General features: G+C 60.9%; 53 protein-coding genes (1 of these 53 running past the window's edge). 8 read left to right on the top strand and 45 right to left on the bottom strand.

The window, feature by feature from the left end; translation table 11 throughout:
- Window positions 1-290: 290 nt before the first annotated feature.
- The 3 genes from QKW60_RS10730 to QKW60_RS10720 form a co-directional block, all read right to left on the bottom strand.
- Window positions 291-704 carry an ester cyclase gene (locus QKW60_RS10730; RefSeq protein ID WP_282368647.1) on the bottom strand — a complete coding sequence of 138 codons (414 nt, stop codon included), beginning with the start codon at window positions 702-704 and terminating at the stop codon, window positions 291-293.
- Between the two features lie 109 nt (window positions 705-813).
- A complete protein-coding gene (locus QKW60_RS10725) occupies window positions 814-1,359 on the bottom strand; it encodes a TetR/AcrR family transcriptional regulator (RefSeq protein WP_282368646.1) in 546 nt (181 codons plus the stop codon).
- A 543-nt stretch (window positions 1,360-1,902) separates the two neighbouring features.
- Complete coding sequence (locus QKW60_RS10720; protein WP_282368645.1) at window positions 1,903-3,261, bottom strand: HupE/UreJ family protein; 1,359 nt, start codon at window positions 3,259-3,261, stop codon at window positions 1,903-1,905.
- Between QKW60_RS10720 and QKW60_RS10715 the strand changes: the two genes are divergently transcribed.
- The 5 genes from QKW60_RS10715 (at window position 3,224) to QKW60_RS10695 (ending at window position 6,506) form a co-directional block, all read left to right on the top strand.
- Window positions 3,224-3,844, top strand: a complete 621-nt coding sequence (locus tag QKW60_RS10715; protein ID WP_282368644.1) for a hypothetical protein — start codon at window positions 3,224-3,226, stop codon at window positions 3,842-3,844. The two genes, QKW60_RS10720 and QKW60_RS10715, sit on opposite strands and share 38 nt — an antisense overlap.
- Window positions 3,841-4,260, top strand: coding sequence for a DUF7282 domain-containing protein (locus tag QKW60_RS10710; protein WP_282368642.1), 420 nt, complete (start codon window positions 3,841-3,843; stop codon window positions 4,258-4,260). Before QKW60_RS10715 ends, QKW60_RS10710 begins: the two co-directional genes overlap by 4 nt.
- Before the next feature lie 126 nt (window positions 4,261-4,386).
- On the top strand, window positions 4,387-4,929 hold the full coding sequence (locus QKW60_RS10705) for a sigma-70 family RNA polymerase sigma factor (RefSeq protein WP_282368640.1): 543 nt from the start codon (window positions 4,387-4,389) through the stop codon (window positions 4,927-4,929).
- The gene (locus QKW60_RS10700) at window positions 4,926-5,612 is read left to right on the top strand and encodes an anti-sigma factor (RefSeq protein WP_282368638.1); all 687 of its coding nucleotides are present in this window, start codon (window positions 4,926-4,928) and stop codon (window positions 5,610-5,612) included. Before QKW60_RS10705 ends, QKW60_RS10700 begins: the two co-directional genes overlap by 4 nt.
- Window positions 5,613-5,636: 24 nt before the next feature.
- Window positions 5,637-6,506: a DUF4198 domain-containing protein gene (locus QKW60_RS10695; RefSeq protein WP_282368684.1), complete on the top strand. Its 870-nt coding sequence runs from the start codon at window positions 5,637-5,639 to the stop codon at window positions 6,504-6,506.
- A gap of 56 nt (window positions 6,507-6,562) precedes the next feature.
- On the opposite strand, the gene QKW60_RS10690 is transcribed toward QKW60_RS10695, so the two are convergent.
- From QKW60_RS10690 to QKW60_RS10615, 16 genes are all read right to left on the bottom strand, one after another.
- Window positions 6,563-6,781 carry a hypothetical protein gene (locus tag QKW60_RS10690; protein WP_282368637.1) on the bottom strand — a complete coding sequence of 73 codons (219 nt, stop codon included), beginning with the start codon at window positions 6,779-6,781 and terminating at the stop codon, window positions 6,563-6,565.
- Between the two features lie 181 nt (window positions 6,782-6,962).
- Window positions 6,963-7,190: a hypothetical protein gene (locus tag QKW60_RS10685; RefSeq protein WP_282368635.1), complete on the bottom strand. Its 228-nt coding sequence runs from the start codon at window positions 7,188-7,190 to the stop codon at window positions 6,963-6,965.
- Window positions 7,191-7,281: 91 nt separating this feature from the next.
- The gene (locus QKW60_RS10680) at window positions 7,282-8,238 is read right to left on the bottom strand and encodes a 2-dehydropantoate 2-reductase (RefSeq protein WP_282368634.1); all 957 of its coding nucleotides are present in this window, start codon (window positions 8,236-8,238) and stop codon (window positions 7,282-7,284) included.
- A gap of 242 nt (window positions 8,239-8,480) precedes the next feature.
- Window positions 8,481-9,250, bottom strand: a protein-coding gene (locus QKW60_RS10675) for an IS5 family transposase (RefSeq protein ID WP_419762672.1) whose coding sequence is annotated in 2 segments (ribosomal slippage) — window positions 8,481-8,920 and window positions 8,920-9,250 — 771 coding nt in all. Because the reading frame shifts where the segments join, the coding sequence is not laid out codon by codon here.
- 61 nt (window positions 9,251-9,311) lie between these two features.
- Window positions 9,312-10,943 carry an alpha-D-glucose phosphate-specific phosphoglucomutase gene (locus QKW60_RS10670; RefSeq protein ID WP_282368633.1) on the bottom strand — a complete coding sequence of 544 codons (1,632 nt, stop codon included), beginning with the start codon at window positions 10,941-10,943 and terminating at the stop codon, window positions 9,312-9,314.
- Window position 10,944: 1 nt separating this feature from the next.
- On the bottom strand, window positions 10,945-12,993 hold the full coding sequence (gene malQ, locus QKW60_RS10665; protein WP_282368632.1) for a 4-alpha-glucanotransferase: 2,049 nt from the start codon (window positions 12,991-12,993) through the stop codon (window positions 10,945-10,947).
- Complete coding sequence (glgX, locus tag QKW60_RS10660; protein ID WP_282368631.1) at window positions 12,990-15,113, bottom strand: glycogen debranching protein GlgX; 2,124 nt, start codon at window positions 15,111-15,113, stop codon at window positions 12,990-12,992. The genes malQ and glgX overlap by 4 nt, the downstream gene beginning before the upstream one ends.
- Window positions 15,110-16,552, bottom strand: a complete 1,443-nt coding sequence (gene glgA / locus QKW60_RS10655; RefSeq protein WP_282368630.1) for a glycogen synthase GlgA — start codon at window positions 16,550-16,552, stop codon at window positions 15,110-15,112. Before glgA ends, glgX begins: the two co-directional genes overlap by 4 nt.
- The gene (gene glgC, locus QKW60_RS10650) at window positions 16,553-17,812 is read right to left on the bottom strand and encodes a glucose-1-phosphate adenylyltransferase (protein ID WP_282368629.1); all 1,260 of its coding nucleotides are present in this window, start codon (window positions 17,810-17,812) and stop codon (window positions 16,553-16,555) included.
- Between the two features lie 43 nt (window positions 17,813-17,855).
- Window positions 17,856-20,054 carry a 1,4-alpha-glucan branching protein GlgB gene (gene glgB / locus QKW60_RS10645; protein ID WP_282368628.1) on the bottom strand — a complete coding sequence of 733 codons (2,199 nt, stop codon included), beginning with the start codon at window positions 20,052-20,054 and terminating at the stop codon, window positions 17,856-17,858.
- On the bottom strand, window positions 20,051-22,465 hold the full coding sequence (locus tag QKW60_RS10640; protein WP_419762671.1) for a glycogen/starch/alpha-glucan phosphorylase: 2,415 nt from the start codon (window positions 22,463-22,465) through the stop codon (window positions 20,051-20,053). The genes glgB and QKW60_RS10640 overlap by 4 nt, the downstream gene beginning before the upstream one ends.
- 2 nt (window positions 22,466-22,467) lie before the next feature.
- The gene (locus QKW60_RS10635; protein ID WP_282368683.1) at window positions 22,468-23,475 is read right to left on the bottom strand and encodes a carbohydrate kinase family protein; all 1,008 of its coding nucleotides are present in this window, start codon (window positions 23,473-23,475) and stop codon (window positions 22,468-22,470) included.
- Between the two features lie 133 nt (window positions 23,476-23,608).
- Window positions 23,609-23,755 carry a hypothetical protein gene (locus tag QKW60_RS10630; RefSeq protein ID WP_282368625.1) on the bottom strand — a complete coding sequence of 49 codons (147 nt, stop codon included), beginning with the start codon at window positions 23,753-23,755 and terminating at the stop codon, window positions 23,609-23,611.
- Window positions 23,748-24,536, bottom strand: a complete 789-nt coding sequence (locus tag QKW60_RS10625) for an ATP-binding cassette domain-containing protein (protein WP_282368624.1) — start codon at window positions 24,534-24,536, stop codon at window positions 23,748-23,750. Before QKW60_RS10625 ends, QKW60_RS10630 begins: the two co-directional genes overlap by 8 nt.
- Window positions 24,536-25,609 (bottom strand): ABC transporter permease, encoded by a 1,074-nt coding sequence (locus QKW60_RS10620; RefSeq protein WP_282368623.1) that lies wholly within the window; start codon window positions 25,607-25,609, stop codon window positions 24,536-24,538. The genes QKW60_RS10625 and QKW60_RS10620 overlap by 1 nt, the downstream gene beginning before the upstream one ends.
- Before the next feature lie 134 nt (window positions 25,610-25,743).
- Window positions 25,744-26,775: a sugar ABC transporter substrate-binding protein gene (locus tag QKW60_RS10615; protein WP_282368622.1), complete on the bottom strand. Its 1,032-nt coding sequence runs from the start codon at window positions 26,773-26,775 to the stop codon at window positions 25,744-25,746.
- A gap of 154 nt (window positions 26,776-26,929) precedes the next feature.
- On the opposite strand from QKW60_RS10615, the gene QKW60_RS10610 reads away from it, so the two are divergent.
- On the top strand, window positions 26,930-28,141 hold the full coding sequence (locus tag QKW60_RS10610; protein ID WP_282368620.1) for an ROK family transcriptional regulator: 1,212 nt from the start codon (window positions 26,930-26,932) through the stop codon (window positions 28,139-28,141).
- A 528-nt stretch (window positions 28,142-28,669) separates the two neighbouring features.
- On the opposite strand, the gene QKW60_RS10605 is transcribed toward QKW60_RS10610, so the two are convergent.
- The 16 genes from QKW60_RS10605 to glpD form a co-directional block, all read right to left on the bottom strand.
- A complete protein-coding gene (locus QKW60_RS10605; protein ID WP_282368618.1) occupies window positions 28,670-29,209 on the bottom strand; it encodes a hypothetical protein in 540 nt (179 codons plus the stop codon).
- 331 nt (window positions 29,210-29,540) lie between these two features.
- Window positions 29,541-30,488, bottom strand: coding sequence for a DUF7146 domain-containing protein (locus tag QKW60_RS10600; protein WP_282368617.1), 948 nt, complete (start codon window positions 30,486-30,488; stop codon window positions 29,541-29,543).
- A gap of 405 nt (window positions 30,489-30,893) precedes the next feature.
- On the bottom strand, window positions 30,894-31,166 hold the full coding sequence (locus QKW60_RS10595) for a helix-turn-helix domain-containing protein (protein ID WP_282368615.1): 273 nt from the start codon (window positions 31,164-31,166) through the stop codon (window positions 30,894-30,896).
- 19 nt (window positions 31,167-31,185) lie between these two features.
- Window positions 31,186-31,398, bottom strand: coding sequence for a helix-turn-helix transcriptional regulator (locus QKW60_RS10590; RefSeq protein WP_282368613.1), 213 nt, complete (start codon window positions 31,396-31,398; stop codon window positions 31,186-31,188).
- 138 nt (window positions 31,399-31,536) lie between these two features.
- On the bottom strand, window positions 31,537-32,316 hold the full coding sequence (locus tag QKW60_RS10585) for a hypothetical protein (protein ID WP_282368611.1): 780 nt from the start codon (window positions 32,314-32,316) through the stop codon (window positions 31,537-31,539).
- 205 nt (window positions 32,317-32,521) lie between these two features.
- Window positions 32,522-33,598 carry a tyrosine-type recombinase/integrase gene (locus QKW60_RS10580; RefSeq protein ID WP_282368609.1) on the bottom strand — a complete coding sequence of 359 codons (1,077 nt, stop codon included), beginning with the start codon at window positions 33,596-33,598 and terminating at the stop codon, window positions 32,522-32,524.
- 223 nt (window positions 33,599-33,821) lie between these two features.
- Complete coding sequence (locus QKW60_RS10575) at window positions 33,822-34,277, bottom strand: molybdenum cofactor biosynthesis protein MoaE (protein ID WP_282368608.1); 456 nt, start codon at window positions 34,275-34,277, stop codon at window positions 33,822-33,824.
- Between the two features lie 3 nt (window positions 34,278-34,280).
- Entirely contained in the window at window positions 34,281-34,529 is a 249-nt protein-coding gene (gene moaD, locus QKW60_RS10570) for a molybdopterin converting factor subunit 1 (protein WP_282368607.1), read from the bottom strand.
- Window positions 34,526-35,191, bottom strand: a complete 666-nt coding sequence (gene pgsA / locus QKW60_RS10565) for a CDP-diacylglycerol--glycerol-3-phosphate 3-phosphatidyltransferase (RefSeq protein WP_282368605.1) — start codon at window positions 35,189-35,191, stop codon at window positions 34,526-34,528. The genes moaD and pgsA overlap by 4 nt, the downstream gene beginning before the upstream one ends.
- Window positions 35,192-35,245: 54 nt before the next feature.
- Window positions 35,246-37,111, bottom strand: coding sequence for an excinuclease ABC subunit UvrC (gene uvrC / locus QKW60_RS10560; RefSeq protein ID WP_282368603.1), 1,866 nt, complete (start codon window positions 37,109-37,111; stop codon window positions 35,246-35,248).
- A 324-nt stretch (window positions 37,112-37,435) separates the two neighbouring features.
- Window positions 37,436-38,215, bottom strand: a complete 780-nt coding sequence (locus QKW60_RS10555) for an SDR family oxidoreductase (RefSeq protein WP_282368602.1) — start codon at window positions 38,213-38,215, stop codon at window positions 37,436-37,438.
- Entirely contained in the window at window positions 38,212-38,379 is a 168-nt protein-coding gene (locus QKW60_RS10550) for a hypothetical protein (RefSeq protein ID WP_282368600.1), read from the bottom strand. The genes QKW60_RS10555 and QKW60_RS10550 overlap by 4 nt, the downstream gene beginning before the upstream one ends.
- Before the next feature lies 1 nt (window position 38,380).
- Window positions 38,381-39,184, bottom strand: a complete 804-nt coding sequence (locus QKW60_RS10545) for a S49 family peptidase (protein ID WP_282368599.1) — start codon at window positions 39,182-39,184, stop codon at window positions 38,381-38,383.
- A gap of 50 nt (window positions 39,185-39,234) precedes the next feature.
- Window positions 39,235-40,350: an iron-containing alcohol dehydrogenase gene (locus tag QKW60_RS10540; RefSeq protein WP_282368598.1), complete on the bottom strand. Its 1,116-nt coding sequence runs from the start codon at window positions 40,348-40,350 to the stop codon at window positions 39,235-39,237.
- On the bottom strand, window positions 40,347-41,831 hold the full coding sequence (gene glpK / locus QKW60_RS10535) for a glycerol kinase GlpK (RefSeq protein ID WP_282368596.1): 1,485 nt from the start codon (window positions 41,829-41,831) through the stop codon (window positions 40,347-40,349). The genes QKW60_RS10540 and glpK overlap by 4 nt, the downstream gene beginning before the upstream one ends.
- Window positions 41,828-43,402, bottom strand: coding sequence for a glycerol-3-phosphate dehydrogenase (glpD, locus tag QKW60_RS10530; protein WP_282368595.1), 1,575 nt, complete (start codon window positions 43,400-43,402; stop codon window positions 41,828-41,830). The genes glpK and glpD overlap by 4 nt, the downstream gene beginning before the upstream one ends.
- A gap of 158 nt (window positions 43,403-43,560) precedes the next feature.
- On the opposite strand from glpD, the gene QKW60_RS10525 reads away from it, so the two are divergent.
- The gene (locus QKW60_RS10525) at window positions 43,561-44,322 is read left to right on the top strand and encodes a DeoR/GlpR family DNA-binding transcription regulator (RefSeq protein ID WP_282368594.1); all 762 of its coding nucleotides are present in this window, start codon (window positions 43,561-43,563) and stop codon (window positions 44,320-44,322) included.
- On the opposite strand, the gene QKW60_RS10520 is transcribed toward QKW60_RS10525, so the two are convergent.
- A complete protein-coding gene (locus QKW60_RS10520) occupies window positions 44,312-45,196 on the bottom strand; it encodes a LysR family transcriptional regulator (protein WP_282368593.1) in 885 nt (294 codons plus the stop codon). The genes QKW60_RS10525 and QKW60_RS10520 overlap by 11 nt on opposite strands.
- Before the next feature lie 105 nt (window positions 45,197-45,301).
- Between QKW60_RS10520 and cuyA the strand changes: the two genes are divergently transcribed.
- Window positions 45,302-46,321: a D-cysteate sulfo-lyase gene (cuyA, locus tag QKW60_RS10515; protein WP_282368592.1), complete on the top strand. Its 1,020-nt coding sequence runs from the start codon at window positions 45,302-45,304 to the stop codon at window positions 46,319-46,321.
- Here cuyA and QKW60_RS10510 read toward each other — a convergent pair.
- The 9 genes from QKW60_RS10510 to QKW60_RS10470 form a co-directional block, all read right to left on the bottom strand.
- Window positions 46,276-47,208 (bottom strand): DMT family transporter, encoded by a 933-nt coding sequence (locus tag QKW60_RS10510; RefSeq protein WP_282368591.1) that lies wholly within the window; start codon window positions 47,206-47,208, stop codon window positions 46,276-46,278. The genes cuyA and QKW60_RS10510 overlap by 46 nt on opposite strands.
- 160 nt (window positions 47,209-47,368) lie before the next feature.
- The gene (gene iolB / locus QKW60_RS10505) at window positions 47,369-48,187 is read right to left on the bottom strand and encodes a 5-deoxy-glucuronate isomerase (RefSeq protein ID WP_282368589.1); all 819 of its coding nucleotides are present in this window, start codon (window positions 48,185-48,187) and stop codon (window positions 47,369-47,371) included.
- Window positions 48,184-48,378 carry a hypothetical protein gene (locus QKW60_RS10500; RefSeq protein WP_282368588.1) on the bottom strand — a complete coding sequence of 65 codons (195 nt, stop codon included), beginning with the start codon at window positions 48,376-48,378 and terminating at the stop codon, window positions 48,184-48,186. Before QKW60_RS10500 ends, iolB begins: the two co-directional genes overlap by 4 nt.
- On the bottom strand, window positions 48,378-49,277 hold the full coding sequence (gene iolE / locus QKW60_RS10495) for a myo-inosose-2 dehydratase (protein ID WP_282368586.1): 900 nt from the start codon (window positions 49,275-49,277) through the stop codon (window positions 48,378-48,380). The genes QKW60_RS10500 and iolE overlap by 1 nt, the downstream gene beginning before the upstream one ends.
- A gap of 11 nt (window positions 49,278-49,288) precedes the next feature.
- A complete protein-coding gene (iolD, locus tag QKW60_RS10490) occupies window positions 49,289-51,118 on the bottom strand; it encodes a 3D-(3,5/4)-trihydroxycyclohexane-1,2-dione acylhydrolase (decyclizing) (RefSeq protein ID WP_282368584.1) in 1,830 nt (609 codons plus the stop codon).
- A gap of 31 nt (window positions 51,119-51,149) precedes the next feature.
- Window positions 51,150-52,154, bottom strand: a complete 1,005-nt coding sequence (gene iolG / locus QKW60_RS10485; protein WP_282368583.1) for an inositol 2-dehydrogenase — start codon at window positions 52,152-52,154, stop codon at window positions 51,150-51,152.
- A gap of 10 nt (window positions 52,155-52,164) precedes the next feature.
- The gene (locus QKW60_RS10480; RefSeq protein WP_282368582.1) at window positions 52,165-52,935 is read right to left on the bottom strand and encodes an SDR family oxidoreductase; all 771 of its coding nucleotides are present in this window, start codon (window positions 52,933-52,935) and stop codon (window positions 52,165-52,167) included.
- The gene (locus QKW60_RS10475; RefSeq protein WP_282368579.1) at window positions 52,935-53,705 is read right to left on the bottom strand and encodes an ATP-binding cassette domain-containing protein; all 771 of its coding nucleotides are present in this window, start codon (window positions 53,703-53,705) and stop codon (window positions 52,935-52,937) included. Before QKW60_RS10475 ends, QKW60_RS10480 begins: the two co-directional genes overlap by 1 nt.
- A gap of 10 nt (window positions 53,706-53,715) precedes the next feature.
- Window positions 53,716-54,283, bottom strand: partial view of an ABC transporter permease gene (locus tag QKW60_RS10470; RefSeq protein WP_282368577.1) — the 3' portion only. Its footprint extends 506 nt past the window's final position; the window shows 568 of its 1,074 coding nt (coding positions 507-1,074); its start codon lies beyond the right edge, outside the window; it ends in the stop codon at window positions 53,716-53,718.

The raw sequence follows: 54,283 nt of genomic DNA, 5'->3' as shown, positions 1-54,283 counted from the left end.
TCTCTCCCGCGATCCGGGCCTTGGCTGGTTAAAAATGCTGCGTCATGGAACGAACGGCAGGTTCGGGGACGCTGCACTGCGGCGCGAGGTGCCGAGACGAGTGTCGCGTATGGGCCGCCCACGTCGATTTGGGAAAGTTAGCGTCGCGCGGGTCCGACGCGGAGCGGAGATCGGTAGGCGGAGCCCAAATTGAATCCCTTTCGAAGGTACTCAAAAGCGTGACACGGAGAGAAGAAATCTGCCACGGAATACGCCGCCCATTGGGCGGCGCTCCGAGTTTTATCTAGCGACTATGCCCAGCCAAGCTGCTTGAGTGAATGCGCATCGTTCCATATCTTGGTCATCCGGGCGATCTTGCCGCCCTCGAACTCCATGACATAAGCATAATCTGCGGCAACCGATTTACCTGTCGGCGGAACCGGACCGCCTGCGCCAGTCTGCGTCCCCTTGAAGACCGACGTGGCCACAACGATGTTCCTTTCGTGATCGGTCGAGAAGGACTTTAGGTCGTAATGACCATCCGGCACAGGCGTCAGCAGCCCCGCCGTCCAGCCGGTATATCCCTCAATGGTCGAAATCTCCGCCAGCGCATCCGCCTGGCACGAGAATGCAGCGCCACTGTGGCAGTAGTTCTTACACACATCCCAGCCTTTGCCGGTTTCGCAGGCGTCGAAGAAGGCCATCGCAGTTTCGGAAATCGTCATTGTGGTTCTCCCCTGTCATTGATGCCGCATTAGAGTCGTTGCGACCGATGGGAGAATACTAAATCGATTATTTTAAAATATCTACTTTATAATCTAAGTGGAGCTACCGCTACCCTCTGAGAACGCCCATGATCATGTCGTAAAACTTTGTAATTTCGTCTTTTTTGCTCTCGTGACGCCCATACAGAACTGCGCCGTGAACGCAGAGTACAACGAAGCTCGCAAGCTGCTGCGGGTCTTTGTCCGGCTCGATATCTCCGTCCGATTGGGCGTTTCGAAGGGCGGTTTCAATCAGCGATTCGATCTCGGCGCAGAACGCGCCAACCTGCTCGGCGGCATCCGGGCTGATCGCATGCTTCTGAGCCAGATGGTTCATCATCAGGCAACCCCTGTACTCCGTCCGGGCGGCACCGGTTATGACATTCTTCACGAACATCTCGACGCCAGCCATGTTGGGATTGTCACGCAGGATTTGATAGCGGGGCCCAATCACATGGCCGCGGTAATAGCCGAGCGTCTCAAGGAACAGTCCGTCCTTGTCACCGAACTCCTTGTACATGCTGGCCGTATTCAACCCGGTTTCGCGGACGATATCGCTGACCGACGTTGCCACGTAGCCGTTCTGCCAAAACACGCCCATAGCCTTTTCGACCACAGCGTCTCGGGAATAAGTTCTTGGTCTGCCCATCTCTCGATATTAAAATGATCGCTTCAAAACCGCAAGGCACGGCAGTGGCCGCTCCATAGGACTAGCTTTCGATACGTCGGCATTTATCTTCATTTTAGGATATCCGGTTGCTCGATGCGTCTCTGTCCGCGTCGATCGCTTTGCTTCCTCCGCTCCGCCAAAAATGCTGCACTAACGAGCGAACGGCGAATTCGAGAAAGCCGCACTGAAGCGCGTCGTTTTGCGACGAACGGCAGGAATGGGCCGTTTTCGCAGATCCGGTGAACTAGCGCTTTGTCTACCTTTTGCAAGTTTACGTTGCCTGCGGCGAACGGCAGAGCCTACGCACGATACCTCCCAAGGTAGCGATGGGGGTCCCTTTATCGTGATCGGTGATCCGCGGGCCGAGTTTTGATGGATGTAAACGAAAGGCGGCATTGATTGCACCTTCCTAATTGCGGGCAAGCGATGAGCCCGGCCGCACTGCATTGATTTCTTGTGCTCGTAAACTCGTGCGAAGTCGCAAGAAACCTATGCGACGGCTTCGTCGCGTCCGCTAAATGATTGGATCCGAAGCGCTAACACCCATGCCAAGGCCACAAGAACACACATGACCCACGCGCCTGATGTGAAGGCCGCGACGAGCAAGAGGAACATCAGGAGCGAGGTAAGCATTCCTGAAAACTCTTTGAGCTTTTCCATAGTCCCCGAAAGCAACTGAACTCCGGCAAGCGCAGCGGTAAAAATGGCAGCAGCCGCCGCAACCCAGATCGGATCGAACCCACCCTCTGTCAGAGCACTGAACAGCGCCAATGGCCCGTCGGTGCCGACAACGCCCGTGCGCTCCAACACCCAGAATGCGGCGATGATTGCAACCGCAACGGACACCGGTACCGCGATCCGGCGGTGGTACCATTCGTACCGGTCGAAGAAGAAGTTCAGTGTAAGCCAGGCGGCAGCGATCACCGCAAGCTGCCCGATCTCCACTCCTACGTTAAAGCCGACCAGCTTCGGCACGAAGTTTGTACCGCCGAGACCGAAGTCCATGAGAACCGATGCAAACCCGAGACCGTGCAACAGGCCGAAGCCGAACACGACGAAGGGGCGCCAGGGGGACAGGTTGCGAAAAAACACGTTTTCGACGCCCACGTAGACGATGGAGGCGGCGATCAGCGGCTCGACGACCGAGGGCGGAATCCGCACGATGTCCAGTGCGCCGAGGGCAAGCGTCACGGTGTGGGCCAGGGTGAAGGCGGAGACTTGCCAGAGGAGCGGCCCCATGCGGGTCGAGAGGAAGAAGAGACCAAGCACGAAAAGGATGTGGTCCAGCCCCTTCGGGACGATGTGATCGAAACCCACGGCGATGTAGTCGACGAACGCCGCGCTGGCCGTCTGGTCTTCGCCACCCGTGCGCGGGATCGCGCCGGATGACATGCCCGGCGCAAGAAACTCCGCATAGCCGTTCTCCACGCCGGTCAGTCGGACCACGAAGGGTCCAAGTTCAGGCGCAGCGCGGAATTCGAGCGGCGCGTCACCGGGAGGCAAAGAGGCCGACAGCCGAAGCGTGGAGAGCCGGGCTATCTTTAAATTGCCAACATCGCCGGCCTCGATGTCCTCCAGCTTTAGTGAAAGCCGTTCGCCTCCTGTTGAGAGTTCGAGCTTCGATACGATACTGGGCCAGGCGGCGCTCACGGCCTCGGCGAGCTGGTCCGGTTGCAGTGCCCGAAGCCGGTCATACTCAACGTCGTTTTCTGCCTCGGCGGTGTTCTGAAGATGGGTCAGATCGAGACCCGAAATTGCGGTCTCGATCATCCAGTCCGCTGAAATTTCGACGGTGTCGGCGCTTATAGTCATGTCCATTACCACAGGCTGGACCTCGTGCGCCTGCACAGCAGAGGCCGCAAGAAGCGCCGATGCAAAAGCCGAGCAAATCAATCTCGCCGCAGTTCGGGACAACGTCCTAATGCGCATAGTTCAAATCTTCCTCGTTCCGGTTCGCCACGATTTCGGTCTTTTCCCGAAGGTCTCGCCGAAAAAGCGCCTCATATTCTTCCCGGGATGTTGTGTCAGGCGGAAGGCGATTGGACGTGTCTCTGTTTCCGGGCATCTGGGCCTCTTCCTTTGGCTTCAGGCGAAGACACGAGGCGTCAGGCGCAAAAGTTTCAAAAAAGTTCACAGGAATGATCGTGCGATCCTGACGATCCAACGGCTTCGGATCTCTGGAACTGGCCAGAACCTGCAAGCCGCCGACAATCGCCCGGTTCTTGTTCGGGCCAGTCTGGGCGCTTCAGGCGGTCGCTTTGGACCAGCGCAATGCGGAGCGCTCGCCCGCCATTTGCTGAACTTCGCAGGCGCGTCCGGACCGGCGGAAAAGCAGCGCTGTCGCCGGCACGAGAAATCCTTCGTCCCCGCGAAACTTTTCCCGACGATCAATCGTGGCTTTGTCTGTCCAAAACGGAGAAATACCACATGAAACACACTTTCCTTACAATCCTTGTCGCCTCAACCGTCACTGCCGGCGCGGCGCTCGCGGCCGGCCACGGAATGGCACCCATGGTCATGGCGTTCGATCAATCGGTCGAAAACGGCATCGTCGCCGCTGAGAAAGTGGCGGCGGGCGAGAACGGTTGGCTGGTCGTTCATCGGACGGATGCCGACATGAAGCCCGGTCCGGTCGTCGGATATGCGCCGCTGCGTGCCGGCGAAAACACCGATGTCGCGGCGATCCTTACCGAAGCCGTGAACCCGGGAGACATGCTGATGCTGATGGTGCACGGCGAATCCGGCGGCATGGCGACCGGCGTCTTCGAATATACACTCGGAGCGAAGGAGGACGGGCCGATCCGGGTCGAAGACAAGCTTGTGATGAGTGTGATCACCGCACAGTAGCGCGCTGATTTTTGAGTGGCGAGTGGCGCCGCGCCGCGGAAGACCTTCCGTCGGCGCGGCGTTCGCCTGTTTGACTTTCGCGTCGCACTGCCAAATGGTGGCGGCGGGAGATCACATCGAGATACCATGACAACGATCGCCGATATCGAAGACATGATGGCGCGCATCACGTTGCGCGACCGGGACGCGCTTGCGTCGCTCTACGATGCCACCAGCGCGAAACTTTTCGGTGTCTGTCTGCGTGTCTTGCAGAACAGAAGCGAAGCGGAAGACGTCCTGCACGATGTGTACGTCCGGGTCTGGCAGAAGGCCGATACCTACGCCGTGACGGGGCACAGCCCGATGACCTGGCTGATTACCGTGACGCGGAACATGTCGATCGACCGGCTTCGAAAAAGACGACCTGAGACCGGCAGCGACGACGCGATGGCGCTTGTCGCCGACGCCGGGCCGGGCCCCGAGGCCGCGGCGATCGCCAGTTCGGAGCGCGCCCGGATCGAGGCCTGCATGGGCGAACTGGAAAGCGACAGGGCCGATGCCGTTCGGGCGGTCTATCTGGAGGGGGAGACCTACAAGGATCTGGCGGAGCATTTCGACGTGCCGCTGAACACGATGAGAACCTGGCTGCGGCGCAGCCTGATGAAACTGAGAGACTGTCTGACGCGATGAGCGAGTCCGAAGACGCACATGACGATGACGTCCTTGCAGCGGAGTACGTCCTGCACCTGCTCGACGACGACGAGCGGCGGGCTTTCGAGGCGCGGCTCGCGACGGATCGTGAGCTTCAGGTGCGCGTCTGGTCGTGGGAAAAGCGTCTGTCGCCATTGTCCGATGCCATTGAGGTGGTAGCGCCATCGAAGACGCTTCGAAGCCGAGTCCTTCAGTCCGTCGGCGAACCGCCGGCACGACGCCCCGCGCAGGCGCTCTGGGCCTGGATTGCCGGCGGGGCAGTTACGGCGGGGCTGCTCCTGTTCGTTCTGTTCGGTGAGACGTTTGGTCCGGAGCCAAACCTCGCCGTGGCCTTCCAGGCGGAGCTTGCCTCCGAAGACCGCGCGCAGGTGATGGTGGCCGGCGTCATTCCCGCTACCCATGAGATCGTGATCGAGCGTGTCACAGGCACAGCTCCGGAGGGGCGAGTGCATGAACTCTGGCTGATCGCGGAGGGGGCCGACGCACCCGTTTCGCTGGGCCTCCTCGAGAACCAGGGGATTACGCGGATTCGCGTGCCGGACGACATCGCGCCGGGTGTCCGGACCGGAACCATCGCCGTCTCCGAGGAGCCGCCCGGGGGATCGCCGTCAGGTGCGCCGACCGGGCCGATCGTCGCCGCGGCGCAGTTCAGCGACGTCTGACATCTGAAACTCTTGAGCCTGTCTGTGCGTGTCTTCCACAAGAAACTCGGAGGCCATGCTTTGAAACCCATTCCCGCCAGATTCCTTGCGCAGCTTGTCCTGATCGCCCTTGTTGCGACTTCGCAGCCGCTCGATGCACATGAGTTCTGGATCGACGCCGGTCCGGGCAGGCCCGTGATGGGCGAAAGTGTTTCCGCCGACCTCAGGGTCGGGCAGGATCTGTCCGGTGCCGCCCTGCCCTATCTCGACACGACATTCAGATCGATGACGCACGTCTCGCGGGAAGGCGTGGAGCCGCTTGCATCAAGGCTCGGAGACCGCCCGGCCATCAACGACGTGACGTTCGGCAGCAACGGTCTGCATATCCTAACCGTCGAGACGCATCCGGCCTACATTGTCTTCGACACGATGCCAGAGTTCGAGGCCTACCTTGCCTATGAAGGTCTTACCGAGATCGCGGACCGCCATCGCGCACGCGGACTACCGGACACCGGGGTCGCCGAAGAGTACCTGCGGAATGCACGCGCGTTGATCCAGGTCGGCTCCATCGGCAACAGCGATGTTGATCGTCCAACCGGCATGCCGTTCGAGATCGTCGTCGACGGCACGCCGTTCATTGCCGGGAAAAGAACCCTTACCGTTCGGTTGACGTGGCAAGGCGCCGCCGCGCCGCACATTCAGATTGCGCTGTTCCACCTGCCGAGCGGCGGAACGGCACCGGGTGACACGACCAGAACCCTGGTTGAAACGGATGGCGAGGGTTACGCGGAGTTTCCGATGCCCGGGACGGGTCAATATCTTCTCAACGCCGTGAGAATCGAACCTGCGGACGGGCCAGGCAGCGTCGTCTGGCAAAGTCACTGGGCCTCGGTCTCATTTGATATTGAGCCGTAAATGCAATGGCCCGGCTTTGAACCGGGCCATTGCAGTTGTTACGCGGCGGCTGTCCGTCAGCGGCCGGCTTTTGAGGTCGCCGGGTTGCCCGCCGACGGACCCTTGTCATCGGGCCTGTTGCCCTTCGCCCCACCAAGAGCCTGGGCGTTGGACACGGTCACCGAGCCGACGTCTTCTGCACCGGGAACGGCTGTGTTGCCCTGGTCGTGGCCCTTGGCCATCGCGCCGGATGCCGCGATGCAAAGGACTGCTGCACTGAGTACGATCGTCTTCATGACTGTCTTCTCCCTTTGATTGGTTCAGTTACCCAGTCACGAATTCAGGCAGGAAAAAGTTTCAGCGACGATCATCCATTGAAGATGATATTAAGATGAACGAGCGTTGCACACAGTCCTATTGAGAGCCCCATTTAGAAAGTCGCTACGTGCGCCGACTGCTTTGCCCCGCACTGCCGCCCTACAGAATCCTGAATTGCTGCGCTGACGACAAATGGCTGCTCTGGTGAAGCTGCGCTGCAGCACCCAACTTCTGCTCGAAGGTCACCTTTGGGCCGACCACGACGATGGACCGACCGGCCGGCGAGCCCAGATCGCTGCGCCGCCGCAGCTCGGCTGAGAGCCCGCAGGCGACGTCGGTGATCAGCGCAGCATCCGACGGAATGCGCGGCTTGCGGACCTGGCTCAAGAAGGAAGTCAATTGCGAAGTGCTTCACCGGCGAGACGCCGCCGCTGAAGGGGGAGATGGAATTGCGCCATCTGGCCGCGGCAAAGGCTGACTAAGTCTTGTCCATTTGGCCCGCACCTTTGGCTCCGGCTGGGGCACCGTCGCGGAAGGGTAAGAGTGCTGAGTAGAACACCGCATGTATTGGCGTCGCTACCCCCAATTCGGCGCCCAGCCGCACCACGTCGCCGCCGAGATAGTCGATTTCAAGCGGCTTACCCCGGCGCAGATCGTCCAGCATCGAGGCGTGCATCGTTGGCGGGAACTTGTTCAGGAAAGCCCATGAGTTTTCGACCAAACCAGCCGGCAGATCCGGAACGACGGCACGCCCCACCTGTTCCGCTTCTTGTATCGAATCGAGAAAGAGCTGTTTCGTCGCCGGGTGCTCCCTGAGCGGGCCGATATCCAGACGGGTTAGCGTGGTTATCGAGGCGAGCGAGGCCTGGACGATAAACTTGGCCCAAAGGTCGTGCTGGATGCTGTCCGGGATCACCGCATTAACGCCGGCTGCAACCAGGGCGTCTCGCAATCCGGTCACGCGGTCCGACGTCCTGCCATCTAATTCCCCAAAGGTGAACATCTCGGCCTCGGCGCTGTGTCTCACGACCCCCGGTTCGCGGATATCGGCCGGCATGCGCACCACCCCCGGCACGACACGGGCCGCGCCGATCGCCGCTGCCAGCCGATCCGGAGCACTGACACCGTTTTGGCAGGTTACCACAAGCGTGTCGCGGCCGAGCATCGGACGGATAGCCTGCGAAGCGTGTTCGAGGTCATAGTTCTTGACCATGAAAAGGATTACGTCCACTGGCCCGACGGTTGCGGGATCGTCCGTGGCGCCGATGCCTTGCAGGTGCAGGTCGCCCTTGGGGCTGAGGATGCGCAAGCCGTTCCGCTGGATCGCCGCCAGATGAGCGCCGCGCGCAATCAGCGTCACCTCATGGCCTGCAGCAGCAAGCCGCCCTCCGAAATAGCCGCCAAGCGCGCCTGCGCCCATTACTGCGATCTTCATCCGACAGTCCCCATTTGGCCGGTCTCTCGCGAGGTTACGGTCACCTGAAGCGAGCCCCCAAGCACTTTCTGCGTTCCTTTCTTGCGCAGTTTTTTCGCTGGCCGGAATGAGTGGCCAAGTGGGCCGCACCAACCAACTTGCGAGACCTTCTCGCCGGTTGCCAGACGCGCCTGTCCCGCCGCGAATGAAAGCATTCAATAAGGGGGGTCTTTTCCTCGCTCGGCTCAGGACTCGTTCTCGTTTCATAGCCAGAACATGACGGTTGCGGCCAGGGCGATTGCGGAGAGAAAGACCTTCGGACATCTGTCGTAGCGGGTTGCGACCCGTCGCCAGTCCTTCAGCCGCCCGAACATGATCTCGATCCGGTTGCGGCGTTTGTAGCGGCGTTTGTCATATTTGACGGGTTTGCCACGTGATTTCCGGCCCGGGATGCAGGGCATTATCCCCTTGTGTTTCAACGCATCTCTGAACCAGTCGGCGTCATAGCCACGGTCGCCCAACAGCCATTCTGCCGCTGGCAAGCTGTCCAACAGGGCCGCCGCACCGGTGTAATCGCTGACCCGACCGGCCGTCATGAAGAACCGGATCGGTCGCACATCGGCATCGGTGACGGCATGCAGTTTGGTGTTCATGCCGCCTTTGGTGCGGCCGATCAGGCGGTCCTGCTTGTCGCCAGATCCCCTTTTTTCGCCCGCAGGCTGGTGGCCGTGCGGTGCGCCTTGAGATAGTTCGCGTCGATCATAACCGTCTTCGGAACGGCCGCTTCGGAGGCCAGGCCCTCCATCATCCGGGCAAAGACACCCTTGTCGCCCCATCGCTTCCAACGGTTGTAGAGGGTCTTCGGCGGTCCATATTCCCTGGGCGCGTCGCACCAGCGCAAGCCATTGCGATTGATGAAGATTATGCCGCTCGGGACACGCCGGTCGTCGACGCGCGGCTTGCCGTGGCTCTTGGGAAAGAAGGGCTGCAGGCGCGCCATCTGCGCGTCCGTCAGCCAGAAAAGGTTGCTCATCGTTCAGTCTCCTTGCGGAGGCTGAATCATGACGCACGCGCAAGTTCAATGGGTCCTGAGCCTAGGTCACCACGTCAGGATCCGTCCGACCTATAAAGTGATGCATACTGGTCAGTTGAATGATCGCTTGCTTCAGCGGGTACAAAACCACAGCAGGATCTGTCCGAAGGTCTTCGCCCGGTACTCTGTACTGCTCCAGATACACCCGAAGGGTGGCGCCCTCGGTGCCGGTTCCCGACAGCCGCAACACAACACGACCACCACCTTCGAACCAAATACGAAGTCCCTGATGACTGCTCTGCGAACCATCGATAGGGTCGCTGTACGAAAATTCGTCCGCACGTGTCACGGTCAGGCCATGGAAGGACTTTCCAGGCAGATCTGCCAGCTGCCCGATCACGTGGTTAATCAGTTGATTGGCGCCTACGGCCGGGACCGCCTCGTAATCGTGCCGTGAATAGTAGTTGCGCCCGTATTCCGCCCAGTGATCGGCCAGGATCTCGGCAACGGATATCTTGCGGACCGCGAGAATGTTCAGCCAGAGTAGAACCGCCCAGAGCCCGTCTTTCTCGCGCACATGGTTCGACCCGGTGCCGGCGCTTTCTTCTCCGCAGATCGTCACACGGCCGGCATCCATGAGATTGCCGAAAAACTTCCAGCCCGTCGGCGTCTCGAAACACTCGACGCCCAACCTTTCGGCCACCCGGTCGCAAGCCGCACTGGTCGGCATCGACCGCGCGACGCCAGCAACGCCATCCTTGTAGCCAGGCGCCAGATGGGCGTTCGCGAGCAGGACGGCGAGGCTGTCGGAGGGTGTCACATACTGGCCGCGCCCGACGATCATGTTTCGGTCGCCATCGCCATCCGATGCGGCACCAAAATCCGGGGCGTCCCCTGACATCATCAGGTCCATCAGCGTTTTCGCCCAGATTGGATTCGGGTCAGGATGCACCCCGCCGAAATCCTCCAGCGGGACAGAGTTCACCACGGTGCCTTGCGGTGCGCCGAGCGTCTCTTCAAGGATCGCCTTGGCATATGGACCGGTCACGGCGTGCATCGCGTCGAACCGCATTGTGAAGCCTGCGGCAAACATCGCCCTGATCGCCTGGAAGTCGAAAAGCGTTTCCATCAGGGCGCGATAGTCGGAAACCGGATCCACAATGGTGATCTTCATCTGGCCCATCTTGGCACTGCCGATCGACCCGAGATCGACGTCCGGCTGGTGCGCGATCCGGTAGCTGTTAATGGTTTCGCTGGCATCGAGCATTGCCGCCGTCACCGCCTCGGGGGCTGGCCCGCCATTGGCAATATTGAACTTTATGCCGAAATCTTCATCTACGCCGCCGGGATTATGGCTGGCCGAAAGAATGATACCGCCATCGGTCTTGTTAAGCCGGATAAGATGCGAGGCGGCGGGCGTGGACAAATGGCCGTTCTGACCCACGATGACCTCTGCCGCGCCGTTAGCCGCAGCCATTTTTAGAATCGTCTGGATCGCGACGGCGTTGAAGTACCGTCCATCGCCGCCGACGACGAATGTCTTGCCGTCCGCCCCGCCGATAGCATTGAAGATCGCTTGGATGAAGTTCTCAAGATAGTGTTCGCCCATGAAAATCCGGGTCTTCTTCCGCAATCCCGAAGTTCCCGGTTTCTGACCGTTGATTGGACGCGTCGCCACCGTCTCGAATGTCATCTCAAGCCTCCTTCTGATCGGCTGGTTTCGCAACTCGCTCACTATCCCGCATCCATTGGGCAACGGTCTGCAGTTCCGCGCTTGCGCTGAAAGCGTCAAGCGGCACCTTGCATTTGCGGCGCCAGTTCGGGTGTTCGTCGATGGTGCCCGGAAGGTTCTGGGCCTCGGTCTCACCAACGACATCGTCAAGCTGAACGGCGACGAGCTCCGCTGGCGACCGGGCAAGGGCTGTGTGCACGGATTGGAAGACCGGATCGGACGACCGATTGTTTTTCTTGGCCAGATTGCCCAATACGGCGACATCGGCAGCGCGGCGCGCGCGGACCTTCACTTCGTCCACGTCACCGATCCACCCCAGCCCGCGCCACCAGTCGATATCGCGGCCCTTGGCGAAGCCGGCAAGCGTCGGGGTGTCGTGCGTACCAAAGCAGGCCAGGACCTGTGATCCATAGTCCGACGGGTCCCGAAAATGCCCGCTCTGGTCCTTTTCGTATTGCAGAACGGAATACCCATAGAAACCGTTCTGCCGCATATGCGCGCGGAACCCTTCCGGTACGAGACCGAGATCCTCTCCGACAACGACTGCGCTTGCCCGCTCCGCCTCAATCTTTATGAGGGCGATTAGAGCCTCGAAGGGTTGCCGGACATAACCGCCCGGGCTCCCGTCATCGGGAACCCAGTAACTGCGCATAAGCCCCAGCACATGGTCGATCCTCAATATCCCGGCCTTGCGCATCGACTGTTGCAGGATCCGGCGGAACGGCGCGTACTTGCGTGCCTGCAATTTTCTCGGCGCGAAGGCCGCGAGGTTCCAGTTCTGGCCACCGGGGCTAAGATGGTCCGGGGGGGCACCGATCGAGACGCCCTCGGCGACGACATCTGCCTCGCACCAGGTTTCGGCGCCCCCGCGCCGGGAGCCGACAGCGAGGTCGACATAGAGGCCAAGCGCCATGCCCCGGGACCGGACCCGCTCTTGCGCAGCTGTAAGTTGCCGGTCGGCAACCCACTGTAGCCAACTGTGGTACTCCATACGAGCCCGGCGTGGCGCCGGCTCCGCTCGTTCCAGCTTCTTCACCTCGCCAGACCATGCCCGCCAGTCTGGGCCATGCTGCTCTGTCGCCGCCTCATACGCGGCGAAGGCCGAAAGGTCCGGACCCGCAGCATTGACCCAGGAACTGAAGTCCGCCCGGCTGTTGGTATCCGCTTCGCGGCAGTAAACCTCGTACAACGCTTCAAGCGCCGGGCGATGCAAAGCCCTGTGGTCGGCATATTGCACCAGCGCAGATCCGCGAAGACGGGCGGCACTCAGGCGTGTCCTTTCCAGAACCTCTCTGGCCGTGACTGATGCACCCAGCCCCGGAATCCGATCCAGCGCAATATTCGTTGTGTTCAGAAACCCGCGATGCGACGGCGAGTAGGGGCTGATTGCCTCGTCCTCTTCCGCGCCCATGGCGTGGACTGGATTAATGCCGATGAAACCGGCGCCCTGACTGGCCGCAATTTCACCAATACGCGCCAGATCCTCATAATCGCCAAGTCCTGCATTTCTATGGGACTGCAGCCCATACAACGCTGCATTCAATCCCCAGAGTCGCGCCCGGCGCGTAACCTCCTCAACTTGCGGAAGCCGCGGCGGAGCCACCAGAACCAGCACAGTCTCGGTGCGATCAGCGAACTGGACCACAAGATCATAGACACCGGAGGGGAGCGGCGGCAGGCTTATGGATTCCTCACCTCCCCCTTCCGCCAGAACGCCATCGGAGCCGTCGTCATGAAGACGCCACTGGGCCCCCGCGCCGAAATCCAGCGCGCTTCGTGCGCGACTGTTCAGGATCACTTGCGCGGGGCACGTGCGCTCTTCGTCGCGGGCGGTTTCCTCGGCAAGGGCCTCTCTGATCAGGGCCTCTGACCCCACGTCGAGGCCATTCGCCTGCAGGAGCGCTTTCTGAGTTTCGGGGGAAATGCACCGTTTGGTCCCGCCCAGATCGTGAAAGGACGGCAGAATCCCCATCCGATCCGCAAGCCGTTCAAGGGCTTCGTCCTCCTTCATTTGCCCGGCTCGTCAGGCTTGAGGACGAGAGCCATGACCGACGCACCGGCTGCGATGATCCGGTCGCTGGAAATTTCACAGTAGGCCCCGGGCTTCGACTGTGCAGTATCGATTACGCGGACCCAATGCATCCTCTCAGGTGCATCAGGCAGGACGATTTCCGCACTGGTTTCATCACGGTTGAACGCAACAAACACCACATCGGCCTCCGGCTCGAAATCTGGCGCCTCCGCCGAACATCTCAGCGTCAGGCACAGGTTGGACAGACCGGGATCGCGCCATTGGAGTGGCTCGGCGTTGAAGTCGGTCCATTCCACATCGGGATAGCCGTCCCAAGGCCGTGCAGCACCGTGCAGGAAACGCGTCTGGCGGACCGCCCGGTGGGCGCGACGGAACGCCGAAAGTTCTCGGACAAAGTCGAGTAAATCCGGATCGGCCTTGTCCCAGTTGATCCACCCGATCTCGTTGTCCTGACAATAGGCATTGTTGTTTCCGCCCTGCGAGTTCGAAATCTCGTCGCCACCGAGCAGCATCGGTGTGCCTTGCGACAAAAACAGCGTGGCCAGAATGTTGCGCCGTCGCCGCGCGCGCCGCGCCACGATCGCGGGATCGTCAGTTTCGCCTTCCACGCCGCAATTGTCGCTGTAGTTGGAATGGTGCCCGTCTTGATTGCGCTCGTTATTCGCCTCGTTGTGGCGGTGGTTGTAGCGAGTGACATCGGCCAGCGTGAAACCGTCATGCGAGCTGACAAAGTTGACCGAGGACCCGGCCCGGCGCCCAGATCTATCGAACTTGTCAGCCGACCCCAGAAGCCGCGCGCCGAGTTCCTGCGCGCTGTGCGGATCACCCCGCCAGTACCGCCGTACGGTGTCTCGGAACCTATCGTTCCATTCGGAAAATTCATGTGGAAATCCACCCAGTTGATAGCCGCCAGGCCCGATATCCCAAGGCTCCGCTATCAAGCGCACGGTGGCAAGGACCGGGTCCTGCCGAACCGCATCGAAGAAGCCACCATTCGAGTCAAATCCGTGATCTTCGCGGCCAAGGGTCGTCGCAAGATCAAAACGGAAACCGTCGACGCCCATGCATTCAACCCAGAACCGGAGGCTGTCCATCACCATGCGCAGAACGTAGGGATGCGAGACATTGAGCGTGTTGCCGCAGCCGGTATCGTTGACATAATAGCGCGGTTGGCCAGCGATCAGGCGATAATAAGACGCGTTGTCGAGACCTCGGTAGCACAAAGTCGGACCTCGGTGATCGCCCTCGGCGGTGTGGTTGTAGACCACGTCGAGGATGACTTCGATCCCAGCCGCGTGGAACTTCTCCACCATCCTGCGGAATCCGATGATGCCCTCTGGCCCGAAGTAACGCGGCTCAGGTGCAAAGAAGCCAATGCTGTTGTATCCCCAAAAATTTTTTTGACCGCGCTCAATCAGAAAGCCTTCATCGACGAACGCATGGACGGGCAGGAGTTCGATGGCCCTCACCCCAATACTTTGCAGATGGCTGATGACAGCCTCTGACGCGATACCGTCATAGGTGCCGCGCAGACCCTCGGATACCCGGGGATCAAGCCGGGTGAGGCCCTTGACATGCGCCTCGTAGATTAGGTCGCGGTCGCGCGCGGGCGAAAACGACCTTTCTACGTGGCGAAGAAGGTCGGGATCAGATACCACGGACTTCGGCACGAACGGTGCGCTGTCCCTGGTATCAAAAGCAAGGTCCATCCCTGACGACCGGCTGTCATAGCCAAGTATGGCGCTGTTGTTCGACCAGGCGCCGTGCAGTTCGCATGTGTAGGGGTCCATCAGAAGTTTGTTGGCATTGAACCTGTGCCCCTGTTCGGGTGCGTAGCTGCCGTGCGCGCGATAGCCATATAGCGTGCCGACTGGCAGTCCCTTCACATGACCGTGCCAAACCGGTCCGGTCTTTTCCGGCAGAGCGATACGTGATCGTTCGGTCCGTCCGTCGGCAGAGAAAAGGCAAAGCTCCATCCGCGTCGCATGTTCCGAGAAGACCGCGAAGTTGACTCCCTCGCCGTCATGCCGCGCACCGAGCTGCGTTGCCGAGCCGCTTGATAGTTCCGGTTTTATCATCGACCGCGAACCGTCCTTCATTCCGGCCCCACGAGGTCTTCGAACAGCGCAAGATAGGCCGCGGCCGACTGATCCCACCCCACCGGATGGCGCATGGCACGCCGGACCATACCGCCCCAGACCTTCGGCTGCCGATAAAGCGCGATCGTCCGCTCGATCGCCTGGTCGAGCGCCACTGCGTTAACCGGCGAGAACTGAACACCGGTTGCGCAACTCGCCGCGAGCGCGGCGGCGTTGGCGTCGATCACGGTGTCAGCCAACCCGCCGGTTCTGGCCACGACCGGTATCGTGCCGTAGCGCAGTCCGTAAAGCTGGGTCAGGCCGCAGGGCTCAAAGCGCGAAGGAATGAGGATCGCATCGCTGCCGCCCTGCAACAGATGCGACAGTTTCTCATCATAACCGATGATCGCGCCGACCGACCCTGCATGGCGGCTGGCGGCGGCGACAAAGGCGCGTTCAAGGGTTTTCTCGCCGGTGCCAAGCAGGGCCAGTCGCCCGCCGCGCCCTACAAGTCCAGGGAGACAGTCGAGAAGAAGGTCCAGTCCCTTTTGCGATGTCAGCCGCGAGATAACGCAGAAAAGCGGCGCGTCCGGATCGGACGACAGGCCGAACCGCTCCTCGATCCTGGCACGGTTCCTGACCTTCGCCCGGATCGTGCGAACCGAATAGGTCGCGACAAGTTCGGCGTCGGTTTCGGGGTTCCACACATTGAGGTCGATGCCGTTGAGAATGCCGCTCAGGTCGCCTTGACGCGACCGCAGCAGCCCCTCAAGACCCATCCCCATTTCAGGTGTCACGATCTCATTGGCGTAGGTCGGGCTGACGGTCGTCAGCTTTTCGGCGAATGCGAGACCGCCTTTCAGAAACCCGACCCTGCCGAAATACTCAAATCCCTCTGGCGTGAACAGGTCTCGGTCCAGTCCCAGCGCGCCCATCACGTAGGGATCGAAAAGACCCTGAAACGCGATGTTGTGGATTGTCATGGTAGTCGGCGGCGTCCTCCCGGCGGCCTGACGCAGATAGACGGGCACCAACCCGGCCTGCCAGTCATGCGCGTTCACCACATCGGGTCGCCACGCGCCGATACCGTCGATCGCGATCTTCGCACCCACGCGCGAGAGGCCACCGAAGCGCAAATGGTTGTCCGCCCAGTCTGCGCCGTTGCCATCGAGGTAGAGACCACCCGGGCGGTCGTAGAGATGGGGCGCATCGAGAAGCAGGAGTTCGAGGCCCTCAGCACGCGTGTCAATCACCCGAGCCGGACCGCCGAAAAGGTCCGGAACCCGCATGACTGCGTTGCCACTGGAAACCAGTTCCGCTAGGGCCGGATAGGCCGGGATAAGGACTTTGACGCTGACGCCCATTGCCTCCAGTGACTTGGGCACGGCGCCGATCACATCGGCCAGACCGCCGGTCTTGACGAAGGGGGCGCATTCCGAGGCGACGAACAGCAGCTTCACTTAACTATCCAATGCATCGATCATCGTTTGGGTGATCAGGCAAATCCCGCTTTCGGTCCTGCGGAACCGCTTCGCGTCCAGCTTTGGATCCTCGCCAACGACGAGACCCTCTGGTATCCGCACGCCGCGGTCGATCACAACTTCGCTCAACTGCGCGTTTCTGCCGATATCGGCATAGGGCATGGCCACGACCCCCTTCAGGCTTGAGAACGAGTGGGTGCGGACGCCGGTGAAGAGCAGACAGCGATGCAAGCTGGAGCCGGAGATGATGCAGCCACCCGACACCATGGAGGAGATCGCCTGCCCGCGCCGGTTCTTCTCGTCATGAATGAACTTGGCGGGCGGCGTCAGCTCGGAATAGGTCCAGATCGGCCATTCAGTGGCATATAGATCAAGCTCCGGCATGAAATCCGTCAGGTCGATATTGGCCTGCCAGAACGCATCGATCGTACCCACATCCCGCCAGTAAGGCGTCTTTTCAAGCCCCGACCGCACGCAGGAACGGCTGAAGGGATGCGCGATCGCTTTGCCGTTCTTTACGATCGACGGGATAAGGTCCTTGCCAAAATCATTGCTGGAATTGGGATCGTCTGCATCCGCGCGCAGCAGGTCGATCAGATAGTCCGTTTCGAAGACGTAAATTCCCATGCTGGCCAGCGCCTTGTCGGGATGACCTGGCATCGCGGGCGGATCGGCAGGTTTTTCCACAAAATCGAGGATGCGGTCATTCTCATCCACATTCATCACGCCGAACCCCCTCGCCTCATCCCGGGGAACCTCGATACAACCCACCGTAACATCGGCGCCGCTGTCAACGTGATGCGCGATCATCAGGGAGTAGTCCTGCTTGTAGATATGGTCGCCCGCAAGGATGACGATATATTTTGGCGCATAGCTCTGAATAATATCGATGTTCTGGGTAACGGCGTCGGCCGTTCCCTTGTACCAATTCTCTTGGTCCAGCCGTTGCGAAGCCGGCAGAATATCGAGGGACTCGTTGCGTTCGGCGCGAAAGAAGCTCCAACCACGTTGCAGATGCCGGATAAGGGAATGGGCCTTGTATTGCGTGGCAACCCCGATGCGACGGATGCCGGAATTCACGGCATTTGAAAGCGGAAAGTCGATGATCCGGCTCTTACCGCCGAAATACATCGCAGGCTTGGCGCGCCTGTCCGTCAATTCATAGAGCCGACTGCCCCGGCCGCCAGCCAGAACGAACGCCATGGATTGCTGTGCGAGCCGTTGGGATTCCCGGTTCATACGTTTACCTCCCCTTAAAAAATCGTGTTGACGTGAATTCCGCTCAGTCCTCTTCCAGTTCAAAGAATAGCGCCGAAAGCGGAGGCAGGGTCAGGTTCAATGAATGTGGCTGGCCCGAGGCCGCCACCTCCTCGCTCATGGCATGCCCCAGGTTACCCCGACCGCCCCCGCCGTATTCGCTGGCGTCGGTGTTAAGCCGCTCATTCCAGCGCCCCGGTTGCGGCACGCCGATACGGCGGCCCTTACGCTCCACCGGTGTCATGTTGCAAACGACCAGAACCGGCGCACCCTCTCTGCCTTGTCGCAGCCACGCAAAGATCGACTCGTCCGAGGCGCCCTCCTCGACCCATTGGAATCCTTCAGGCATGCTGTCGAGGTGGTGAAGCGCCGGCGTGGTGCGATAGATCTTGTTCAGGTCGCGGACTAGCGCCTGCACGCCTCTATGCAGATCGTGGTCCAACAGATGCCAGTCGAGACTGGAGTTATGGTTCCACTCCGCACCCTGGGCGAACTCACCGCCCATGAACATCAGCTTTTTGCCCGGATGCCCCCACATGAACCCGTAATAGGCCCGCAGATTGGCGAACTTGTCGCCGCCGTGGCCCGGCATCTTGTCGAGAAGCGAGCCTTTGCCATGCACCACCTCGTCATGGCTAAGCGGCAGGATGAAGTTTTCCGAGAACGCATAGTGGAGGCCGAAGGTCATCTTGTGGTGATGATATTTTCGGTGCACCGGGTCTTCGGACATGTAGGACAGGGTGTCGTTCATCCAACCCATATTCCACTTGTATCCAAAACCGAGCCCGCCATGGCTAGTGGGCGCGCTAACGCCGGGAAAAGCGGTGGATTCCTCGGCGACCGTCATGATGCCCGGCACCTCGCGGTAGCAGGCCTCGTTCGTCCGCTGCAGGAAGGCAATCGCTTCGAGGTTCTCCCGTCCGCCATGGATATTTGGCACCCACTCCCCCTCTTTTCGCGAATAGTCGCGGTACAGCATCGAGGCAACTGCGTCGACCCGCAGCCCGTCGACGTGATGTTCCTTGAGCCAATAGATCGCGTTGGACATCAGGTAGTTGGCAACTTCTCTGCGGCCGTAATTGTAGACCAGCGTGTGCCAGTCGGGGTGGAAGCCCTCCTTGCGGTCGGCATGTTCATAAAGCGGGGTGCCGTCAAAACGGCCGAGCCCATGCTGGTCCTCAGGGAAATGGCCCGGCACCCAGTCGAGGATCAGACCGATCCCCGCCGCATGGCAGGCTTCGACGAAGGCACGGAATTCCTGGGGTGTACCGTGTCGGATCGTCGGGGCGAAAAGACCGATCGGCTGGTATCCCCAGGACCCGTCAAACGGGAACTCGGAAACCGGCATCAGCTCGATATGCGTAAAGCCCATATCCTTTGCATAGGCGACCAGCTGGCGAGCATGTTCCAGGTAGGAAAGCGGCCGGTTCCCTTCATCGGGCACGCGTTTCCACGAACCGAGATGAACTTCGAAGATCGAGATTGGCTTGTCGATTCGTTGCGCAGCCTCGCGCCCGGTCATCCATTCCCTGTCGCCCCAGGCGTGGCCGCGCAGATCGCGCACGATCGATGCGGTTTTCGGAGGATGCTCCGCGCCGAAGCCGAAGGGGTCGGCTTTCTGCGGCATAAGCGCGCCATCGGGGCCGAGCAGCTCATATTTATAGGACTCGCCTTCGCCGATACCGGGCACGAAGATTTCCCACACGCCGGTCTGACCGCGTTGGCGCATCAAGTGCCTGCGACCGTCCCAGCTGTTGAAGTCACCCACAACGGAAACCCGCCGTGCATTTGGCGCCCAGACCGCAAAATGGGTCCCCACCACCGCTTCGTGCGTCAGGACATGCGCCCCCAGCACTTCCCACAGGTTCAGATGCGCACCCTCGCCGATCAGGTGTTCGTCCAACGCCCCTAGCACGGGGCCGAACCGGTAGGGATCGTCGAGCGTCCAGACATCCGCGCCTCGGGTGAAGCGCAAGCGATAGGCAAAGGGTTTCTTGCGCCGCGCCGCCTGACCCGAGAACACTCCGGGTGCCTCCGCGGCCTCAGCCAGAAGCGCGACGCGTTGCCCGGTCTTGGCATCCAGAACCTCGACTCGCTCGACATCCGGGTGGAACACCCGGATGGTTGGCCGCCCATCCACCATGTGCATTCCCAGAACCGCGAACGGGTCCGAATGCGTGCCGTCGGCGATGCGCCGGGCGATATCCTCAGAGTTGAAACTCATCCATCATCCTTCGCGGACCGTTTCTTTTTCAGCGACCCGGTGTTCCAAATCTCACGCGCGTAGTCGGCAATCGTACGGTCAGATGAGAACCAGCCCATGCGCGCTGTATTCAGAACCGCCATTCGGCCCCAGCATGCGGTGTCGCGATAGGCCGTATCCACCTCGCGTTGGGCCGCGAAATAGGCGTCAAAATCACAGGTTACCAAGAAGTAGTCATGCGCGTAGAGATTGGCGACAAGCGCCTCGTATCGCCCCCGATCCGCGCCCGAGAAAACGCCTCCGGCGATCTGCCCCAGAACCCGCGCCAACCGCGGACTTGCCGATATCGCATTTCGGGCAAAGTCGGGTTCGGCGCGTTTCGCAACCGCTTCGGCCGCGGTCATACCGAAGAGAAAGAAGTTCTCCGCCCCGACCTTGTCGCGAATCTCGACATTGGCCCCGTCCAGTGTCCCGATCGTCAGCGCACCATTCAGCGCGAGCTTCATGTTCCCGGTGCCCGACGCCTCCTTGCCGGCGGTCGATATCTGTTCTGAAAGATCGGCCGCCGGGATCAGCAGCTCGGCCATGGTGACGTTGTAGTTGGCCGGAAAGACAACCTGCAAAAGATCGCGCGTCACCGGGTCGGCATTGATCACTTTCGCCACATCGTTGATGAGGTGGATGATCGCCTTCGCGGCGACATAGCCCGGCGCAGCCTTGCCACCGAACAGCTTGACCCGTGGCGTCCAGTCGCCATTCGGGTTGTCGCGGATGTCATTCCAGAGCGCCACTGTCTCAAGGATGTTCATAAGTTGGCGCTTATATTCGTGGACGCGCTTGATCTGCACGTCGAACATGGCAGCAGGATCGACTACCACGCCGTCGCGCGCCTTCAGCCAGGCCGCAAGATGTTCCTTGTTTTCCGACTTTGCCGCGCGAAAAGCCGCGCGAAAATTCGCATCGTCGGCGTGGACAGCAAGCCCATCCAGCCGCTCAAGATCGTCCGCCCAGCCGCTACCGATCGTCTCGTCGATCAGGGCCCTTAGCGGTGGGTTGCACGAATAGAGCCAGCGGCGCGGTGTAATACCGTTGGTCTGATTGAGGATCCGATCCGGAAAGGCTGCGTGAAGATCGGCAAAGACGGTTTCCTTGACCAGTTGGGAGTGCAATGCAGACACGCCATTAACCTTGTGCGCCATCACGAAGGCCAGTTCGCCCATCTTGACCATGCCGCCTTCGATAATCCGAACCCCGGTGTCGGCCAGGCAGGTATCCTGTATGATCTCTATGATGCGGTGGTGTCTTGGCAGGATGCGGGCGAACAGATCCTCGGTCCAGCGTTCCAGGGCTTCGGGCAGCAGCGTGTGATTGGTGTAAGCCAGGCAGCCGCGCACGACAGAGATTGCCTTGCCGATCTCCATTCCGTGCACATCGACCAGAAGACGCACGAATTCCGGCCCTGCGATCGCCGGATGCGTGTCGTTCAACTGAATGGCGACATGGTCGGCAAGGTCTTCCAGGGCGTAGCCTTCAGACAGAAAGCGACGCAAAAGGTCCTGAATGGATGCGGAGGTAAAGAAGTATTCCTGCTTCAGGCGCAGTTCCTTGCCTTTGTCGGAACTGTCATCGGGATAAAGCACCCGTGATATCGTTCGGGCCAGCGCCTCGGGTTCGCTGGCGGTAATGTAGTCGCCGCGGTTGAAGCTGGCTAGGTCGAACAGCTGCGTCGGCATTGCCGCCCAAAGCCGCAACGTATTGGCCCAGTCACCTTTCCAGCCGACGATCGGCGTATCGTAGGCAGATGCGACGACGGTTTCCGCCGGGTGCCATGTGTGATGCCCGACCGACGTGCTGACATACCCGCCAAAGCCGATGTCGTATCGGGCCTCGGGACGCTCGAACTCCCAAACATGGCGCTGTGCAAGCCAGGTTTCAGGCGACTCGACCTGCCTACCATCCTCGAAATGCTGCTCGAACAAACCATGCTCGTACCGGATGCCATAGCCATAGGCAGGGATGCCGAGCGTGGAGAGAGAGTCGAGAAAGCAGGCGGCAAGGCGGCCAAGGCCGCCATTGCCCAATGCGGCATCGGGTTCGTCCGCAACGATCGCATCGTAGTTCTGGCCGAACGAAGCGATCGCATCCCGCGCGATATCGTCCACACCCAGATTGACCGCCACATCCTCGATCAGGCGACCGATCAGGAACTCCATCGAGAGGTAGTACACCCGTTTTCCCATCGCCTCATAGGTTTCGCGTGTGCTGGCGAACCACGGATCGACAACGAGATCCCGCAACGCCAGAGACATCGCCATCCGCCAGTCATACCGCGACGCATGCGCATCGTCCTTGCCAAGAGAATAGGTCAGATGCCGCAGGATGCTGGCGCGCATTGAGGCGGCGTCGAGTGTGTTGTGTAGATCTTTGGGCATCTTCATTCTTTGGTTTGCGGAGTTGCAGAGGTAGTCGCGGAATCACTGCGTTCGGATCGCTGGTCAGATAAAGCGTCTGCGGCCGCAAGCTCTTCCGCCCATGGTGGATTCGCTCCCGATCGGGAGACCGTTATTGCAGCCACGCGAACGCCTTGCTCAAGCGCCATTCTTATGTGTTCGTCGGAAATCTGTTTCAGCGCCTCCTTCGTCAGAAGACGCAGTTCGGAAAGCTTCGACAAAACACCCGCGTTGAACGTGTCACCCGCGCCGACAGTGTCGACGACCTCGACCCGTCGGGCCATGACGCTAACCATGCTCCGACCTTGCGCAGCCGCAGCGACACCTGCACCACCCTTCGTAAGAATGACGAGGCTTGGCCCCATCGCGCATATTTTCGACACCTTGTCGTCCAGCGAGAGCATGCCGGGGATGATCCAGTTCAAGTCCTCGTCCGAGACTTTCACGATGTCAGCGTGCGCAATGATCCGATCCAGCCTGGCGCGGTACGCACGCTCATCCTTGATGAAACCCGCGCGGATGTTCGGATCGAGCATGATCACCCGATCGGGTGACTCCCGAAGGGCAAGAGCGGCGTAGAATTCCGAGCCTGGTTCTCCGATCAGGCTGATACCACCGAAATAGAGCGCGAGCGTGCCATCAGGCAGTTCGGGCAAGTTAGCTGGATCGAGCAGCCTACCTGCGGTGTTCTCGTCATAGAATATATATGAGGCATGCCCGTTGGTGAGCTGGACAAAGGCCAAGGTCGTCGGCCGGTCGGAAATGATCGCCATGCTTGAATCGACATTGCTGCGTGCCAGGGTATCACGAAGCAGGCTACCGAACAGATCGCTGGAAATACCGGACAAAAATCCCGTCCTTGCGCGCAGTCGTCCCAAGGCGATCGCCGTGTTGAAGACCGCGCCGCCAGCATACGGCGTGAATGACGGCTGCCCTTTCTCATTCACCGAAGGGATCATGTCGATCAACGCTTCGCCACAGCATAGTATCAACTTGTCTCTCCCAATTTCCGTCATCAGATGTCTGGGGACGCGCGTTTCGGATCACCCATGGTGGATCTTGCGGTTGGGTACTTAATTTGCCCACTCACACATTCGGGCATGACACTGGACGCACCAAGGCCACTTATCCACCCGAAGTGCGGACGATCACCGCCTTTGCGACGCCCGGTTCACTGACAACCGACCCCGGCCCGCAGTCGGAACCGCTTTGGGGGGCGGTATCGCTCGGCGCGCGGACCATCTCGGCGGTTTCGGTGCAATGCTCAGGCATTGGCAGCTTCGATCTCTGGCGGCTCCTTTGCGCCAGTCATGAAGGCCACGGCATCCGACATGGAGTAGTCACCGGGCTTGATCGTCGTCAAACGCTTGCCCAGCCGATGGATGTGAATGCGGTCTGCGACTTCGAATACGTGCGGCATGTTGTGGCTGATCAGGATGATCGGAATGCCACGCGACCGCACGTCCTGGATCAGTTCCAGAACCTTCCGGCTTTCCTTGACCCCCAGCGCCGCCGTCGGCTCATCCATGATGATGAACTTGGTTGCAAAGGCGGCGGCGCGCGCCACCGCGACGCCCTGGCGCTGTCCGCCAGACAGGGTTTCGACGGCCTGGTTGATCGACTGAACCGTCATCAGGCCCAACTCGGTCAGCTTGTCGCGGGCGAACTGCTCCATCTTCTTCTTGTCGAGCATCCGAAGCCAATCGCCCCGCCAGCCCTCGCGCCGAATTTCGCGGCCCATGAACATGTTGTCGGCGATCGAGAGGGCCGGCGACATCGCGAGGTTCTGGTAGACGATCTCGATGCCCATGTTCCGCGCCTCCATCGGCGAGGTGAAATTGGCCCGTTTCCCCTCGATCAGGATTTCTCCTTCGTCCGGGATAACGGCGCCGCAGATCGCTTTGACGATCGACGATTTTCCCGCGCCGTTGTCGCCGATGACTGCGAGGATTTCGCCCTTGCGCAACTCGAAGTCAGAGTGGTCGATGGCGGTGACATGACCGTAACGCTTCACGATGTTGCGGCCTACTACGACTGGTGTTTGGTCAGACATTATGCAGACACCTTTCTGATCCACTGGTCGGTTGCGACTGCGCCGATGATGAGCAGGCCGATAAGAAGGAAGGTCCACTGCGCGTCGGCGCCGAGAAGCCTGAGGCCTAGGGTGAAGACCCCGACGATCAATGCTCCGAAAAGCGAACCCAGAATGGACCCCCGACCACCGAAGAGAGAAATGCCCCCAATCACCACGGCCGTGATGCTTTCGATGTTCGCGAGTTGGCCAGAAGTGGGAGAAACTGATCCAATGCGCCCAATTAAAGCCCAGCCCGCGAAGGCGCAGATAAGCCCGGACAGGATGTAGACTGACATCAGCGTCTTGTGCACGTTCACGCCGGACAGTTCTGCGGCTTCGGGATCATCGCCAACGGCATAGACGTGGCGCCCCCAGGCCGTGTGGCGCAGGGCGAATGCCAGCACGAGAACCAGCAGCAGCATGAAGACCACGCCGACTGTGAAAACCGCGCCGCCGACGTTAAACTTGGCGCCGAAGAACTGGAGGAACGGCGCCTGTGCCTCGATGTCCTGGCTCCGGATGGTTTCGTTCGCCGAGTACAGGAAATTGGCTGCGAGAACGATCTGCCACATACCCAACGTCACGATGAAAGGCGGCAGCTTTACCTTCGAGACGAGCCAGCCGTTGACCGCGCCAATCGCGGCGCCAACGGCAATTCCGCAGGCTATCGAGATTGGTGCCGGAATGCCGTAGCGAAAGGTAAACTGGCCCATAATCACTGACGACAAGACCATGATCGCGCCGACTGAGAGATCGATCCCGGCGGTAAGGATAACCAGTGACTGTGCTGCAGCCACGATGCCGACGATCTGCACCTGCTGCAGTATGAGAGTTAGGGCAAATGGTGACAGGAACTTGCTGCCCAAAAGAAGGCCGAACAGCACGATTGCGAAAACAAGCACGATCAATGGCACGAGCGAGGGGTTCACGTGCAGGGCATGCTGAATCTTTCCAGCTGCCCCTTTCCGGTGATCCTCGAATTCTGCAACAGTCTGGCTGGCGCCGGACAAACTGGATTCGTAGTCCTGACCTTTAGTGCCGGTTTCTGCCATCGGAACTCTCCCAGAAATAGGCGCCTGATATAGGCTTTGTTTGCCACTGACAGAGTAGCCGCCAGACCGCGCGCCCGTCCATGTTCATGTCGAAAGGGCGGCGCCACCGCCCTTTCGGATTGTTTGCGAAGACCTCAGCCCCAGCAGAGGTCCTTGCCTTCTGCAACCGAGATGGACTCGACGCCCTCGGCCGGCTGGTCGGTGATCAGCTTGACGCCGGTGTCGAAAAAGTCCTTGCCGGGCGTGTTTTCCGGCTTGACGCCTTCGTCGGCCCACTTCTTCACCGCCTCCACGCCAAGTGACGCCATCAGCAGCGGATATTGCTGGCTGGTCGCGCCAATCACACCGGCCTCGACGTTCTGAACGCCCGGGCAGCCGCCATCGACCGAGACGATGAGAACATCGTTCTCACGACCGATCGCCTTCAGTGCCTCATAGGCACCGGCGGCCGCAGGTTCGTTGATCGTGTGCACGACGTTGATCATCGGGTCCTTGGCGAGTAGATTTTCCATCGCACGGCGTCCGCCTTCTTCGTTGCCGTCGGTTACATCACTGCCAACAAGGCGCGGATCGGTTTCGTCGCCGATCACATTTGGGTCTGCCAGGTCCACGCCAAAGCCTTCAAGGAAGCCCTGGTTGCGCAGGACGTCGACCGTCGGCTGGCTGACATTCAGGTCAAGCGTCGCGATTTTGGCATCGGCGGCGGCGTCGCCCAGCTTTGCCTTTGCCCACTGGCCAATCAGCAGGCCGGCCTTGTAGTTGTCGGTCGCGAAGGTGGCATCGGCTGCATCAATCGGGTCAAGCGGCGTATCGAGCGCGATGACCAGAATGCCGGCATCCCGCGCCTGCTGAACGGCGGGAACGATGGAGCCCGTGTCAGATGCGGTCAGCAGGATGCCCTTCGCCCCGTCGAGAATGCAGGTTTCGATCGCCTGCACCTGAGTCTCATGGTCGCCGTCGATCTTGCCGGCAAAGGATTTCAGGGTCATCCCAAGTTCTGCCGCCTTGGCTTCGGCGCCTTCCTTCATCTTTACGAAGAAGGGGTTCGTGTCAGTCTTTGTGATCAGGCACACCCCGATCTCTTGGGCCGAAGCCGATCCGGCGCCTAGCGCCACAAATGCCACGGCCCCAAGCAGTGCCGATTTGGCGGTTGCGAAACGTTTCATGTAGTCCTCCCTCGTGATGGATCGGGCCTAGGAGTGCCCTCTCGGACATAAAAGACAAAGAATCGCGAGTCTGTCAATAATTAAATCATAGTTGTTTATTATTGACAGACTAACTGTGTGCGGCCATGTTTTCCGTCAATATGGGAGAGAACTTTTGCCGGAAGCCGTCGATAATCTTGGGGCCGAGAAGGAGATCCAGCCGACCGCCCGCGGCTCGAACCAAGCCGGATTACGCGTGCACAACGAACGCCTTATCCTGTCGTTACTCCGCAGCCTAGGGCCGACGGCGAAAGCTGAGATCGCGCGATTGACCGGCCTATCGGCACAAACGGCGTCGGTCATCATGCGTAAGTTGGAAAAAGAGGGGCTGATCAAACGGTGCGCGCCTGTGCGCGGGAAGGTCGGCCAACCATCAATCCCAATGCAACTGGCGCCGGACGGTGCGTTGTTTTTTGGGTTGAAGATCGGTCGCAGGAGCGCCGATCTGGTCCTCGTCGACTTTCTCGGGCACAGCATCAGCCGGAAGCATCAAATCCATGACTACCCCGAGCCCGATAGTACGATCCAGTTCGTCCGAACGGCGGTAGCTCAACTGACCGATCAATTGACAGCCCGGCAGCGACGCAACATCGCCGGGCTCGGGATCGCGATTCCGGGACACCTTTGGGAGTGGGGTAAGCTCGTCGGCGATCCAGACGAGAGGATGTCGGCATGGCGCGACCGCGACATCCGGTCGGAAATAGACGATTTGTTCGACTTCCCAGTTTATCTGCAAAACGATGCCTCCTGCGCGTGCGGAGCAGAGCTTGTCTTTGGACCGCAGGATTATCCAAACTATTTCCTCTACTTCTATGTCGGATATTTCATCGGTGGCGGCGTTGTCGTTGACGGCTCGTTACTTACCGGCCCCACCGGTAACGCCGGTGCACTCGCACCCCTACCCATACCGTCCAAGAGCATGAGCAATCGGCAATTGATCGATGTCGCCTCGCTCTCAGTTCTAGAAAAAATGATTGCCGTCAACGGCGGTGATGCCAACGTGCTCTGGGAAAACTCTAACGCGTGGAATGTGGATCACGGCATTCTTGACGCTTGGTTGGTTCAGGCTGCCGACGGGCTTGCCTATGCGATCGTCGCATCTTGCGCGGTCATAGACTTCGAACTCATCGTGTTCGACGGATGGCTTCCTGAACAGGTCCGGCACGACCTTGTCGAACTAATAAAAAGGAAGCTTCCAGAGTTCGACATGACCGGCCTCACGCTACCCGAATTGCGGGAAGGTTCTATCGGGCCCGATGCTCGTTCGCTCGGCGCCGCGAGCCTGCCTTTGTCACAGCGTTTTCTCATCTCGCCGCGTTCAATTTGAATTCACTACAGCAGATATCACTGTGTTCCAGACTGCGGGCTGTAGACACATCTGAGTGAATTGAGCGGTACCGTGAGATATGAAGTTTCATCTGCCTGATATCACATCAGACGGGATCTGATCTGGCCCCCAAGTGCGGTCAGATCAACGGCACAGCCACTGTCGGCGGCAGCGCCATCGGGGCAAACCGGTTTAGCGACACGCGAAGATTCTGGCCCGAACCTGCCGATCACGGCCTCACTTTTCGCCGCAGCGTAGCTTCCATGAACCTGAAGTTGAGCAACAACACAGCATATACTTATCGGCTCACCGTCGTATACGTTGGCAATACCTACTCCAGGCGTCCCTTGTCGGATCGCTGCCGACGGGGCAGCTTGCTCGATGAAGCGATCATTGGCCAGATTTCGTCCTGAGGCCATGGAGGCCGGGCCAAGGCAAATGCAACCGTGAGACACAAAAAAAGTCCAGCATTGGGGGCAAGCCCAGTCCACGACGCATTTACAATCAAATCGGACCGCTCGTGAGTGGCTAATTGGTTAAACCTCCCACTTTGCCCTTTAATAAAGCGTGCCGCCTCGCTCTAAGAACAGCGATCCTCCCTTCGAGTTCCTCCGTCGGCATTTGCCGTATTTGCTCGATAGTGAGCGTTGCGCCTGTATCGCTCACCTTGTCGATCGGAGGGAAAGCCTCATCCGCACGTACGTGCCCGAGGAAGTGCTCGACAGTGTTATTAGGGTCCCTACCCCAAGTCGACGGAAAACGTTTCGCCATGATGCGTAATGCCAGCGTCTGGCGGAAGGCCGGGTTCTGGATGTTCTGCCGCACAAGACGCGCCCAATACGCATGGAGCACGTGCCAAGCTTCCTCGACCTGGTCCGCGAACTCTGGGTAGCTTCTTGCCCAAGCATAAAGGGTTCGCATGGTAATACCCAGTTCGCAGACCCATTCTTCCGGGAACATGCCGGTTTCGGCAAATTCGATAATCCGGCACCCCATGGAGCCGTCGTACTTCTGCCGGTTTGAACCTTTGGTCGGCTCCACTGGCACGATATCGTTTCTATAGCGCATGTGTGAAGTTAGGCACGGAAGCGGCCTCCTGTGCGGCGAAACCAGCTCGGTCACGCACGGAAACCCATCGGGTGCTCCTGTGCGCAGGCCAGCGCACGATTCACCTGGAAGTACGCGGCCAAACCCGCCAAATATCAGGAGCGGCCATTCAGGGCGTACCCGCAAACGTGCACCGAAGCGTGCTCGTAACCGCCGGATGAAAACACTCATGTTGGCAACATGCACGAGGGGTGTGCCGCGTGTCTCTGAGCCGAAGAAGATACATCGACACCTGTCAATACGTGCAGGCATTGCAGGTGGCAGTTGAGGCGGAAGTCTTCTTATCTGACGTCTACGAGCCTTGGCGCCTCACCAGTTCATCGGCCCAATCTGTACCTACCGCCTCTGGCAGAAGCATAGTCGCGTCAATGCCGGCTTCGATCAGCCTGGTCAAAAGACGTGTCGCCGCGCCCTGTCCAGTCCCATTGGCGTCGTTGTCAGCAAAGACGACGACCTTCCTCACGCTCAGAGGTGGCACCCATTTCTGCAGGCAGGCGGCGTTCAGTGCAGACCAGACCGGGAGGCCGAAGAGCGAGGCTGCGGCCAAGGCGGTCTCAACCCCTTCGGCAATACCGATCACGGGCGTTGGCGGGCTCAATCTGATTGAAGCTCCCGAGGGGATACAGCCCGGCATCAACCTTCGTGTCGTAGCGAAACGGGCTTTCCCTTGGCTTCCGAGGAAGGTTTTTTGAATATTCACCGGACGCCCCTCAGGATCGCGAACAAGCGCTAGCATCGCGGGTAACATCTGCTCCGCTTGGCCATCTCCTCTGCTGAGTCGGCACTTTTCACAAAAGCGCAAGTCCAGGGGCCAAACGTTCCAGCTCAACTTCCTGGATCTAAGATACTTGTCGACAGGATCGCCGGATTCTATCGGGCGTGCCGATCGCCAGAGATATTCGAGCCCCTTCCGGTCAGTTGCTTCCATGTTCCTCTTTGCTGAGGAGATTTTGCGCGTCAACGACGGAAGCTCCGCACCCAAAACGCGTCGGACTGCCTGAGCGGAGTCTTTGAACGTCCACCTGAAATACTTCATGAGGAGGTCAAAACCGTCACCAGCGCCACACTGATTGCAGATGAATGTGCCTCGGCCATTTTTGTCGTCAAAGCGGAAGCGATCCTTGCCGCCGCAGATCGGGCATGGACCATGCCTGTCCATCAGGAACGAGGCGTCGATGCCGAGGCGCAGCAGCAATTCAGTCCAGCGTCCTCGTGCCAAATCACGGGTTTCTGTGTTCACGTCTTTCTCCTCGTGGCGGCGAACTGCTTGCGGGCAGATGTCGGAGCGGGGCGCTACGGCTTGACGTAACCTCTGGGTCGCACGGATCGACGCAGTGCGCAGCTGCAGCAATCGAAGCTGGCCTCTCCCCCACCAAAAAAAATTAACAACGCGGACACAGGGAAAGTGGAGCAGCTGGGGCAGGAGACGAAGCCGTTGGTAGCCATCGATACGGCGCTCTGGTCGGAGCAAAGAATCTTCCTTCTCAAGCTTCTTTTTTTCCTGGCTAGGATTCCCGATTATCTTAAGGTTTTCTTACGGTTCGGGTGCCGCAGTGAGACCACCTCGTCCCGGTGCGAGACCGCCTAGTCTCAGTGCGGGGGTATCTGGATCTCGGTCACTCTTCCCATGCTCCTGGCTCGGAACCTAAACAATCCTGAGCTCGTAGTAGCACGACATTTGCCACCCGGTGCCCCTCCGAAGTCGGTGATGCACGACCAAAAGACCTGCGGCTTCGAGCGCGTTTATGGCGCGACGCACCGTGGATTTCGAATAGCCGCTGCGCGCGCAGATCTTGCTGATGGACGGCCAGCAGGCGCCGGTCTTGCCGTTATGCATGTCCGCCAGCACCCTAAGGACACCCATCTGGGCGGGCGGAAGGGTCAGTGTATTGACCCAGTTCGTGGCGAGGTTGCTCATCTCTGCCTTCCTTCCGGATCTATGACTGGCGCGTCGCGCGGTGCTGCTCGATCCAGGCCTGGACGTCCGAAGCCCTGTAGCGAACTGTGCGGCCAATGCGAATCTCAACCGGCCCGGTGCCGGTACCAGCCGCGATCTCCAAGTAGCGGCGCGTGGGGAAACCAAAAATCGCTTCGACCTCGGCCCGGGTCAGCAGGCGAAGTTCATGGTTCCAGTTTTTGTCGTCCATCATGTTTTATACTCCAGCGTCGGGGAGCGTCAGGCGCTCCTGTCTAGCGGGAGTGTTCCCGGAGTTGCGTTCAGGGTCACCGCGTCGGACCACACGCTTTTTTTCGGAGTTCAGCGCGTTGCCCTGCCGGACAGCAATCCTTCAGATTTGGTGGGGCTGCCTAATGGCCGTATTAATGACTCTTCGGATACCAGAATCTGAAATGCTGTCGGGAACGAGGGGGCGAGTGAGACGGCACAGTATCGAGGTTAAGAACTCGTCCTGAGCATCCTCGATGCGATCCCCGCGCTGCCAATCGCCCGTGAGATCAAATATGTCGCGGTGCAGGTCCAACACGATCTGGCGAAGCGCAGGATACCCGCGCTTGGTGCCCCATCCCCCGCGCATTAGTCGAGCGGCGCGCACGATTTCGCGCCGCAGCGCCCGGGCGGGTTTTGGATCATAGGTGCAGAAGAGTGCGATCTCTTCGGACTTGAGCAAGCGTTCGGTCTTCCTGAGGGCGTCGCAGGCTTGCCGAAGCTTAGCATATGCAGCACGGCGCACAGTAGCATCAGGTATAGCAACCGGCCGCGACCCGTTGGTCTGGTCTGGAGAACCCCGCTCTTCGTCGAGGGTGAAGTCTTCAAAGGCAGCCGACTTCGGCGCTAACGAGGCTGCGAGGAACTCGGCGGCGAAGGCGTACTTGCGGCGAACCTTCCTCATCAAGCGGGCTGGAGTGATTTCACACAGGCTCTCGGCACGACGCTCATTTAGGTCTGCTGCAATGCACGCCAGCTCGGTATAGCCAAGCACAGTACGTGGAGAGCTCGCGTACACAAACCGAAGTGTCCGGCTGGCTCGGCTTTCGGAAGCCAGTCTGCCCCCATCAAACGTAACCGGCTCATGCACAACAATATTGTCGTTATGTTCTTTTCTTGACACGAGGAAACGTCCCCTATTCGACCGTGTTGAGGGTCCACAAGACGGCAGAAAATGAACTGCGTGCCGTATGGAGTGCAAATCCTTTCGGGTTCTTCGGAGAAGGTCCAGATATCTGATTTAGCAAGTCTATTCAAACCTTTGACCTCCATGCGGCCAAACGCGAGCTGTTGCTTGGGAGCGAATCGGGAGTTCGTGGCAGGCTAGATTAGCCTTCGATCCGCCTCGAAAGTTCCTGACAGACGATCTCCATCGCGGGGCGCAGTGCATCAATCGAAGGCTTCGTGTATCGCTGCCCTGTGATGGAGAGCGGCGTGTGGTTGAGAAGTCTGCCAACGATCTCCTCCATGACGCCAGCCTCGATGGCAACTGTAGCGAATGTTCTTCGGTGTGCATGCGCACTCCAGGCAAATCTCAGGCGACCTCCAAGGTGCCCCGACGAGGACTTCGGCGACGGGAAGACCCACCGTCTTCCGAGCCCGCGCAGTGGCGCGAGGATCTCGTGGTGGACCTGAGTAATTGGCAGATCGAAACTCCGCCCGTTCTTGGTCATGGGCAGATGGATGCGGTCCTCATGAACGTGCTTCCATTCCAGCGTCAGCGCTTCTGTCTTCCGCAAACCCGTAAACAGAAGAAACTCGAAGAGCACGCGATGGATCGGATTGAACAGCTTGTCGACAGCATGGCGCCATTCTGACAGATCCTTGATGATGGTGCCGTCGGGGCGTTCTTCGTACCACTCGACCGCCATGGTCGGGCATTCCGGCAGGTCGTAAACGCGCCGGGCATGGTTCCAGACCGACCTGAAGTACTTCAGCACATGGTTCGCACTCGACGGTTTAGCCGCCATCGCTCGGTGACGTTCGACGACCATGGACTTTGAAATCTCGTCGAGAGGGATTCGCAACCAGTCCTTCAGATGCAATTCAAATTGGGAGCGCACGCCGGTCTTGTGCGCTTCGGAACGAAGCTTCGGGCGGGCGAGGTACGCCTCCGTTGCCCTTTGCAACGACGGCGCGCCGATCTGCATGGTCCGTCCGGCTCCCCTGCCCCATTCGAGTGCGAAACCGAGGGCGGTCTGTCGCGCCACTTGGGCAGAGATCACAGGAAAGCGGCCTATCATGACTCGCTTGGTCTGACCGCCGATGTCCTTCTGGAAGTACCAGGTCTTGGAGCGTTTGCCGACGAACAGCACAAGGCCCTTGATCTCGCTGTCCCAGTACTTCTCCGTTCCGGATTTTGTCTGCGGAACCTTGCCTGCGAAGGTTTCTGTGAGCTTGGGCATTTTGTCGGTTTTTTGTAGGAAACAACATGATACTGCGCGCCACCGGACGACGCGCCGTGCACAATAATATTAAATTATATGAAACTATTAGCAAGAAAAAGATACGACGCGCTGCTCAAGTCTCCTGCTTGGAAGGCAAGGGTCTTACCATTACACAACGCCCGCGTCGTTCCTGTTAGCTAGTCCAGCGCACCTGCCGCGTCAAGGCGGTGAAACCGTCTTGTCACCCGCTTTCGGGACTCCAGCGCGAAAGGGCCGTCTCGTCCTCATCTTTGGCGGCGACCCACTCGGCGCCATCCGGACCGATCTCTTTCTTCCAGAAGGGTGCCCGGGATTTAAGATAGTCCATCAGGAACTCGGCCGCCTCGAAAGCCGCGACTCGGTGACGTGCGGCTGTGGCGACCATCATGATCGCCTCACCCGGCTCAAGCGCACCATGGCGGTGGATCACGAGGACATCGGCAAGTTGCCAGCGTGCCTTAGCCTCTTCGGCTATAGTGGTGATCGCCTTTTCGGTCATGCCGGGATAGTGCTCGATCTCCATCCGGGCGAGTCTTCCGCTGTCATCACGCACCACGCCGAGGAAGGTCACAACCGCCCCGACATCGCGCCCGCCCTGCCCGAAACGCGCGCATTCAGCGCCATAGTCGAAAGGTGCAGATTGAACCCGGACGCGCAAAGGTCAGCCCCCGGTCATAGGCGGAAAGAACGCCACCTCGCGCACACCGGCGAGGGGTGCCGAGAACTCCGTCAGCTCCTGATCGAGCGCCACACGCAGGGCGGAGGTGTCGGCAAAGGCCGCTGCATAGCGGTCCTCGCGCGCCTTCAACTCCTCAACCAGATCGGCGACGGTCGCGGCCGAAGTCTCAATCCGCTCACGCGGAACGCCAATCCGCTCCCGGACCCAAGCGAAATAGAGAACGTCAATCATGCCTCATCCTTGAGGAATGGCAGGGCCTTGCGGAAATAGTCCCATCCCGTGAGGAATGTGAGCACAGCAGCCACCCAGATCAAGGCCAGCCCCGCCATGGTCGCATAGGACGAACAGCCGCGAACTCCGCAGGAGCGGATTGGATCAGCCAGCCCGGCCGTTACCAATTCCGCATATTCCTCGGTCGTCAAACCACGCCGCGCGATGCCTTCCAGATGCTCAAGCCCGGTGCCGAGGAAAAGAACCGCGATGGCGACCATCTGAGCCGTGGTCTTCCATTTGGCGAGCTTGGTGACTTTCAAAAGCCCCGCTGTTGTACCCAGATATTCACGCAGGCCCGAGACAAAGACTTCGCGGAAGAGGATCAGCGCGGCAGGCAGGATCAGCCATGGATTCATCCCCGAATAGCCGGTGATGACCATGATGGCGATCACAACCATCGCCTTGTCGGCAATCGGGTCGAGCATGGCGCCGAACTTCGATTCCTGCTTCCAGGCGCGCGCAAGATAGCCGTCGAAAAAGTCGGTAATCGCAGCCGTAATGAACAGCGCCAGCGCGAACCAGTCGGCCCAGGGACGATGGAAATACAGAAACATAACCGCAACGCCGGGTGCAGCGAACAGGCGCAAGACCGTCAGGATATTCGGGATCGTCCAACTCATGGCCGATGAGTAGCCGATGCCGTCCCGCTGGGGAAGAGGGTGCCGACGCGGGGACTAGCCACCAGCGTGAAAGAAATCATAGACGATCTGGGCGATTTTCTCGGAAATCCCCTCAACCGCCTTCAGGTCCTCAAGCCCTGCGCGGCTGACCGCCTTGGCCGAGCCGAAGTGTTGCAGCAAGGCGCGTTTGCGGGCGGCTCCAACTCCCGGAACGTCGTCCAAGGGTGTCGCCCCTACGGCCTTGGCACGTTTCGCCCTGTGGGCACCGATGGCCCAGCGATGCGCTTCATCCCTTAGGCGCTGGACGAAATACAGGACAGGCGAATTGTGCGGCAACGCAAAGGGTCGCTGGCCGGGGCGGTGGAATTCCTCCTTCCCGGCATCACGGTCAACACCCTTGGCGACGCCGATCATGGCAATGTCCTCAACCCCAAGGTCTTCCATGATCCCGGCCACGGCCGAGACCTGACCGGCGCCGCCGTCGATCAGCAACAGGTCGGGCCAGGCCTCGCTTTCGCGATCCGGATCTTCCTTCAGCAGGCGCTGGAACCGGCGGGTCAGCACTTCCCTCATCATGCCGAAATCATCACCGGGCGTCAGTTCGGTGCCCTTGATGTTGAACTTGCGGTACTGGCTTTTGACAAAACCCTCGGGTCCGGCAACCACCATACCGCCAACGGCATTCGCGCCCATGATGTGCGAGTTGTCGTAGACCTCTATCCGGCGCGGCGGACCGTCAAGGTCGAACGCCTCGGCAAGCCCCTCCAGCAGTTTCGACTGGGCAGCGCTTTCGCTCATCCGCCTGCCAAGGCTTTCGCGCGCATTGCGGGCGGCGTTTTCGACAAGCTCTGCCTTCTCGCCACGCTGGGGCACGGCAACGTCGACCTTGCGCCCTGCCCTGTCCGACAGAAGTTGCGTCATCAAGTCCGCATCCTCGATCGGATGGCTGAGCAGGATGAGGCGGGGCGGTTCCTTATCTGCATAAAACTGACCGAGGAACGCCTCCAACACTTCAGCCTCTTCTGCACCGGATCCGGTCTTGGGATAGAAGTCGCGGTTGCCCCAGCTTTGATTGGCGCGAATGAAGAAGACCTGCACACAGGCCTGCCCACCCTCCATATGCAGCGCGACAACATCCGCCTCGGCCACGCCACGCGGGTTGATGCCCTGCACCTGCTGCACCTGTGTCAGGGCCTTGATCCGGTCGCGCAGGGCAGCAGCTCGTTCGAACTCCAGCGCCTCGGAGGCTGCCGCCATCTCCGCTGCCAGTTTCGCCTGAACCTGCGTTGAACGCCCCTGAAGGAAACGTTCGGCATCAGCGACGAGCGCACCGTATTGCGCCTCGTCCACATAACCGACGCAAGGCGCGGCACAGCGTTTGATCTGATGCAGCAGGCACGGCCGAGTGCGGCTGGCGAAAACCGAGTCCGAACAGTTCCGCAGAAGAAAGACCTTCTGAAGCTGGTTCAGCGTCCGGTTGACCGCGCCCGCGCTGGCGAACGGGCCATAGTAATCGCCCTTTTCCTTCTTCGCACCGCGATGCTTCTTGATCTGCGGAAAGACGTGCTCCTTTGAAACCAGAATGTTCGGAAACGACTTGTCGTCGCGAAGAAGCACGTTGAAATAGGGCTTTAGCTGTTTGATCAGATTCTGTTCGAGCAGCAGTGCCTCGGTTTCCGTCCGGGTCGTCAGGAACATCATCGAATGAGTGGCGTGAATCATCCGGGCAATCCGCGCCGAGTGACCCGAGGGGCGGGCATAGTTCGACACCCGCGCCTTGAGATTCCTTGCCTTGCCGACATAGAGAACCCGACCCTCGGCATCGAGCATCCGGTAGACGCCCGGTTGCGCAGTCAGGGTCTTTAGATAGGACTGGATAAGGGCATGGCCGCTTCCGTTCCCCGACGTCACCTCAGCCATGCCTTTGCATTCCCTGTACTTCCACACCGATTCCCTGCTTCGGCTGCAATCTTACGCGCCCCGGATCAAGAGAAAACCTGTCCACGGATTTTGTGGATAAGTCTGGTGAAAAGAAATGGGCACCCGGAAATTTTCGTTGTTTTCAGCAGGCTTCGTCGCTTTGCCTATTTTTTAGGCAGAGCCGCAACGGACTGAAAATTAACGATTTTTTTCGTGAAGTCCGCAAATCCCTGAAAATATTGACAGAATCGTGACAGCTTTGTTACGCGTCCGTTACGAGTGGACAAGTCAAGGGGTGCGCCCCATTTTTCTCAACGAATTTCGCTAGTTCACACCCAAAATATCAGGCGTCTTCCAACCCAGATGCTGGCCGCCATCAACACAAAGCAACTGGCCGGTCACGGCAGGCGCGTCCAGAAAATACCCTAGGGCTGCGCAGATGTCGTCCGCATTCGCGCCACGCGCGAGAACGGACCCCGCGCGCTGCGCCCGAAACTGTTCTTCGCTCTGCTTCTCGCCCTTCAGCGTCGAACCGGGACCGATTGCATTGACACGGATGTCCGGCCCGAGTGCGCGGGCCGAAGTCTGGGTCAGGGCCCAGAGCCCCATCTTGGCAATCGTATAGGTCATGAACTCCGGCGTCAGCTTCCGGACTCTCTGATCGACCATATTGATCACAAGCGCCTGAGACTGCGCCTCGCCATCCTCCGTCATCGCTTTTGGCGCTTGCGCGGCGAAGGCCTGCGTCAGCACGAAGGGCGCGCGGAGGTTCGATTCCAGATGCCGGTCCCAGCTTTCGCGGGTCGCGGTGCGGATATTGTCGTATTCAAAGATCGAGGCGTTGTTGATGAGAACATTGAGCGGCCCGCCCAGGACTTCTGCCGCACGGCCGACGAGGGCCTGTGTCTCGCCCTCGTTCAGAATATCGGTCTGAATCGTCGCGGCCTTCACACCCAAAGCGCGGGCATCTCGGGCAACCTCCTCGGCCTCGGCAACCGAGGTCGCGTAGTGGATCGCCACATCATAGCCTCGCCCGGCAAGGTAAAGCGCCATGGCCCGACCGAGCCGCCGGCCCGCCCCCGTGACCAGCGCGCGGCCCGTCATGCCTTGCCACCGCAATTGCACGGGCCCTTGCCAATCAGCGGACGGTTGCAGTCCGGGCAGCGTTTCAAGCCGGTCTTGCCGGGCAGTTTCGGAAATCGCAGCCGTCCGAACAACGCCAGAACCGCCATGAAGATCAGGAAAAGTGAGATGATCTTGAAGATCATGTCACAGCCCGAACCGCGCCCAAAGTGCGCGTTCCTCGATCTGGTCCATCGCCTCGCCCAGAATGCGCCCGCTGAAGCGCTGGAAGATGGATTTCTTTACGCCATAGGGTACGAGCTTGACCTTGTCGCCATAGACCGCCTTCAGTGTTGGCACCATATGTGCGACGCCATCGGCCAACCCCTGATCGACCGCAGCCTGCCCGATCCAGACATCGCCGGTGAAGAGGTCACGGTCCTCCGGCAGCCTTTCGCCGCGACGGACGGTAACCTGCTGCTTGAAGGCCTCGTGGATGGGTTCGAGAATGGCTCGCAGCTTCGCGACATCCTCGGGCTTTTCCGGGCGGAACGGATCAAGGAAGCTTTTCGACTTGCCCGCCGTATGGACCCGCCGTTCGATCCCGTGGCGGGACAGGAACTCGGGAAAGCCGAAGCTGGCCGAGATTACGCCGATGGAGCCGATAACCGAGCTGTCATCGACCCAGATATCGTCACCCGCTGTGGCCAGCCAATAGCCGCCCGAAGCCGCGACATCCTCGACAAAAGCGTGAACGGGGATGGATTTTTCCTCCGCCAGCCTGCGGATACGGGCCGCGATCAGCGCCGATTGCACCGGCGAGCCGCCGGGCGAGTTGATGACCAGCGCGACAGCGGCTGGCTTGCCCCGCCTGAAGGCCTTTTCGATGATCGGCGCGAGGATCGCGTCATTCAGCCCCGCCCCGGTTCGCCCACCGGAGGAGATGACGCCCTGCAGGCGGATCACCGCGACGCGTGGCGGCGATTTGAGAAAGGGGATGAAGCGTTTCATGGGCACCGATGTAATCCGCAAGGGGGGCGGGAACAATAGAAGATGCCGGATCAGCCCGCCGCGGCAAGCACGGCAACAAGATCGGCGGCATTGAGCGGCGCCGGATTGGCCTTCATCGAGGATGAAACGGCCGCCGCCTCGGCCACAACGTGATGATCCCGCGCATGAAGTCCCTGCGCCGACAGGCGGGGCAGCCCGGCCTCATGCATCCAGCGTTCAAGACCGCCGACGCTTCCAAATACGGCGCCGATCCAGCGGGCCACTTCGTCAAAGCGACTGGTGTCCGCCACCACCGCCCCGTTGGCGCGCAGGACATGCGGCAGCAGCGCGCCGCAAACCGCGCCATGCGCCGCACACGTCATGCCGCCAATCACGCCCGCCAGCCCATGCACCGCGCCCAGTCCCGAATTGGCAAGCGCCAGCCCGCCTGAAAGGCTGGCCCAGGCCATCTCGTCCCGCGCGCGCGCATCCTCGCCCTCCATAAGGCGGCGGAGCGCGGCCAACCCCTTCGGGATCGCGGCCCGGCAAAGCGCATCCGTGTAGCGATTGGCGCGTGTGCAGAGATAGGGCTCGATCACCTGCGTGATCGCATCGAGGCCCGAAGCGAGCGTGACCCCGCGCGGGCAATGGACGGTCAGCGCCGGGTCAATGATCGCAAGATCGGCAATCATTCGATCGTCGCGGAGCGAAACCTTGCGCCGGTGCTCTGGCACATCGATCACCGCGTTCTTCGTGACCTCCGCCCCGGTCCCCGCGGTGGTCGGGATCGCAACGAAGGGCAACGGGCCGGCGTCCAGCCGCTGCCCGCGTCCGACGACTTCGAGGTAGTCGAGCGGCGTGCCGGAAGCAGGCAATAGCGCCGCGACCGCCTTGCCAAGATCGATGGCTGCCCCGCCGCCCAGACTGACCACGCAATCGGACCCTCGGGCGTCAATAAGCGCCTCCTTGAGCATCGGCAGGGTCGGTTCGCCTGCGCAACCATAAGCGTGAACGGCCGCACCTTCGGACTTCAGCGCCTGTACCAGCCATTCCGCGCGCGATCCGTCGCGCCCATGGACAAGCAAGATACGCCGCCCCATTGCGGCGATTTCGGGAATTGCGGCCCGCGCCTCGCCCCGCCCAAAGCGGATACGTTTCGGTTGAAGGATCGTGAACGGTGCGGTCATACCGTCAGCGTGGCGGCGACGGCGCGTTTCCAGCGGGCGTATTTGGCATCCCTGATACCTTCGTCCATCGCCGGTTCAAAGCGCCGCTCCAGCGCCCAGCCCTTCGCGAAGCCCTCCGCATCGGGATAGACCCCGGCGCGCGACCCGGCGAGCCAGGCGGCCCCCATCGCCGTCGTCTCAAGCACTTGCGGACGGTCCACCGGCGCGCCGATGATGTCCGACAGGAACTGCATCGCCCAGTCCGACGCCGTCATGCCGCCATCGACGCGCAGCACGCCATCGGCAGCCCCGCCCCAGTCGGCGCGCATAGCTTCGAGAAGGTCGCGGGTCTGGTAGCCCACACTTTCCAGTGCGGCTTTCGCCAGTTCCGCGGGGCCCGAGTTGCGCGTCAGCCCATAGACCGCCCCACGGCAATCAGCGTTCCAGTAAGGTGCGCCGAGGCCGACGAAGGCGGGCACAAGCACCACGTCCTGCGCAGGGTCGGCCTTGTGAGCGAGCGGCTGCGTCTCTGCCGCGTCGCGGATGATCTTCAGCCCGTCGCGCAGCCATTGCACGACCGCGCCCGCGATGAAGATCGACCCTTCCAGCGCATAGGTCGGCTTGCCGTCAAACTGATAGGCGATGGTAGTCAGCAACCGGTTTTTCGATGCAACCGGCGTGGCCCCTGTGTTCAGAAGCGCGAAGCAGCCAGTGCCGTAGGTCGATTTCATCATGCCCGGCGCGAAACCGGCCTGCCCGATGGTCGCTGCCTGCTGGTCGCCCGCGACGCCATAGATCGGGATCTCGCGGCCGAAAAGATCCGCACGCGTATGTCCGAAATCGGCGGCGCAGTCCCTAACCTCCGGCAGCATTGCCATCGGGATGTTCAGAAGCTTGCAGATATCGGCGTCCCAGCCGCCGGTGCGGATATTGTAGATCAGCGTCCGCGCCGCGTTGGTCGCGTCGGTGGCGTGAACCTTGCCGCCCGTCAGCTTCCAGATCAGGAAACAGTCCACGGTGCCAAACAGCAGATCCCCCGCCTCGGCTTTCTTGCGCGCGCCTTCGACCGTGTCGAGAAGCCATGCGAGCTTCGTGCCCGAGAAATACGGGTCGAGAAGAAGGCCGGTTTTTTCCGTCACCATCGGCTCGTGTCCCGCCGCCTTCAGCCGTGCGCACATGTCCGAGGTGCGGCGGTCCTGCCAGACGATGGCGCGGTGAATGGGTTCTCCCGTGCTGCGGTCCCAGACTAAGGTCGTCTCGCGCTGGTTGGTGATGCCGATGGCGGCGATGTCCTTGGCTTGGATCTTCGCCTTTTCGATGGCGGCCCGGGTCGTGGCGGCGACCGAGGACCAGATGTCCGAGGGATCATGCTCCACCCAGCCCGACGACGGGAAGTGCTGCGTGAACTCCTCCTGCGCCACGGCCTTCACTTTCATCACGGCATCGAAAAGGATCGCCCGGCTGGATGTCGTGCCCTGGTCTATTGCGAGGATATAGGTCATGTCGTCCCCCCTTCCGCCATCCATGCGTCCAGCGCCGCGATCTGGGCCGCGTCCATGCGCAGCCCCAGTTTGGTACGGCGCCAGACCACGTCCTCGGCGTTCTTCGCGTATTCCTTCTCCATCAGCCAGCGGACCTCCGCCTCCGTCAACCCCGCGCCGAAATCGCGGCCGAGATCGGCGGCGGTTTTCGCGGCCCCGAGCAGTTGCGTGGCCTCCGTCCCGTAGGTCCGGATCAGCCGCCGCGTCGTGAAGGCATCAAGGAAGGTATAGCGTTTCGCCAGATCGGCGATCAGCCCCGCCACGCCACTCACCGCAAAGTCGCCGCCCGGCAGCGGCACACCCGCCGTCCAGTCGGGATTCGTCACCTTGAGGACCGGCGCGATCTTTGCCATCGCTGCCTCAGCCAGCTTGCGATAAGTCGTAATCTTTCCGCCAAAGACGTTCAGCACTGGCGCTCCGTCAGTGTTGAGCGTCAGCACATAGTCGCGCGTTGCAGCGCTCGCCGAACTTGCGCCGTCATCGTAGAGCGGCCGCACACCGGAATAGGTCCAGACGATATCGTCGCGAGTCACTGGCTTGGCAAAATACTCCGATGCGAAGGCGCAGAGATAGTCCTGCTCTGCCTCGGTGCAGCGCGCATTCAGCGGATCGCCGTCATGATCCTGGTCGGTTGTGCCGATAAGGGTGAAATCTTCTTCATAGGGGATCGCGAAAATGATCCGGCCGTCCGTGCCCTGGAAGAAATAAGCCTTGTCATGATCGAACAGCCGTTTCGTCACGATATGCGACCCGCGCACGAGGCGGATGTGCGCCTTTGGCTTCAGATGAGAGGTTTCGCGCACGATCTGTTCGACCCACGGCCCCCCGGCATTGACGAGCATCCGCGCACGGAAGGTCTTTTCCCGTCCCTTGAGGGCAACCTTCACCTCCCAATGATCACCGTCGCGCCGGGCGTCGACGACCTTCGCCCGCGTCATGATCTTCGCGCCCCGCGCCTCGGCATCTCGGGCGTTGAGGACGACAAGGCGGGCATCCTGCACCCAGCAATCCGAGTATTCGTAGGCCATCCGGTACTTCGGATTCAGCACGGCCCCCGCAGGGTCCGAGGACAGATCGAGCGTTGCGGTGCCGGGTAGGATCTTGCGCCCACCAAGATGATCGTAAAGGAAAAGACCCAGCCGGATCAGCCATGCGGGGCGACGGCCGCGCATCCACGGCATGAAGACCGACAGAAGCCGCGAAGTGGGCGTCGCGCCCTCGAACCGCATATCTTCATGATAGGGCAGCACGAAGCGCATCGGCCAGGCGATATGCGGCATGGCCTCCAGCAGCACCTCGCGCTCGATCAGTGCCTTTCTGACCAGCCCGATCTCGAAATATTCGAGATAACGCAATCCGCCATGGAAAAGCTTTGTCGAGGCCGAAGAGGTCGCCTGTGCAAGGTCCCCCATCTCGGCAAGCGCGACCGACAGCCCGCGCCCGGCTGCGTCACGGGCGATGCCCGTGCCGTTGATGCCGCCGCCGATGATGAAAAGGTCATAGGCGTGTTCGGGAATGGGGTCGGAAACCAAGGGGATTCTCCGTTTATGCATTCGGGTTATCGCGCCGGATTGCGCGTTTTGTCAACTTTACTTTTCGATAATGTTCGTTTTTAGTGACTTTCGCGCGGAGTGCGGATAATCCGTTACTCACTCCGGATCAGGTCCGGGACGGAAGGGGAGAAAGGCGCATGGCGCTCAGTTTCCGGCAAAGTGAGATACTCGACATCGCGCGGGCCGAGGGGCGTGTCGGGGTCGATGACCTAGCGGAACGCTTCGGCGTGACCCTTCAGACCATTCGCCGCGACCTGACCGAACTGGCGGATGCCGGAAAGCTTGATCGCGTCCATGGCGGAGCGGTTCCACGCGCTGGTGTCGCCAATATCGGCTATGAAGAACGGCGGCTGATGAATGCCGAGGCCAAGGCCGCTATCGGCGCGGCCTGCGCAGCGACCATCCCGGACAACTCCTCGCTCTTCCTCAATATCGGCACCACGACCGAGGCGGTGGCGCGCGCGCTTCTGAAACACCGTAATCTGACGGTGGTGACCAATAACATGAACGTGGCCACGATCCTTGCCGCCAATGAAAGCTGCGATGTGATCGTCGCCGGCGGCGTCCTGAGGCGTGCGGATGGCGGGCTGGTCGGAGACCTTACCACCGAGGCCATTGGTCATTTTAAGGTGGATTACGCGATCATCGGCACCTCGGCGCTCGACCTCGACGGCGATCTGCTGGATTTCGATCCGCAGGAGGTGCGCGTGAGCCGCGCGATCCTGCATCAGGCCCGCGCCACCTGCCTTGTGGCGGATGGCTCCAAACTCGACCGGCGGGCCCCGGTTCGCATCGCCTCGCTCTCCGATATTGGCCGTGTGTTCACCGACCGGCCCCTCCCCGAGCAACTGGCCGCAAGATGCCGCGATTGGGGCACCGAGGTGATCTTCAGCCGGTAAGTTGCGTCCAGGCGTCCAGCAGGTCGGACCGCGCCTCGCCCGCAATGCGGATCATGCGGATGTCGAGGTCCTGCGCAGGCAGGCGGTCGTCAAGCGCCACAAGCCGTCCATCTGCAACCGGCTCGTTCACCAATGCCTCCGGCAGCCAGGCAATGCCGATCCCGTTCAGCGCGTATTGCAGGGCGGCCAGCGTCAGCGCGGTCTCGGCCTTGCGGATAAACCCGATATGGGGCGCGACACGCGGAAGGACGGCGCGCTCCATGACATGTCCGAGGAAGACATCGGCCGGATAGGCGATCAGGGGCCAACCCTCCCCCTCGACCACTCCGGGTGCCGCGACGGGCACGAAACGGTCGCGGCCAAGAATGGCGGTGTCGAAGGCGTGGCTGGCGGGCAGGCTGCGCTCACCCGGCAATTCGTACATCACCGCCAAATCGACCTCGCCCGACAGAAGCATCAGCAGGCATTCATCGCGATTGCCCGACCGCACACGTACGGCGTGATTGCCGGTCTCGGCGAGAACCGAGACGAGGCGCGGTGAGACGGTCGTGGTGATTGCATGCTGGCAGGCGAGCGACAGCGTGCCGCCCTTGCCCTGACCGGCGCGTTTCAGCCCCTCGCGCAGGCGGCGCAAGCCGGTGGCGAGCGCCCGCAACTCCGGCTCCTGCGCGCGGATCGCGGGCAGCAGTTCCACCGGCTTGCGGCTGCGGTCGAAGAGTTCCGCCCCGATACTGTCCTCGATTGCGCGGATGCGGCGGGTGAATGCCGATTGCGTCAGGCAGCGCATCTCGGCCGCCCTAGCGAAAGAGCCGGTGTCAAGCACTGCCAGAAGATCGTCGATCCAGTCGAGCCGCATGAAGGGCGCATAGCTCAATGAGCCTCAACTTGCAACTTTGGAATATTAATTCGCGAAGTTCGCATTTGTTTCGGCGGGTCTGGCACAGCTATATGTCATCAAACGCAACTCACGGAGAGACCCATGCATCTTGCCCGCTTCCCGCGCCACTTCCTCGCCCATCTGCCGACGCCTTTGGAGCGTCTGGACCGTCTCTCGAAGGAACTCGGCGGGCCGGAAATCTGGATCAAGCGCGACGACTGCACCGGGCTTTCGACCGGCGGCAACAAGACCCGCAAGCTGGAATTCCTGATGGCCGAGGCCATGGCGCAGGGCGCCGAGATGGTGATGACGCAAGGTGCGACCCAGTCGAACCACGCCCGCCAGACCGCTGCCTTCGCCGCGAAGCTGGGCATGAAGTGCCATATCCTGCTGGAAGACCGCACCGGGTCCAACAACGCCAACTACAACAACAACGGCAACGTCCTTCTCGACCACCTGCATGGCGCTACGACCGAAAAGCGCCCGGGCGGCGGCGACATGAATGCCGAGATGGAAAAGGTGGCCGACAAGCTGCGCGCCGATGGCAAGAAGGTTTACACCATCCCCGGCGGCGGGTCGAACCCGACGGGCGCGCTGGGCTATGTCAACTGCGCCTTCGAGCTTCTGGCGCAGGCCAACAACAGCGGCATGAAGATCGACCATATCGTCACCGCGACCGGCTCGGCCGGGACGCAGGCGGGCCTGATCACCGGCCTCAAGGCGATGAACGCGCAGATCCCACTTCTGGGCATCGGCGTGCGCGCCCCGAAGCCGAAGCAGGAGGAGAATGTCTACAACCTCGCCTGTGCCACGGCCGAAAAACTCGGCTGCGCCGGGATCGTCAAGCGTGAGGATGTGGTGGCCAATACCGATTATGTCGGCGAAGGCTATGGCATCCCAACCGAAAGCGGCATGGAGGCGATCCGCATGTTCGCCGAACTGGAAGCGATCCTGCTTGACCCGGTCTATTCGGCCAAGGGTGCTGCCGGCTTCATCGACCTGATCCGCAAGAGGCACTTCAAGAAGGGCGAGCGCGTCGTCTTCCTGCATACCGGCGGTGCGGCGGCACTCTTCGGCTATGACGGAGCATTCGATTTCGCGGGCCGCTGGGGCGCCGCCTGACGGTTGACTAGATAGACCCCCGCCGCAGAAAGCGCTAGCCCCGCGAAGGCGGCGGGGGTCACCGCCTCACCAAGGATCGCCCAAGCGAGAAGCATCGCCAGCGGCGGAACAAGGTAGAGCATTGATGATATTCGTGTCGCGTCGCCGCGTTGCAGGAGCGCAATGTAGAGACCGATCGAGATGATCGAATTGGCAATCACAAGATAGGCGAGCGACACGATCAGTTCCGGGTGCCAATCGATCGCCAGTGTCTCAGTGGCCCAGGCCGCTGGCATGAGGACCGCGAAACCAACCAGGTACTGCACAACGCCCCCGATGGCTGGATCGGTGCGCAGCCCGTGCCATTTCTCGAATAGCGTCGCGAGTGTGATGCCCAGGAGCGCCGACAGGGCAAGGATCACGGCAACAGCGGGGCTTGGTCCCAACGTCCGGCCTCCGGCAATGACCATCACGACACCGAGAAAGCCGAGGACGAGGCCAAACCACAAGTGCCGTCCGCCGCGAACCCCCGTAACATACGGGGAGAGGGCCGCGACGAGGATCGGTTGCAACGCCATGATAATCGCGGTGGTGCCAGCGTTCATCCCCCGCTTCATCGCCAGATAGGCAAGCCCGAAATAAACGCATTGGATAAGGAAACCGGTCAGCATCAGCGCGCCCCAGTGCCGGGCACCGGATGGCCATTTGAGCTTGCGCCGAAAAAGGAACGGCACAAGCGCCAGCGCCGCGAGACCATAGCGCAGGGCGAGCATCGTCAGGGGTTCTATATGGGTCAGGCCGAGCTTGGCAAAGCTGTAGCCGCCGGACCAGAACAGCAGAAACACGAAGGGCGCCGCACGCCAGAACAGGGCGTTACCGGTACCGGTGCCTTCCTCCGTCTGGGTCATGGGTCAGGAAACCGGTTTAGCGCAGGGCACTAACGGGCGGCAATCTGCATGCACCGTCATCAGGTCTTAAATCCTCTATTCCGCTCCCGTTGGCGACAAGGCTATGGGCCGCGTCATGCGCGGGCAAGTGGATTGCGATCCTCTGCGCACTACTGAACTGTCACGCGTCGGCCGCAAGATCCCTTTGCGCGATCCAGTCATGGTCGGGATGGTTTTTGAAGCGCCACTTGCGCAAGGGGCCGGCCATTACGTTGAGATAGTACATCTCGTACCCGTAGGGCGCGCCGCAGGGATGGTGGCCCTTCGGCACCAGCACCACGTCGTGGTTACCGACGGCCATCGTCTCATCCAGAGACCCGTCTTCGGTCCAGACCCGCTGGATGCCGAACCCCTGTGCGGGATGCAGGCGGTGGTAGTAGGTCTCCTCCAGATAGGTCATGTTCGGATAGTCATCCTCATCATGCCTGTGCGGCGGGTAGGAGGACCAGTGCCCGGCAGGCGTGAACACCTCGGTGACGAGGAGCGAGTCCGCGACATCCCGCCCTTCCATCGCGATATTGTTGATGTAGCGCGTATTGGTGCCCTTGCCGCGCGGGGTCAGGTCGATTCCCGCAGGTCCAATGATCTGAGCCGGATGGCCGCCCTTTCCGGGGGCCGAGCAGACGGCGAGCGTGCAGGGGGTCGTGGCGGTGGCCTGCCACACGGCACCGTTCGGGACATAGAGACAATGGGGCGGCGTCCGCTCAAAGACATCCATCCGGTCGCCAAGCTCACCAAAATCGTGGCCATCGACGGTGATCCGCGCCTTGCCCTCGACCAGAACCAGTATCACCTCTCGGTCGCCGGTTTCCTCTTGCGCGATCTCGCCCTGCGTCAGGCGATAAAGGCCAAAGCCGACATAGGACCAGCCCGCGCTCTTCGGCGTCACGTTGTGGACCTTGCCGGTGGTTCCTGCAGGCTTCACAAGAAGCGGGCTCATTTCTTTTCCTCCGACCGGACGGCGACCAACAGCACATAGGCCGCATAGAGGCCCGCGCCGCCAAACAGCATCGCCCAACCGGGCGAGCCCGTGATGATCTCGATCAATGCCCAGCCGAGACAGGCCACGACCACAACGACCCGTCGCCAGAGCGGGCGGAAGAATGGGTGTGCGGGGTCGATAAGGGCCATCAGTCTGCGATCTCCAGTCCGGCTTTTGAGCAGACCTTGAGGATATGCTCATAGCCACGCTTGGAATAGTCATAGGGCGGCGCCTTGGCGGGGTCCTGCTCTGCCTCGACCACGATCCAGCCCTTGTAGTCCATTGCCTTCAGCGCATCGGTCACGGCCTGAAAGTCGATGCAGCCGTCACCGGGAACGGTGAAGGCACCCGCGATGACAGCGTCGAGAAAGCTGCGGTCATTGGCGCGGACATCCGTCACGACATCGGGGCGGATGTCCTTGTAATGCACATGATGCACCCGGTCACCCCAGCGGTTCAGCGTTGCCATCACGTCGCCGCCGCCGAACAGGAGGTGACCGGTGTCGAAGCACAGTTTCACCTCAGATGACGACCCCTCCATCAGCCAGTTCACGTCCTCCTCGGCCTCGATGATCGACCCCATATGGTGGTGGTAGGCAAAGGGCATGCCCCGATCCGTCACCCATTTCGCGACCTCACTGAGTTTCCCGGCATAGGCCATGACCTCGTCGCGCGACAGCTTCGGTCGCTTGTTGACCGGTACATTCTGCTTTCCCTGCACGGTATTGGAGCATTCGGCATAGACGATGCAGGGAGAGTCCAGCGCGATGAACTGATCGACCTGCTGGCGGATCGCCGCCATCTCAGTCGCGGCGTCATTCACCAGCGTATTGCCTGAGCACCATCCACCGCAAAGCGCGATGTCATAGGCATCGAGATAGGCGCGCAGCCCCTCGGTATCATGCGGCATCCGCTGACCGCGCTCAACGCCGGTATAACCGATCTCACGCGCCTCTTTCAGCGCCTGCTCCATCGTATAGGCGGCGGTCAGGTCGGGCAGGTCGTCGTTCTGCCAGGCGATGGGGGAAATCCCGATCTTCACACTCATTCCGGTTGTCCTCAGACGGCGCTCTGGTCCTTGCGCCTTGTTTCGTAAACCTCACGCGCCGCGCGCACTTTGGGCCGGTCGGAGACCTCGGGCACTCCGACCTCCCACCAGCTTCCGCCATGGGGCGTGGAAGGATAGGGATCGGTGTCGATGACGATGGCATAGACCCCGTTGTGGTCTTTCGCCTTTGCCAGATGCTCCTCAAGCTCGGTGATGCTGCCTGCCTTAACCGCCTTTGCACCCATGGAACCGGCATGGGCGACGAAGTCGATGGCTGAGGGGTTCACGTGATGGGCGGTGTCGAGGAGGTTGTTGAACTCTTCGCCCCCGGTGCCCATCTGCAGCCGGTTGATGCAGCCGAAACCGCGATTGTCGGTGATAATCAGGGTAAAGCTGATCCCCATCATACAGGCGGTGGCAAGCTCCGAGTTCGCCATCATGTAGGTGCCGTCCCCGGTGAAGCAGACGACATCGCGGTCAGGTTCGGCCATCTTGATGCCGATGGCGCCCGCGATCTCATAGCCCATGCAGCTGAACCCATATTCCATGTGGTAGCTGCCCGGCCGCCCTGCCTTCCAGAGCTTGTGCAACTCTCCCGGCATAGTACCCGCCGCGCACATGACCACCGTATCGGGCCCAGCGGCGCGCTGGACCGCACCCACGACCTGCATGTCGGTGGGTTTCTGATTGCCCTCGCCGGGCGCGTCGGTCAGCGGATCGACCTTGGCGAACCAATCAGCCTTGAGCGTCGCGGATGGCACGTCGAATGTCTTGCCCTTCAGGGCGGCCGACAGAGCCTCCAGCCCCGCCTTCGCATCGGCTGAGAGCGGTACGGCCCCGTGCTTCATCGCGTCATAGGGCTGGATATTTAGGCTGACCAGTTTCCGTCCCGGCGCGCGGAAGAGCGACCATGACCCGGTGGTGAAATCCTGAAACCGCGTGCCGACGCCGAGGACGAGGTCGGCCTTGCCGCAGACCTCATTGGCGCTGCTGGCCCCGGTTACGCCGACGGGGCCGAGATTCATCGGGTGGTCCCAGGGCAAAGCGGATTTTCCTGCCTGCGTCTCAACCACGGGAACGCGATGGGCTTCGGCGAATGCGCGCAGGGCGTCGGTCGCATAGCCGTAATGCACCCCGCCGCCAGCGACGATGACCGGATGCTTCGCGGTCTTCAGAAGATCGGCAACACGGGCCAGTTCCGCCGGATCGGGCGGCGGCACCCGGCGATGCCAGACGCGTTCGTCAAAGAAGGCTTCGGGCCAGTCATAGGCCTCGGCCTGCACGTCCTGACAGAAGGCGAGCGTCACCGGCCCGCACTCGGCGGGGTCGGTCATCACCCGCATGGCGCGGGGCAAAGCGGTCAGCAACTGCTCGGGCCGGGTGATCCGGTCGAAATACCGGCTGACGGGGCGGAACGTGTCGGTGGCGGTGACCGTACCATCGGAAAAGTTCTCGGGCTGCTGCAGTACGGGATCGGGCCCGCGATGGGCAAAGACATCACCTGGCACCATGAGGACCGGCAAGCGGTTCACGTAAGCCAGCGCGCAAGCTGTGACCATGTTGGTGGCGCCCGGCCCGATGGACGAGGTCACCATCATCGCGCGCGCCCGCCGCAGCTGTTTTGCGTAGGCAATCGCGGTATGGGCCATCGTCTGCTCATTGTGTCCGCGATAGGTCGGCAGCTGGTCGCGCACGCCGTACAGCGCCTCGCCCAGACCCGCCACGTTGCCATGACCGAAGATCGCCCAACATCCGGCGATATAGGCCTCTCCGGACTCGTTCTTCTGCGCGGCGAGGTATTTCACCATGGCCTGCGCGGCGGTCAATCGTATCGTCTTCATCTCTTGTCCTTCCCTGCCCTACGCGCCGGGATCATCCGAGTACTTCGGCGACCCGCACGGCCCGGTCTTCAGCCACTGATTTCAGCGCGGCCTCGGCAAGCGCCAACGCCAGTAGGCCGTCTTCCCCGCTGGTCGGCGGTGTCGCCCCGGCATTCACCGCCGCGATGAAGGCCGCGATTTCATTGGCGTAGGCGGCGGTGTAGCGGGTCATGAAGAAGTTCAGGAGCGGCGGCTGGGTGAAGCCACCCTGACCCGCGAACTGGATATTCGCCTCATGCGTATTGGCCGCGGAAACCGCGCCCTTGTCGCCCAGAACCTCGATCCGCTGGTCGTAACCGTAGCTCGCCCGTCGGGAGTTGGTGATGATCGCCTGACGGCCGGACGCAGTCCGCAGGATCACGTTGACGCTGTCATAATCGCCCAGTTCGCCGATCTTCGGATCGGTCAGGACCGAGGCGGCGGCCATCACCGTCTCGACCTCCTCGCCCAGAAGCCAGCGGGCCATGTCGAAGTCGTGGATCGTCATGTCGCGGAAAATGCCGCCTGACCGGGTGATGTAGTCATAAGGCGGCGCGCCGGGATCGCGGGAGGTGATCGTCACCATCTCGACCTTGCCGATCCGGTCTGCATCAATCGCCGCCTTCACCGCCATGAAATCGGGGTCGAAGCGGCGGTTGAACCCGACCATAAGCGTGGCGCCGGTTTCCCTGACAACATCCAGACAGGCGCGGACACGGGCCAGGCTGAGGTCCACTGGCTTTTCACAGAAGATCGCCTTGCCCGCGCGGGCGAAGCGCTCGATCAGGTCGGCATGGGTGTCGGTCGGGGTGCAGATGATCACCGCATCCACGTCGTCGGCCTCTTCGATTTCATCAATCGTGCGGATATCGCAGTCATAGGCCGTCGCAATGGCCGTGGCCGCTGCCGCATCCGGCTCGGCCACCGCGACAAGGCGCGCGCCCATGGTGGATGTCACGGCGCGGGCATGGACCTGACCGATGCGGCCGGCCCCAAGAACTGCAAATCGTGTCGTCATGTCTTTTCCTTTACTCGGGATAGGCCCCGGCGACGTTCTGGTCGAAATCCACTATCGTACCCGTCATCACACCGGACTGCGGCGATAGCATGTAGGAGGCTAGACCTGCCACATGGTCGGGCTTGACCAGCATGCCGAAGGGTTGACGCGCCTCGGCCTCGGCCAGCCAGCCGTCACCGGCGCCATGATAGCGGCGCTGTATTTCATCCTCACCCGGCGTGTCCATCCAGCCGCAGTTTATGGCGTTAACGCGGATATGGTCCCGCCTGAGCGCTTGCGCGGCATTCTTCGTGACATTGGCAAGCGCCGCCTTTGACGCGGAATAGGGGGCAAGGAAGGACTGTCCGCAATGGACGACCATCGACAGGATGTTGACGATGGACGCAGCATGCCCCGCCTCGCGCGCCCGCTGCGCCACCCGCTGGATCGCGAAGAAGGGCGACCGCGCGTTGACTGCCATCATCCGGTCCCAAAGCTCGGGTGTCGTATCGAGGACCGACCCCCTATCAGTCGCAGCCCCGGCATTCACCAGCGCGGTCACCCTGCCCATCACTTCCGATGCCTCATCGACAAGACGTATGATCTGGTCCGTATCGGCAAGGTCGGCCTGCCGGTAAGTCGCGCCGATTTCTGCCGCAACCTTCGCACCCCGTTCTGCATTGCGCCCCGCGATCACGAGGTCGCGGCACCCGGCTGCGCTCAGCGCGCGGGCGATGGCAAGGCCAAGGCCCTGCGTCCCGCCGATGATCAGCGCCGAGGTGTCGCGGTGGTCCGCATCCATCAAGCCGCGCCTTCGTATTCCGGTTGCGTCTTCGCGCCGGTGATATAGGCGACGACATCCTGCCCGTCCGTTTCTTCCTTCTTGAGGTTGGCAACGATCCGCCCGCGTCGAAAGACGACGATCCGGTCAACGAGGTCCATGACCTGCCGCATGTTGTGGCTGATCAGGATCAGGGGTTCACCCGCCTCTTTCAGTGTACGAATGATATTTTCGACCTGCGCGGTTTCCTGAACACCAAGGGCTGCGGTGGGTTCGTCCATGATCGTGAGGCGCGAATGGAAGGTCGCAGTCCGCGCGATAGCCACGCATTGGCGCTGGCCGCCGGACATCCGCTCAATCGTGTTGTGGATGTTGGGGATCTTAACCCCCGTTTTTTCCAGCGCGGCCAGCGTCGCGTCACGCATCGCCCTGTAGTCGAGGATCGAGAAGGGACCCAGCTTGAAGCGGATCTTCTCACGTCCGAGGAACAGATTGTCAGCCACGTCGAGGTGATCGGCCAGTGCCAGCGTCTGGAATACGGTTTCGATCCCGGCCTCGCGCGCATCCAGCGGGCCGGCAAAACTCACCGGCTTGCCGTAGAAGACGATGTCGCCACGGGTCCTTTGTTCGACACCGGTAATCTGACGAACGAAGGTCGACTTACCGGCGCCGTTGTCCCCCATAATGGCAACATGTTCGCCCTTGCGGAGTGTGAAGTTCGCCCCTTCCAGCGCGTGTACGCCGCCGTAATGTTTTGTCAGGTCACGGGTTTCGAGAATGATGTCGCTCATCTTCTCCTCCTCACATCCGGGCCGCTGTACGGCGCTGGCGCCACTGATCGAGCACCACGGCACCGACGATGATCGCGCCCTTCACCATTTCCTGGTAATAGGCGTCGAGCTTCAGGAACGTGAAGCCGGAGATGATCACACCGAAGATCAGCGCGCCGAGCACGGTCCCGATGATCGAGCCGCGCCCACCGGCAAGGCTGACCCCGCCGATGACCGACATGGCGATCGCGTCAAGTTCATACATGACCCCCATTCCCGCCTGCGCCGTCAGGTTCTTTGAAGACAGGATGATGGCAGCAATCGCGGCAAGCATCCCGGCGATCGTGTAGATCAGCACCTTGTGACGGGCGACGTTGATGCCCGACATCCGTGCGGCATCCTCATTCGAGCCAATGGCATAGGTGTGCTTGCCGTAAACGGTTTGCCGCAGGATCAGGTGGAAGAGGATCGCGAGTGCTATGAAGTAGACAACCGGCATCATGCCCTTGCCAAGCGCAGCGAAGCCTTCCGTGGGGAACGAGACCGGCTGGCCATTCGTCCACCATTTGGACAGGCCGCGGGCCGACACCATCAAGCCG

It is taken from the genome of Albidovulum aestuarii (assembly GCF_029961185.1).
GTDB lineage: Bacteria > Pseudomonadota > Alphaproteobacteria > Rhodobacterales > Rhodobacteraceae > Albidovulum > Albidovulum aestuarii.
This window is presented reverse-complemented; position numbering and strand designations above follow the sequence as displayed.

Bases quoted from the DNA above. Each gene is read 5' to 3' on its own strand.
- QKW60_RS10730 (WP_282368647.1), bottom strand. From the start codon at position 704: ATGACGATTTCCGAAACTGCGATGGCCTTCTTCGACGCCTGCGAAACC.
- QKW60_RS10715 (WP_282368644.1), top strand. From the start codon at position 3,224: ATGTCCATTACCACAGGCTGGACCTCGTGCGCCTGCACAGCAGAGGCC.
- QKW60_RS10710 (WP_282368642.1), top strand. From the start codon at position 3,841: ATGAAACACACTTTCCTTACAATCCTTGTCGCCTCAACCGTCACTGCC.
- QKW60_RS10705 (WP_282368640.1), top strand. From the start codon at position 4,387: ATGACAACGATCGCCGATATCGAAGACATGATGGCGCGCATCACGTTG.
- QKW60_RS10700 (WP_282368638.1), top strand. From the start codon at position 4,926: ATGAGCGAGTCCGAAGACGCACATGACGATGACGTCCTTGCAGCGGAG.
- QKW60_RS10690 (WP_282368637.1), bottom strand. From the start codon at position 6,781: ATGAAGACGATCGTACTCAGTGCAGCAGTCCTTTGCATCGCGGCATCC.
- QKW60_RS10680 (WP_282368634.1), bottom strand. From the start codon at position 8,238: ATGAAGATCGCAGTAATGGGCGCAGGCGCGCTTGGCGGCTATTTCGGA.
- QKW60_RS10670 (WP_282368633.1), bottom strand. From the start codon at position 10,943: ATGACATTCGAGACGGTGGCGACGCGTCCAATCAACGGTCAGAAACCG.
- malQ (WP_282368632.1), bottom strand. From the start codon at position 12,993: ATGAAGGAGGACGAAGCCCTTGAACGGCTTGCGGATCGGATGGGGATT.
- glgX (WP_282368631.1), bottom strand. From the start codon at position 15,113: ATGAAGGACGGTTCGCGGTCGATGATAAAACCGGAACTATCAAGCGGC.
- glgC (WP_282368629.1), bottom strand. From the start codon at position 17,812: ATGAACCGGGAATCCCAACGGCTCGCACAGCAATCCATGGCGTTCGTT.
- glgB (WP_282368628.1), bottom strand. From the start codon at position 20,054: ATGAGTTTCAACTCTGAGGATATCGCCCGGCGCATCGCCGACGGCACG.
- QKW60_RS10640 (WP_419762671.1), bottom strand. From the start codon at position 22,465: ATGCCCAAAGATCTACACAACACACTCGACGCCGCCTCAATGCGCGCC.
- QKW60_RS10630 (WP_282368625.1), bottom strand. From the start codon at position 23,755: ATGCCTGAGCATTGCACCGAAACCGCCGAGATGGTCCGCGCGCCGAGC.
- QKW60_RS10625 (WP_282368624.1), bottom strand. From the start codon at position 24,536: ATGTCTGACCAAACACCAGTCGTAGTAGGCCGCAACATCGTGAAGCGT.
- QKW60_RS10620 (WP_282368623.1), bottom strand. From the start codon at position 25,609: ATGGCAGAAACCGGCACTAAAGGTCAGGACTACGAATCCAGTTTGTCC.
- QKW60_RS10615 (WP_282368622.1), bottom strand. From the start codon at position 26,775: ATGAAACGTTTCGCAACCGCCAAATCGGCACTGCTTGGGGCCGTGGCA.
- QKW60_RS10605 (WP_282368618.1), bottom strand. From the start codon at position 29,209: ATGCGCTATAGAAACGATATCGTGCCAGTGGAGCCGACCAAAGGTTCA.
- QKW60_RS10595 (WP_282368615.1), bottom strand. From the start codon at position 31,166: ATGAGCAACCTCGCCACGAACTGGGTCAATACACTGACCCTTCCGCCC.
- QKW60_RS10590 (WP_282368613.1), bottom strand. From the start codon at position 31,398: ATGATGGACGACAAAAACTGGAACCATGAACTTCGCCTGCTGACCCGG.
- QKW60_RS10580 (WP_282368609.1), bottom strand. From the start codon at position 33,598: ATGCCCAAGCTCACAGAAACCTTCGCAGGCAAGGTTCCGCAGACAAAA.
- moaD (WP_282368607.1), bottom strand. From the start codon at position 34,529: ATGATTGACGTTCTCTATTTCGCTTGGGTCCGGGAGCGGATTGGCGTT.
- pgsA (WP_282368605.1), bottom strand. From the start codon at position 35,191: ATGAGTTGGACGATCCCGAATATCCTGACGGTCTTGCGCCTGTTCGCT.
- uvrC (WP_282368603.1), bottom strand. From the start codon at position 37,111: ATGGCTGAGGTGACGTCGGGGAACGGAAGCGGCCATGCCCTTATCCAG.
- QKW60_RS10555 (WP_282368602.1), bottom strand. From the start codon at position 38,215: ATGACGGGCCGCGCGCTGGTCACGGGGGCGGGCCGGCGGCTCGGTCGG.
- QKW60_RS10550 (WP_282368600.1), bottom strand. From the start codon at position 38,379: ATGATCTTCAAGATCATCTCACTTTTCCTGATCTTCATGGCGGTTCTG.
- QKW60_RS10545 (WP_282368599.1), bottom strand. From the start codon at position 39,184: ATGAAACGCTTCATCCCCTTTCTCAAATCGCCGCCACGCGTCGCGGTG.
- QKW60_RS10540 (WP_282368598.1), bottom strand. From the start codon at position 40,350: ATGACCGCACCGTTCACGATCCTTCAACCGAAACGTATCCGCTTTGGG.
- glpK (WP_282368596.1), bottom strand. From the start codon at position 41,831: ATGACCTATATCCTCGCAATAGACCAGGGCACGACATCCAGCCGGGCG.
- QKW60_RS10525 (WP_282368594.1), top strand. From the start codon at position 43,561: ATGGCGCTCAGTTTCCGGCAAAGTGAGATACTCGACATCGCGCGGGCC.
- cuyA (WP_282368592.1), top strand. From the start codon at position 45,302: ATGCATCTTGCCCGCTTCCCGCGCCACTTCCTCGCCCATCTGCCGACG.
- QKW60_RS10510 (WP_282368591.1), bottom strand. From the start codon at position 47,208: ATGACCCAGACGGAGGAAGGCACCGGTACCGGTAACGCCCTGTTCTGG.
- iolB (WP_282368589.1), bottom strand. From the start codon at position 48,187: ATGAGCCCGCTTCTTGTGAAGCCTGCAGGAACCACCGGCAAGGTCCAC.
- QKW60_RS10500 (WP_282368588.1), bottom strand. From the start codon at position 48,378: ATGGCCCTTATCGACCCCGCACACCCATTCTTCCGCCCGCTCTGGCGA.
- iolE (WP_282368586.1), bottom strand. From the start codon at position 49,277: ATGAGTGTGAAGATCGGGATTTCCCCCATCGCCTGGCAGAACGACGAC.
- iolD (WP_282368584.1), bottom strand. From the start codon at position 51,118: ATGAAGACGATACGATTGACCGCCGCGCAGGCCATGGTGAAATACCTC.
- iolG (WP_282368583.1), bottom strand. From the start codon at position 52,154: ATGACGACACGATTTGCAGTTCTTGGGGCCGGCCGCATCGGTCAGGTC.
- QKW60_RS10480 (WP_282368582.1), bottom strand. From the start codon at position 52,935: ATGGATGCGGACCACCGCGACACCTCGGCGCTGATCATCGGCGGGACG.
- QKW60_RS10475 (WP_282368579.1), bottom strand. From the start codon at position 53,705: ATGAGCGACATCATTCTCGAAACCCGTGACCTGACAAAACATTACGGC.